63 protein-coding genes and 1 other annotated feature (2 of these 64 running past the window's edge) are annotated in these 57,671 nt (G+C 39.3%); of the genes, 14 read left to right on the top strand and 49 right to left on the bottom strand.

Annotated elements, in window-relative coordinates; all coding sequences use genetic code 11:
• The 43 genes from FZC41_RS01440 to mraZ all read right to left on the bottom strand — a co-directional run.
• On the bottom strand, positions 1-654 hold the 5' portion of the coding sequence (locus tag FZC41_RS01440) for a peptidase U32 family protein (protein WP_148565594.1). 573 nt of this gene lie to the left of the window's left edge; 654 of the gene's 1,227 nt are visible here — the first part of the coding sequence; its start codon is at positions 652-654; its stop codon lies off the left edge, out of view.
• The gene (locus tag FZC41_RS01435) at positions 651-1,325 is read right to left on the bottom strand and encodes an O-methyltransferase (protein ID WP_148565593.1); all 675 of its coding nucleotides are present in this window, start codon (positions 1,323-1,325) and stop codon (positions 651-653) included. The genes FZC41_RS01440 and FZC41_RS01435 overlap by 4 nt, the downstream gene beginning before the upstream one ends.
• 21 nt (positions 1,326-1,346) lie before the next feature.
• A complete protein-coding gene (gene mltG / locus FZC41_RS01430; protein WP_148565592.1) occupies positions 1,347-2,447 on the bottom strand; it encodes an endolytic transglycosylase MltG in 1,101 nt (366 codons plus the stop codon).
• 114 nt (positions 2,448-2,561) lie between these two features.
• Complete coding sequence (locus FZC41_RS01425) at positions 2,562-2,921, bottom strand: YlbF/YmcA family competence regulator (RefSeq protein WP_148565591.1); 360 nt, start codon at positions 2,919-2,921, stop codon at positions 2,562-2,564.
• 24 nt (positions 2,922-2,945) lie between these two features.
• On the bottom strand, positions 2,946-4,664 hold the full coding sequence (locus FZC41_RS01420; protein ID WP_279235164.1) for a ribonuclease J: 1,719 nt from the start codon (positions 4,662-4,664) through the stop codon (positions 2,946-2,948).
• A 13-nt stretch (positions 4,665-4,677) separates the two neighbouring features.
• Positions 4,678-5,136: a Fur family transcriptional regulator gene (locus FZC41_RS01415; RefSeq protein WP_148565589.1), complete on the bottom strand. Its 459-nt coding sequence runs from the start codon at positions 5,134-5,136 to the stop codon at positions 4,678-4,680.
• A 5-nt stretch (positions 5,137-5,141) separates the two neighbouring features.
• Positions 5,142-5,330, bottom strand: a complete 189-nt coding sequence (locus FZC41_RS01410; RefSeq protein ID WP_148565588.1) for a hypothetical protein — start codon at positions 5,328-5,330, stop codon at positions 5,142-5,144.
• The gene (locus FZC41_RS01405; protein ID WP_148565587.1) at positions 5,303-5,482 is read right to left on the bottom strand and encodes a PDDEXK family nuclease; all 180 of its coding nucleotides are present in this window, start codon (positions 5,480-5,482) and stop codon (positions 5,303-5,305) included. The genes FZC41_RS01410 and FZC41_RS01405 overlap by 28 nt, the downstream gene beginning before the upstream one ends.
• A 59-nt stretch (positions 5,483-5,541) precedes the next feature.
• On the bottom strand, positions 5,542-5,844 hold the full coding sequence (locus tag FZC41_RS01400; RefSeq protein ID WP_243136623.1) for a DUF1292 domain-containing protein: 303 nt from the start codon (positions 5,842-5,844) through the stop codon (positions 5,542-5,544).
• A gap of 2 nt (positions 5,845-5,846) precedes the next feature.
• Entirely contained in the window at positions 5,847-6,320 is a 474-nt protein-coding gene (locus FZC41_RS17170) for a DUF1292 domain-containing protein (protein ID WP_170253795.1), read from the bottom strand.
• An 85-nt stretch (positions 6,321-6,405) separates the two neighbouring features.
• Positions 6,406-6,822 (bottom strand): Holliday junction resolvase RuvX, encoded by a 417-nt coding sequence (ruvX, locus tag FZC41_RS01390; protein ID WP_148565586.1) that lies wholly within the window; start codon positions 6,820-6,822, stop codon positions 6,406-6,408.
• Between the two features lie 30 nt (positions 6,823-6,852).
• Positions 6,853-7,797 (bottom strand): aldo/keto reductase, encoded by a 945-nt coding sequence (locus FZC41_RS01385; protein ID WP_148565585.1) that lies wholly within the window; start codon positions 7,795-7,797, stop codon positions 6,853-6,855.
• A gap of 141 nt (positions 7,798-7,938) precedes the next feature.
• Positions 7,939-8,205 (bottom strand): IreB family regulatory phosphoprotein, encoded by a 267-nt coding sequence (locus FZC41_RS01380; protein WP_475638839.1) that lies wholly within the window; start codon positions 8,203-8,205, stop codon positions 7,939-7,941.
• 98 nt (positions 8,206-8,303) lie between these two features.
• Entirely contained in the window at positions 8,304-10,943 is a 2,640-nt protein-coding gene (alaS, locus tag FZC41_RS01375; RefSeq protein WP_148565584.1) for an alanine--tRNA ligase, read from the bottom strand.
• 74 nt (positions 10,944-11,017) lie between these two features.
• Positions 11,018-11,244, bottom strand: a binding site (T-box leader).
• A 44-nt stretch (positions 11,245-11,288) separates the two neighbouring features.
• Positions 11,289-12,362, bottom strand: a complete 1,074-nt coding sequence (locus FZC41_RS01370; RefSeq protein WP_243136622.1) for an AI-2E family transporter — start codon at positions 12,360-12,362, stop codon at positions 11,289-11,291.
• Positions 12,363-12,887, bottom strand: coding sequence for a PRC-barrel domain-containing protein (locus FZC41_RS01365; RefSeq protein WP_148565583.1), 525 nt, complete (start codon positions 12,885-12,887; stop codon positions 12,363-12,365). It abuts the gene before it with no gap.
• Between the two features lie 132 nt (positions 12,888-13,019).
• Positions 13,020-13,394, bottom strand: a complete 375-nt coding sequence (locus tag FZC41_RS01360; protein WP_148565582.1) for an iron-sulfur cluster assembly scaffold protein — start codon at positions 13,392-13,394, stop codon at positions 13,020-13,022.
• A 20-nt stretch (positions 13,395-13,414) separates the two neighbouring features.
• Positions 13,415-14,623 (bottom strand): cysteine desulfurase NifS, encoded by a 1,209-nt coding sequence (gene nifS, locus FZC41_RS01355; RefSeq protein WP_148565581.1) that lies wholly within the window; start codon positions 14,621-14,623, stop codon positions 13,415-13,417.
• Positions 14,624-14,644: 21 nt separating this feature from the next.
• A complete protein-coding gene (locus FZC41_RS01350; protein ID WP_148565580.1) occupies positions 14,645-15,052 on the bottom strand; it encodes an RrF2 family transcriptional regulator in 408 nt (135 codons plus the stop codon).
• 170 nt (positions 15,053-15,222) lie between these two features.
• Positions 15,223-17,511, bottom strand: a complete 2,289-nt coding sequence (locus FZC41_RS01345) for a bifunctional 4-hydroxy-3-methylbut-2-enyl diphosphate reductase/30S ribosomal protein S1 (protein ID WP_148565579.1) — start codon at positions 17,509-17,511, stop codon at positions 15,223-15,225.
• A 13-nt stretch (positions 17,512-17,524) separates the two neighbouring features.
• A complete protein-coding gene (locus tag FZC41_RS01340; protein WP_148565578.1) occupies positions 17,525-18,100 on the bottom strand; it encodes a lysophospholipid acyltransferase family protein in 576 nt (191 codons plus the stop codon).
• Complete coding sequence (gene cmk / locus FZC41_RS01335; protein ID WP_243136621.1) at positions 18,097-18,762, bottom strand: (d)CMP kinase; 666 nt, start codon at positions 18,760-18,762, stop codon at positions 18,097-18,099. The genes FZC41_RS01340 and cmk overlap by 4 nt, the downstream gene beginning before the upstream one ends.
• Positions 18,763-18,774: 12 nt before the next feature.
• On the bottom strand, positions 18,775-20,010 hold the full coding sequence (locus FZC41_RS01330; protein WP_148565577.1) for a BaiN/RdsA family NAD(P)/FAD-dependent oxidoreductase: 1,236 nt from the start codon (positions 20,008-20,010) through the stop codon (positions 18,775-18,777).
• Positions 20,003-20,938, bottom strand: coding sequence for a MurR/RpiR family transcriptional regulator (locus FZC41_RS01325; RefSeq protein ID WP_148565576.1), 936 nt, complete (start codon positions 20,936-20,938; stop codon positions 20,003-20,005). The genes FZC41_RS01330 and FZC41_RS01325 overlap by 8 nt, the downstream gene beginning before the upstream one ends.
• 57 nt (positions 20,939-20,995) lie before the next feature.
• Positions 20,996-21,394 carry a hypothetical protein gene (locus tag FZC41_RS01320; RefSeq protein WP_148565575.1) on the bottom strand — a complete coding sequence of 133 codons (399 nt, stop codon included), beginning with the start codon at positions 21,392-21,394 and terminating at the stop codon, positions 20,996-20,998.
• Entirely contained in the window at positions 21,391-22,101 is a 711-nt protein-coding gene (locus FZC41_RS01315) for a pseudouridine synthase (RefSeq protein WP_148565574.1), read from the bottom strand. The genes FZC41_RS01320 and FZC41_RS01315 overlap by 4 nt, the downstream gene beginning before the upstream one ends.
• Positions 22,098-22,748, bottom strand: coding sequence for an SMC-Scp complex subunit ScpB (gene scpB / locus FZC41_RS01310; protein ID WP_148565573.1), 651 nt, complete (start codon positions 22,746-22,748; stop codon positions 22,098-22,100). Before scpB ends, FZC41_RS01315 begins: the two co-directional genes overlap by 4 nt.
• On the bottom strand, positions 22,741-23,475 hold the full coding sequence (locus FZC41_RS01305) for a segregation and condensation protein A (RefSeq protein ID WP_148565572.1): 735 nt from the start codon (positions 23,473-23,475) through the stop codon (positions 22,741-22,743). The genes scpB and FZC41_RS01305 overlap by 8 nt, the downstream gene beginning before the upstream one ends.
• Before the next feature lie 2 nt (positions 23,476-23,477).
• Positions 23,478-24,119, bottom strand: a complete 642-nt coding sequence (locus tag FZC41_RS01300) for a site-2 protease family protein (protein WP_148565571.1) — start codon at positions 24,117-24,119, stop codon at positions 23,478-23,480.
• Positions 24,119-24,349 (bottom strand): hypothetical protein, encoded by a 231-nt coding sequence (locus FZC41_RS01295; protein ID WP_148565570.1) that lies wholly within the window; start codon positions 24,347-24,349, stop codon positions 24,119-24,121. Before FZC41_RS01295 ends, FZC41_RS01300 begins: the two co-directional genes overlap by 1 nt.
• 97 nt (positions 24,350-24,446) lie before the next feature.
• Positions 24,447-24,998: an NUDIX hydrolase gene (locus FZC41_RS01290; RefSeq protein WP_148565569.1), complete on the bottom strand. Its 552-nt coding sequence runs from the start codon at positions 24,996-24,998 to the stop codon at positions 24,447-24,449.
• Entirely contained in the window at positions 24,995-25,468 is a 474-nt protein-coding gene (gene nrdR, locus FZC41_RS01285) for a transcriptional regulator NrdR (protein ID WP_148565568.1), read from the bottom strand. Before nrdR ends, FZC41_RS01290 begins: the two co-directional genes overlap by 4 nt.
• A gap of 6 nt (positions 25,469-25,474) precedes the next feature.
• Positions 25,475-26,533: a cell division protein FtsZ gene (gene ftsZ, locus FZC41_RS01280; protein WP_148565567.1), complete on the bottom strand. Its 1,059-nt coding sequence runs from the start codon at positions 26,531-26,533 to the stop codon at positions 25,475-25,477.
• A 282-nt stretch (positions 26,534-26,815) separates the two neighbouring features.
• Entirely contained in the window at positions 26,816-27,649 is an 834-nt protein-coding gene (locus tag FZC41_RS01275) for a cell division protein FtsQ/DivIB (RefSeq protein ID WP_148565566.1), read from the bottom strand.
• A complete protein-coding gene (gene murG, locus FZC41_RS01270; protein ID WP_148565565.1) occupies positions 27,646-28,752 on the bottom strand; it encodes an undecaprenyldiphospho-muramoylpentapeptide beta-N-acetylglucosaminyltransferase in 1,107 nt (368 codons plus the stop codon). The genes FZC41_RS01275 and murG overlap by 4 nt, the downstream gene beginning before the upstream one ends.
• Before the next feature lie 8 nt (positions 28,753-28,760).
• A complete protein-coding gene (gene ftsW / locus FZC41_RS01265) occupies positions 28,761-29,858 on the bottom strand; it encodes a putative lipid II flippase FtsW (RefSeq protein ID WP_148565564.1) in 1,098 nt (365 codons plus the stop codon).
• 18 nt (positions 29,859-29,876) lie between these two features.
• Positions 29,877-31,238, bottom strand: coding sequence for a UDP-N-acetylmuramoyl-L-alanine--D-glutamate ligase (murD, locus tag FZC41_RS01260; protein ID WP_148565563.1), 1,362 nt, complete (start codon positions 31,236-31,238; stop codon positions 29,877-29,879).
• Between the two features lie 12 nt (positions 31,239-31,250).
• Positions 31,251-32,225, bottom strand: a complete 975-nt coding sequence (mraY, locus tag FZC41_RS01255; RefSeq protein ID WP_148565562.1) for a phospho-N-acetylmuramoyl-pentapeptide-transferase — start codon at positions 32,223-32,225, stop codon at positions 31,251-31,253.
• Positions 32,225-33,601 (bottom strand): UDP-N-acetylmuramoyl-tripeptide--D-alanyl-D-alanine ligase, encoded by a 1,377-nt coding sequence (locus FZC41_RS01250; protein WP_148565561.1) that lies wholly within the window; start codon positions 33,599-33,601, stop codon positions 32,225-32,227. Before FZC41_RS01250 ends, mraY begins: the two co-directional genes overlap by 1 nt.
• Positions 33,602-33,724: 123 nt before the next feature.
• Positions 33,725-36,133, bottom strand: a complete 2,409-nt coding sequence (locus FZC41_RS01245) for a peptidoglycan D,D-transpeptidase FtsI family protein (protein ID WP_148565560.1) — start codon at positions 36,131-36,133, stop codon at positions 33,725-33,727.
• Positions 36,134-36,201: 68 nt separating this feature from the next.
• Positions 36,202-36,651, bottom strand: a complete 450-nt coding sequence (locus FZC41_RS01240; protein WP_148565559.1) for a hypothetical protein — start codon at positions 36,649-36,651, stop codon at positions 36,202-36,204.
• A 20-nt stretch (positions 36,652-36,671) separates the two neighbouring features.
• Positions 36,672-37,628, bottom strand: a complete 957-nt coding sequence (gene rsmH / locus FZC41_RS01235; protein WP_148565558.1) for a 16S rRNA (cytosine(1402)-N(4))-methyltransferase RsmH — start codon at positions 37,626-37,628, stop codon at positions 36,672-36,674.
• Entirely contained in the window at positions 37,628-38,059 is a 432-nt protein-coding gene (gene mraZ / locus FZC41_RS01230; protein WP_148565557.1) for a division/cell wall cluster transcriptional repressor MraZ, read from the bottom strand. The genes rsmH and mraZ overlap by 1 nt, the downstream gene beginning before the upstream one ends.
• Positions 38,060-38,490: 431 nt before the next feature.
• Here mraZ and FZC41_RS01225 point away from each other — a divergent pair, with 431 nt between their 5' ends.
• The 3 genes from FZC41_RS01225 (at position 38,491) to FZC41_RS01215 (ending at position 41,374) form a co-directional block, all read left to right on the top strand.
• Positions 38,491-38,760, top strand: a complete 270-nt coding sequence (locus FZC41_RS01225) for an ACT domain-containing protein (protein ID WP_148565556.1) — start codon at positions 38,491-38,493, stop codon at positions 38,758-38,760.
• 9 nt (positions 38,761-38,769) lie between these two features.
• Positions 38,770-40,128 (top strand): PFL family protein, encoded by a 1,359-nt coding sequence (locus FZC41_RS01220; RefSeq protein ID WP_148565555.1) that lies wholly within the window; start codon positions 38,770-38,772, stop codon positions 40,126-40,128.
• A 163-nt stretch (positions 40,129-40,291) separates the two neighbouring features.
• A complete protein-coding gene (locus tag FZC41_RS01215; RefSeq protein ID WP_148565554.1) occupies positions 40,292-41,374 on the top strand; it encodes a putative NPN-dependent ornithine cyclodeaminase in 1,083 nt (360 codons plus the stop codon).
• Between the two features lie 179 nt (positions 41,375-41,553).
• On the opposite strand, the gene FZC41_RS01210 is transcribed toward FZC41_RS01215, so the two are convergent.
• Both FZC41_RS01210 and FZC41_RS01205 read right to left on the bottom strand, forming a co-directional pair.
• Positions 41,554-42,276, bottom strand: coding sequence for an NAD-dependent protein deacylase (locus FZC41_RS01210; protein WP_148565553.1), 723 nt, complete (start codon positions 42,274-42,276; stop codon positions 41,554-41,556).
• Positions 42,277-42,299: 23 nt separating this feature from the next.
• Positions 42,300-42,902, bottom strand: a complete 603-nt coding sequence (locus FZC41_RS01205; protein ID WP_170253794.1) for a dienelactone hydrolase family protein — start codon at positions 42,900-42,902, stop codon at positions 42,300-42,302.
• Positions 42,903-43,206: 304 nt separating this feature from the next.
• On the opposite strand from FZC41_RS01205, the gene FZC41_RS01200 reads away from it, so the two are divergent.
• The 3 genes from FZC41_RS01200 to FZC41_RS01190 all read left to right on the top strand — a co-directional run bounded on the left by FZC41_RS01200 (position 43,207) and on the right by FZC41_RS01190 (position 45,231).
• Positions 43,207-43,839: a TetR/AcrR family transcriptional regulator gene (locus tag FZC41_RS01200; protein ID WP_148565551.1), complete on the top strand. Its 633-nt coding sequence runs from the start codon at positions 43,207-43,209 to the stop codon at positions 43,837-43,839.
• A gap of 16 nt (positions 43,840-43,855) precedes the next feature.
• Positions 43,856-44,539 (top strand): FMN-binding protein, encoded by a 684-nt coding sequence (locus tag FZC41_RS17765; protein ID WP_311135814.1) that lies wholly within the window; start codon positions 43,856-43,858, stop codon positions 44,537-44,539.
• 449 nt (positions 44,540-44,988) lie between these two features.
• Positions 44,989-45,231, top strand: a complete 243-nt coding sequence (locus FZC41_RS01190; protein ID WP_148565550.1) for a hypothetical protein — start codon at positions 44,989-44,991, stop codon at positions 45,229-45,231.
• 124 nt (positions 45,232-45,355) lie between these two features.
• Here FZC41_RS01190 and FZC41_RS01185 read toward each other — a convergent pair whose 3' ends face one another.
• Genes FZC41_RS01185 through FZC41_RS01175 form a run of 3 tightly spaced genes read right to left on the bottom strand, consistent with a single transcriptional unit; the run spans position 45,356 to position 47,795 of the window.
• On the bottom strand, positions 45,356-45,952 hold the full coding sequence (locus FZC41_RS01185; protein WP_148565549.1) for a hypothetical protein: 597 nt from the start codon (positions 45,950-45,952) through the stop codon (positions 45,356-45,358).
• Between the two features lie 40 nt (positions 45,953-45,992).
• A complete protein-coding gene (locus tag FZC41_RS01180; protein WP_148565548.1) occupies positions 45,993-46,562 on the bottom strand; it encodes a GNAT family N-acetyltransferase in 570 nt (189 codons plus the stop codon).
• Positions 46,563-46,619: 57 nt separating this feature from the next.
• Positions 46,620-47,795: a GGDEF domain-containing protein gene (locus FZC41_RS01175; protein ID WP_148565547.1), complete on the bottom strand. Its 1,176-nt coding sequence runs from the start codon at positions 47,793-47,795 to the stop codon at positions 46,620-46,622.
• A 479-nt stretch (positions 47,796-48,274) separates the two neighbouring features.
• Here FZC41_RS01175 and FZC41_RS01170 point away from each other — a divergent pair, with 479 nt between their 5' ends.
• Positions 48,275-50,686 carry an EAL domain-containing protein gene (locus FZC41_RS01170; protein WP_148565546.1) on the top strand — a complete coding sequence of 804 codons (2,412 nt, stop codon included), beginning with the start codon at positions 48,275-48,277 and terminating at the stop codon, positions 50,684-50,686.
• A gap of 77 nt (positions 50,687-50,763) precedes the next feature.
• Here FZC41_RS01170 and FZC41_RS01165 read toward each other — a convergent pair whose 3' ends face one another.
• Positions 50,764-51,546 carry an arylamine N-acetyltransferase family protein gene (locus FZC41_RS01165; RefSeq protein WP_148565545.1) on the bottom strand — a complete coding sequence of 261 codons (783 nt, stop codon included), beginning with the start codon at positions 51,544-51,546 and terminating at the stop codon, positions 50,764-50,766.
• A 231-nt stretch (positions 51,547-51,777) separates the two neighbouring features.
• Between FZC41_RS01165 and FZC41_RS01160 the strand changes: the two genes are divergently transcribed.
• The 7 genes from FZC41_RS01160 to FZC41_RS01130 all read left to right on the top strand — a co-directional run.
• Complete coding sequence (locus FZC41_RS01160; RefSeq protein ID WP_148565544.1) at positions 51,778-53,166, top strand: aminotransferase-like domain-containing protein; 1,389 nt, start codon at positions 51,778-51,780, stop codon at positions 53,164-53,166.
• Positions 53,167-53,258: 92 nt separating this feature from the next.
• Positions 53,259-53,960 carry an AzlC family ABC transporter permease gene (locus tag FZC41_RS01155; protein WP_148565543.1) on the top strand — a complete coding sequence of 234 codons (702 nt, stop codon included), beginning with the start codon at positions 53,259-53,261 and terminating at the stop codon, positions 53,958-53,960.
• Positions 53,947-54,288, top strand: a complete 342-nt coding sequence (locus FZC41_RS01150; protein WP_311135813.1) for a branched-chain amino acid transporter permease — start codon at positions 53,947-53,949, stop codon at positions 54,286-54,288. Before FZC41_RS01155 ends, FZC41_RS01150 begins: the two co-directional genes overlap by 14 nt.
• Before the next feature lie 1,045 nt (positions 54,289-55,333).
• On the top strand, positions 55,334-55,702 hold the full coding sequence (locus FZC41_RS01145; RefSeq protein WP_148565542.1) for a GntR family transcriptional regulator: 369 nt from the start codon (positions 55,334-55,336) through the stop codon (positions 55,700-55,702).
• A complete protein-coding gene (locus FZC41_RS01140) occupies positions 55,699-56,553 on the top strand; it encodes an ATP-binding cassette domain-containing protein (protein ID WP_148565541.1) in 855 nt (284 codons plus the stop codon). The genes FZC41_RS01145 and FZC41_RS01140 overlap by 4 nt, the downstream gene beginning before the upstream one ends.
• A 4-nt stretch (positions 56,554-56,557) precedes the next feature.
• A complete protein-coding gene (locus FZC41_RS01135; RefSeq protein ID WP_148565540.1) occupies positions 56,558-57,343 on the top strand; it encodes a hypothetical protein in 786 nt (261 codons plus the stop codon).
• A 161-nt stretch (positions 57,344-57,504) separates the two neighbouring features.
• Positions 57,505-57,671: the 5' end (the start) of a linear amide C-N hydrolase gene (locus FZC41_RS01130; RefSeq protein ID WP_148565539.1), read on the top strand. The gene runs 817 nt beyond the window's last position; only the first 167 of its 984 coding nucleotides appear in the window; its start codon is at positions 57,505-57,507; the stop codon falls past the right edge of the window.

Here is a 57,671-nt window from a genome sequence, read left to right as displayed (position 1 = left end):
TTCTTCAATGCCAAACTCTTCATTTGGCCTTGTTTCTTCAATCAATTTATATTTCCATCGGCAAGGCTGAGCGCAATCCCCTTTGTTTGAGTTCCGGCCTGTCATGTAATGGCTGAGCAGACAGCGACCGGAGTACGATATACACATGGCGCCATGAACAAATGTTTCTATTTCCATCTCCGGGTCGACTTTTTCCCGAATTTCCTTTATTTCATTTATTCCCAGCTCCCTGGCTAAAACCACTCGCTTGGCACCCTGGGCCTGCCAGAATGCCACACTTCGCCAGTTCGTGTTGTTCGCCTGGGTGCTCATTGATATTTTCAACTCCGGTGCGACCTCTTGAATAATTGAAAATACACCGGGATCGGCAACAATCACTTCGTCTATTGACAGCGCTGAGAGCTTTCTGGCATATTCCGGCAGCCCCTCAAGATCTTCATTCTGCGGAATGATGTTGAGGGTTACAAATATTTTTTTCCCCCGGCTATGGACGTACTCAGCGGCTTCCTTTAGGGCAAGATCATCGAAATTATCAGCCTTAGCCCGCAAGCCAAATTTTTTTCCTGCGCAATACACCGCATCCGCACCATAATGAAGAGCATATTTCAGCTTTTCAAAATTTCCTGCTGGTGCTAAAAGTTCCGGTTTTTTCATGGGTTTTCTCCATTCACATCAAGCTCATCTTTCTTCCAGCTAACAGCCAGTCCATCCCCAAGAGGTAAAACACTGGTGATCAGCTGCGGATGATTGGATATGACTTCTAAATATTTTCGCATCCGTTTGACGATGGTTATTTTCCGACGCACCACCAGATCATCTGAAGCAATCATTCCCTTAAACAATACATTATCTGAAACCAGCATTCCTCCTGGTTTTAAGCATCGCAGGCAATGATCGAGGAGATGAATATAATGACCTTTTGCACCATCTAAAAAAATCATATCATAAGTTTTTGTTAATTCTTCCACTTTTTCCTGGGCATCGCCAATCAAAATATTAATCTGCTTTTTTAGCCCCAATGCGCTGATGTTTTCATCCGCCTGAACGATCATTTTCAGACTGCGTTCAATGGTATCTACCTGCCCCTGAGGTCCCATCGCCAGAGCAAAAATGGAGGATGAGTAACCAACCGCTGTGCCGACTTCCAAAACTGATTGTATCTTATTGGCATGAATCAACATTTCAATATGTTTTTGCACTTCTTTATGAATAATGGGGATTTCTTCATTTTCTGCCCGTATTCTAAAATCTTCTATTTCTGGACTGCCTAGAGGGATCAAACCTCTGATGTAGTCTTCAATGTAATCTTGAACAATTTCACTCAATTTAATGCCTTCATTCTTTTTTTAGTTTGTTCCGCCTAGATATGTTTCCACATCGGCTAAATGTTCTTCATAGGTTTCATTAAAATAAATTTTACCAGATGTCATATCTGCTACAAAATATAAATACTTTGTCGTCGCCGGATATAATGCCGCTTCCAGAGAGGTTTTTCCGAAAGAACAGATGGGCCCAAACGGCAATCCCAAATTAATATAAGTATTGTATGGCGATGCAAACTGGGTTTCTTCCGTCGTCAACACCGCCGTCTTTTCGCCCCGGGCATAATCAACGGTAATATCTGATTGCAGCGGCATATTGGCCGCGATGCGATTATAAAAGACACTGGCTACGTTAGCCTTATCTTCAACATACTTTGTTTCCAATTCTACAATCGATGACATGATGACGATCTGATCAACGGTTTTCCCCATTTCTGTCGTTCGGTTTAAATAATCTTGATCATAGACCTCTACGAAACGATCCAGCATTGCGTCAACCACAGCTGATGGATCGGATTCAGGGGTAAAGCTGTAGGTATCAGGGAAAAGATAGCCTTCCAGCGTTCGACTTACGCCATCCTTGGTTTCTAAAGGAATGCTGCTCAAAATCGGATATTTTTTTTGGTACTCTGCCACTTTTTTTGTTTCCGCTATAAACGCATCCCCATCGCAAACATGGTTTTTTTCTAAAATCGCCGCGATTTCTTCAATATTTTCCCCTTCGGGAATCGTCACTGCTGAATCATAAACGTCTCCCGCAACTAACCTTTCCAATATTTGCTCAGCGGGTTCACTGGGGCTGAATGCATAATAGCCCGACTGAATCTGGTCCGTCATATTTTTGTTCTTTGCCAGAACTTCAAAAGCGAGAGCATCCTTAATTAAATGGTCTTTTTCTAAAAGATCTGCGACCTCACTAATCACAGCGCCTTCTTCAATTCGAACATAGACTAAATCCCCATCTCCAACCGGTTTTAATATTTCATTCATAAAATAATTGAAGCTAAACACCGCGGTAGAGGCAAAAACAATCAATAATAAAAGAATAATAGCAATAAATTTTCCTCGTTTTGGGGAGGACGGCTGGCCTGGCAATTTTGATTCGGCTTTCTCTTTCCTTCTCATAATTCACCATCCTTTCATTTAATTTGAAAAACTATAAAAAAGAATATAGGACCTCTGCTGAAAGTGGGTACCTATATTCTCTTGAAATACTTCTATTTAAATAAATATCTAAGCCTAGCAACCCTCTTCAGACTCGAAAAGTCCCATGTCCAAGTCAACGGCTTTGGCAATAATGTCCGTGATATCCTGGAAAATAACGGAAAAATACATTTGCGTTTGGAAAAATTCTGCGATTTCAGGCATTCCCATAATCGTGTTTGCCAGTGCGTTATAAGAGCTGATTTGCTCCTCTGAAATTTCCTGGCCCATCATCTGCATGGACTGAACTTCCATTTGCTTGCGAATATAATCCTTGGTCATTTCAAATTTTTCAGGTTCTTTTTCCAGTTTCTCTTTAGCCGCTAAGAAATTTTTATACTCAGTCGATTCCTTAAGTGCTTTTGCTAAATTATTAGCTTCATCATATACATTCATGCTTCTCTCCTAATTTTTTAAAATCTATACTTCCATTAGAATGGGGAGTATCATTGGCTTTCTTTGTGTCTTTTCATAAAGAAACTTGAATAGCGCTTCTCTAATTACATTTTTTATTGAATTCCAATCGACAATCCCCTTATTTTCACAAGACAACAAGGCTTTTTTCACTTCTTCTCGGGCATCATTAATGAGGTCTTCCGATTCTCTTACATAAACAAACCCTCGCGAAATAATATCCGGTCCTGAAATTGCTTTTCCCTTGTGCATGGTGCAAACTACAATAAAGAGACCATCTTCTGATAAACGCTTTCGGTCGTTAAGGACAATATTACCAATGTCTCCAACCCCAAGACCATCAACTAAAATAGCTTCTGCCTGGGTTTTTCCCACAACCTGAACACTGCGTTTATCAATTTCAAAAATATTGCCATTTTCTCCGATAAACGTATTGTCTTTTTTCATCCCCACATTATGAGCTAATTCCGCATGTTTCATCAGCATCCGACTTTCCCCATGAATAGGCAGAAAATGCTTTGGTTTAACCAACGTAATCATCAGTTTTAATTCTTCCTGTTTTGCATGTCCGGAAACATGAATTTCAGCAAAGCGTCCATAGACAACATCTGATCCTAACTCGACCAATTTATTAATAACTTCTGAAACCATTTTTTCATTTCCCGGTACCGGAGATGCCGAAATAATAACCATATCTCCTTTTTGGATCTTTAAGTGACGATGTTCACCTAATGCCATTCGACCAAGCGCCGCCATGGGTTCTCCCTGGCTTCCCGTTGTGATGATCGCCAATTCTTTTTCTTTATATTTTTTAATATCTTTAAGTTCAATCAGTACATTTGGTGGAACATTTAAATAGCCAAGATCCATCGCTACTTCAGTCACATTTTCCATACTTCTTCCGCAAATAATAACCTTCCGGTTATATTCCACTGCGGCATCGATGATTTGCTGGATTCGATGAACATTTGAAGCAAATGAAGTGACAATGATTCTTCCGGGTGCTCCTCTAAAAAGGTTGTATAGGGTTGGTCCGACGGTACTTTCCGACGGCGTAAATCCTGCCCCTTCGACGTTTGTACTATCCGACATAAGCAGATCGACTCCTTGTGATCCAATTTTAGCAAATCGCTGCAAGTCGATTACTTCGCCTCCGATTGGATGATAGTCAATTTTAAAATCCCCCGTATGAACAACCGTTGCGGCCGGGCATTTGATACAAAGTCCAACTGCATCTGCAATACTATGATTAACCCGAATAAACTCAACGTTAAACTCGCCAACGTCAATACGTTCTTTTGGTTTGACAATAATTCTTTCCGTTTTTGTTAACAATCCATGTTCCTTGAGTTTTTTATCAATCAGTCCCATGGTGAATTTGGTAGCATAAATGGGAATGTTTATTTTTTTCAAAAGATAAACAAGTCCCCCAATATGATCTTCATGGCCATGGGTGATGAAAACCCCTCTTACTTTATCTTTATTCTCCAGAATATAAGTAAAATCTGGTAAGACAATATCGATGCCAAACATTGAATCATCCGGGAACTTCAAGCCACAGTCTACCAGAACAATGTCATCCTTGTATTCGAACACCGTAAGGTTTTTCCCGATTTCACCGAGACCTCCTAATGGTATCAACCTCAGCTTATCTTTGTTCTTTTTAGCCTGAGGCCTTCTTTTCTGTTTCGAACGACTTTCGACTCGTTGGGTCTCCGTTGTTATTATGTTGTTGTTTTCAGTCAAATTTTTCTCCTTTCATAATTTTATAACAATCTGAACAGTATCCGTACACCTTAAGTTCATGATTAATTATAATAAATTCTTTCTTTTCTTCTATTTCTTTTTCGAGAGTTTCCAGGAAATCGTCTTGCATTTCAATAACCTTTCCACATTTCAAACAAATTATGTGATGATGCCAGTGTTTTTCATCCAACTCGCATAATTCATACCGAGCAAAGCCATCATCAAAATTTCTTTTAGTAATGAATCCCATTTCTTCTAATATTTGCACCGTTCGATAAATGGTCGACATTCCTACATCCAGATTGCGCTGTTTAACCCCTTGGAACAATTCTTCAACACTAAAGTGCTGTTGTCCCATGGACAGAAGAACCTCAATAGTCGTAAGACGTTGAGGGGTTACTTTATTTCCTCTTTTTCTGAGTGCATCCACAATTTGAGTTAAATCATTCATGGTATTCACACCTCTTTTACCTTTTCTTCTGATAAAATATTTGCAGGCAATTCTCCGATTATTTCTATGTTTACTCCATCAATATCACAGGAAAGTGCACGGATGTCCATTCCCAGACTATGACATTGACCCAATAAACTCACAAATTTTGGATCCATTATTTTATTTACAGGATCGACTGAATGCCTACCCATCGTCCATTCTTTTCGACAAGAATAAGGGTATAATTCGTCTTTCGATGAGGTGCCGGATTCCATGCCAGCACAACCCGAACACCTGGGTTAAGAAGCTCGCTCATGCGGCCAGTATTTGGCACATGAGCGATGATCGCTTCTTGATTAATCATTATTCCCGCAACAAAACGATTGGGGCGACTGAGGGATACTCCATTAACAAATTGGAAATTTACTCAGTTTTACCTTCGTCGTCATCTTCTTCATCCATCTCATCCATCAGCTCATCGTAAGCTTCTGCAACTAAAGCAAATTCCGCTTCGTCTTCCACTTGCATCAATACTTGGCCCTCTTCATCTTCAGTGATTAAAAAGGCATAAACATCGTCGCTTTCTTCATCTTCAGATAACAATACATATTCTTTGTCTTCAATGTCAAACCGGATAACGACTTCGTAATCTTTTTCATTACCCTCATCATCAATTAAACTGATTGTTTCTTCTTCCATGTCTACTAATGTTACTTTTTCCTTCATTTCTACACCTCTTTTAATTTATTTATTTCTATTAATTCTTCATAAGCTTCTAGAACCAAGGCAAATTCCGCCTCATCTTCCACAGGCATCAGCCCTTCTCCATCTTCCGTTACAAAGAACGGACACACATCTTCATTTTCTGCAAGCAACAGATATTTTTTTTCCTGAACATCAAGGCTTGCAATAATCTCAAAATCCTTTACAACGCCGGTATCATCGGCCAATGATATAACATTGGCCTCATCGTCATGATCATCTATTCCCATAATCTCATCATATTTTGCTTCAATTAACGCTAATTCTGCGTCGTCTTCCACCGGTATTAAACGATCTGCTTTAATAAAGGCGTAAACATCGTCACTTTCTTCATTTTCAGATACCAATACATAGGTTTTATCCTCAATGTCAAAACTGACAACTAACTCAAATTCTTTTTCAACACCCGTTTCATCTACTATTATTACTTTTTCTTCCATATTCATTTCTCTTTCAAGTTTTTTCGCTCATAATCTTATGATTATACCGTTTCAACCTTAAAAAATCCATTATTTTGATTGTTTTTTATTTGACGGGCCGATCCATATAGGATTGTAAAATCATTTGGGCTGCCAACATATCGATATACTCTTTTCGGTTTTCCCGGGATACATTTCCCTCAATCAATATTTTTTCCGACCATGAAGATGTCAATCGTTCATCAATATAAATGATTTCGATATCCAGTCTTTTTTTAATAAACTGACAAAAATTCACTGTTTTTCTTGTTTGAGCAGATTCTGATCCATCCATATTTAGTGGCAAACCAGCGACTACTTTTTTTATTTCATATTTTTCAATAAGCTGACGAAAAGCTTCCAAATCGTCATCTCGTGTCTTTCTCTTTACCGTAGCGACACCTTGTGCTGTAATTTGCAAAGGATCCGTCACCGCAACTCCGATCCGCTTATCCCCAACATCTAATCCTAAAATTCGCTCCATATATTATCCTATCTATTTTATGTATGATTGTTAAATCACCTTGATGCAGAAAAGCTTGCAGTATGTACTGCAATAACAGCAAAGAATACACTTTTCATGATCAATCGCCGCTTTGCCATCAACAATCGTTATTGCCTTGGAACTGCAATGTCTGGCGCATTCTCCGCATCCTTCACACCAATCACTGATATGAATAGCCTTTGAAGATCCGGCAACTGCCAATTCCAATTCTTCAGGAATTGTTTCGCCATTGAATTTCTTTACATCATATAAAACTTCATCAACCGACTGAACGCCAATGGCTATCGCATCCAAATCATCCAAAGCTAAAATAAAATCAAAACAAGCTTGTTTTTGAGCAAGCAAATTACCGCCACCCAAAGGTTTCATGGCATAAATACCTTTGCCCTTCATTTTGGCTTCATGAATAGCTGTTGCCATCTCCTGAGCGGTTCCGTCTTCAATTCCAATTCCGGTTAAATTAATCAGGGGATGAATCACATCCAATTCTGGAAAAAGCGTGGCCCCGATAACCCCTTCTATTCGATGAGTGGAAATGCCAATGGCTCTGACAACTCCGGCCTCTTTAAACTTGATTAACTGTTCAATCGCCTCCCAATGACCTTCGATGGTTAGGCGACTTTCCTGTTCATGAAGCAAATAAAGATCCACATAGTCACGGCCTAATTCTGTCAATGCCCGATGCAGACTTTTTTTTACGCCTTCAGCGGTATAATCATAAGATTTTGTACTAATGACGACATCTCTTTTTAGATCAATTGCCTGTCTGAGGTGATCATAGTTATTATATAAATCTGCGGTATCAAAAAAATCAACGCCATGATCCAACGCAGCCGCAATAATTTCTTTACTTTCTGCCAATGATTTGTTCTTTTGAGTGGGTCCAATGGTCAAACTGCCAAAGCACATCCGAGATACCCTGATTCCGGTATTACCCAATGTATTTTTTTTCATTATCTACCTGTTTCATAATCACGAAGAACTCATTCTCCATATTTCACTGCACTTCGCAAGCCCGCATTGTTTGGCGACTGACTTCGCCGAAATCAAAACAGGACTGCCTCACTTATTGAGACAGCCCTGTTTACTAGCCTACTAAATACTGTTTAAATAACGACGCACAAGCTCTTCAAGCAACTCGTCCCGTTCAATTTTCTGTATGGCATTACGTGCTTCTCTATGACTTGTGATATAGGTCGGATCTCCTGACATGACATAGCCTACAATTTGATTGACGGGGTTATACCCCTTTTCAACTAAAGCTTTATGTACATTTCTCATCACATCATCGATCGTTTGAGACTTTTCGTTATCGACCTCAAACATAATGGTTCCCCGATCAATCACCGTATTTTCTCCCATTGTCATCTGACCTCCTTCACAATCAACTTGCTATCATTTTAACCCAAAGCTAAATAAATTACAAGTTAAATGACATATTTTTTGATATTCTTAACAAATTAATTCAACTGCCCCCGAATACACGTCTCTCCCTTTGAAAGAGATTCTGTCAGCTTTTCTGGAAGTTTTCCCCCAGCTTGCGCCATATCAGGCCTCCCGCCGCCGCCACCGCCGGCAACTGTCGCCACCTCTTTGATGACTTTGCCAGCATGGAAGCCCCGTTTAACAATATCGTTTGTCGCAGTTGCAATAAAGTTAACTTTTCCATCCAGCACACTCCCAAGGAGTACAACACCTGAACCCATGCGATCTTTGAGCAAATCACCGATGGTTCGAAGTTCTTCCATTGGCATTTGTTCAACTTCTGCAATGGTTACCTGAACACCGTTGATGACGATCATTTTCTGATGAATATCCATAATCATATTTCCGGCAAATTTTTGTTTTAAATCATTAATGGTTCGTTCTTTTTGTTTGTTGAGTTCAGCTAACTCACTCACCTTTTCCAGCAGCTGATCGGGATTTGTTTTCATGAGATTTGCAACATCCGTTAGTGTATCGTCCATTTTCTCGACCACTTCCAGGGCATTAAAACCGGTTGCTCCTTCAATACGACGCACGCCGGCAGCAACTCCGCTCTCACTGAGAAGCTTAAATGATCCAATTTTTGCAGAATTGGTAATATGACATCCTCCGCAGAGTTCCGTGCTGAAGTCTCCAACCTTAACGACCCGAACAATTTCTCCGTATTTTTCACCAAAAAGTGCTGTTGCCCCGAAATCTTTGGCTTTATCAATATTCGTTTCGAAAATTGTAACATCGTAGGCTTCTAAAATAGCCGTATTGACAATTTCTTCAACCTGTCGTTTTTCTTCCCTCGTCATCGCCTGAAAATGATTGAAGTCAAATCGCAACCGATCTGGAGATACAAAGGAACCGGCCTGCTCGACGTGATCTCCCAAAACCATTCTTAAGGCCTTTTGCAGTAAATGAGTCGATGTATGGTTTCTCTGAACAGCATCTCTTAATTTTTTATCAACTTCCATGATAACTGTTTCCCCAACTTTGAAGCTTCCTGATTTTACAATTCCAGAGTGAATATGTCGGCTTAGACTTCCCTTTTTACAATCAATCACGTCAATGATTCCAGCTCCATTTTGGATGGTTCCCTGATCCCCAGTTTGTCCCCCGCTTTCACTATAGAAAGAAGTTTGATCCAAAAGAATTAAAACTTTATCGCCTTCATTAGCTGCTTCTACCAATGCACCATTTACATATAAACCGAGAATGGTTCCTTCTGTTACCAAATTATTGTATCCAACAAAAGTATCGACGGCTTCGGATCCCAACTCGTTAAATGGATCATCCGCCCAAACGGCTAAATCACTGTTCTTTCGATCTTGACGGGCCCGTTCCCGTTGAGCCTGCATTTCTTTTTCAAAATCTTCTGCGATAATTGTAAGCCCTCGTTCTTCAACAATTTCCTTTGTTAACTCATAAGGAAAACCATAGGTGTCATAGAGTTTAAATGCCCCGAAACCTGGGAAAACACTTTCTTCCGTTTCAATGACTTTGTCAATTTCTTTATTTAAAAGAGACAATCCCTGATCAATCGTTTCCTTGAATCGTTCTTCTTCAATTTTTATCAATTTTTTAATAAAATCCTGTTTTTCTTTAAGTTCAGGATAAGCCCCTTCAGAAACTCGTATCGCTTCTTTAGCGACATCGAATAAAAACAAATCTTTAATTCCTAACAGCTTGCCATGACGAATCGCCCGACGCAGTAATCGTCTGAGCACATAACCGCGTCCTTCATTTCCGGGCATCACCCCATCGGCAATCATAAAGGTTACACTTCTGACGTGGTCGGTGATGACCCGGATGGATACATCATCATCCGGATTTTCTCCGTATTTTACCCCGGCGATTTTACAAATATAGTTTAGAATATGACCTACTGTATCAACTTCAAAAATATTTTCGACGCCCTGCATAATAACAGCTAATCGTTCCAAGCCCATTCCGGTATCAATATTGGGTTTAGCCAGAGAATTATAATTTCCCGCTTCATCTTTGTCAAATTGAGTAAACACCAAATTCCAGAACTCAACATAACGATCGCAGTCACAACCGACACTGCAAGTGGGACTGTCACAGCCATATTCTTCGCCCCGATCAAAGTAGAGTTCTGAACAGGGGCCACAGGGGCCTAAACCATGTTCCCAGAAATTATCTTCTTTACCTAGTCTTACAATTTTATCTTTGGAAACACCCACAACCTGGGTCCAAATATTATAAGTTTCGTCATCATCCAAGAAAATTGATACCCAAATCTTATCTTCCGGGATTTCCATCACTTCGGTACAGAATTCCCAAGCCCAGGGAATCGCTTCTTTCTTAAAATAATCGCCAAATGAAAAATTCCCCAGCATTTCAAAGAATGTGCCATGTCGCGCTGTTTTTCCAACGTTCTCAATATCCGGTGTCCGAATACACTTCTGACAAGTTGTCACTCTTTTTCTGGGTGGAATTTCATCCCCGGTGAAATAAGGTTTCATGGGAGCCATTCCCGAGTTGATCAACAGCAAACTGTTATCATTAATTGGTACTAACGGGAAGCTCTTTAAACGCAAATGGTCTTTTCCCTCAAAATATTTCAAATATTTTTCTCTAATTTCATTTAATCCCAGTGGTTTCATTTTTTCTCCTTTTCTAATATCTCACCAGCTACTCTGACGATTTTATCGACAAACAAAAAATCCCCTGCAATCATGCAAGGGACGGTTATAATCCGCGGTACCACCCAAATTAGCTACGATAATCTCATAACTCACTTTATTAAATAACGGTTTCCCGACTGAAAATACTCAATGAAATATGATCTCAAATTTCTTAACAGCTGCTCTAACGCGGCACCCTTAAATCGATTATAAAAGACTTGCAGCAATGTCCTTCTCTCTGAAATAATCTTTTTAGAGCATTCGTTTTCCATGCATTTTAGTATTAACCTGTAAATTTAATTATATTAATTTCATATAAAAATGTCAATCCTTTTTTAATTCCGCTTCATCTCTGGATGCAAATACTGAAACAACATATCCTCCAACGACCTTAATTGTTCCCGCTATCGGAACAGCCATAATCATTCCTAGTCCTCCAAACATAGCACCAAAGAAAAAGATTGAAAACATAATAAATACGGGATGCAAGCCGACATTTCCTGACATAATCGCCGGCGCCAGTAAATTACCGCACACCACTTGAACAGCCCCAATGGCAATAAGCATGGGAATGATCATCGCTGGCGCAGTAAATAGCACTATCAGCATAATAACAATGGTTCCCACAACCGGTCCAAAATATGGAACCATGGTTGTGACGCCGGCGACCACACCAATAATACTGGCATAGGGAATGTTTAATGCAAACGCACAAATTCCTGTTACAATACCAACTAAGAGAGAGATAAGCCCCTGGCCTTTAATAAAGCCACCAATAACAAGATCAATATCACAGCACATTTTCAGTACGCTGTTTCTGAATTGCAGGGGAACTAAATACATAACACCCTTAATAAAGAATTCTTTATCCACCAGCAAAAAAATGGTAACCAGCGGCACAATAATAATATTCATTAACTGACCGCTGTTTTGAATAAGGGCATTACTGATCTCCTGAAGTGCGGTTCCAAATCCTTTGACCACATTTCCCAATGCTTCTTCGATGTTAACATATTTCGATATGTTAGAGTTGCTTATTTTCGTGATATAATTTGAAATATCTGTGTTATATTGCTGCATCTGATTGATGAAATCTGGAATATTACTAATCATTCCCGTGATACTGGTAATAAGAGTTGGTACAAAACTCATAAATGTTCCAACCACAATGGCCAATACCAGCAAGAAAACAACAATAACCGATACAATTCGATTTAGCCCTTTACGTTCAAAGAATCTAACTAAAGGATTTAATAAATAGGCGAGAATAATAGCAATCAGAAATGGCATAAACATTCCGGCCAGGGTAGGCCAAATAAAATAAATAATAGCACCGATTATGAACAACACGATTAAGTTAAGAATCAATAACCGCTTTCTACCTGATGAATCCTGCATCTATTTTACCCCCAACAGTTTATTAGCAATTCCTGTTCCCTGGTTTTTAAATCCCAGATCAAACATTTCCTTTTCATAGCAGAGCACTTGATCTTTATACACGAGTTCAGACGCATTGATTATTCCAAAGCCATGATCTAAATCATCAAAAAAGCTTCGGGAGACTTCATATTCTGTGATTTTATATGAATCTTTTTCAATCGTAGCATTTGCTATTCGCCCGAAAGCTGTGCCATTTTTATCGACCACTGGATAATCCATAAGAGGGAATGCCTCGTCGAAATAGTTTTTCACCTTTTTTCCTTTAACTTTAATGATGTCTTTATCGCTTCCTACGATGAGTCTTTTATAATTAACATCCACGATACTTTCCGGCTTGAAAAATTGCGCTTTTGTTAAAATTCCGCCAGGATTAATCACCAAGTATTTTACAACATGGTTCACTACCACCAGGCTTTTTACCAAACCATGGCGGCGTCCATTTTTTGAGATTACTTCAACATTCAGTAAGATGTTTGCCTTCATTCCTTGCTCCTTTCATTTTTCTGTCATGCCTCTTATCTTACACTATTATTTTTTTAATGGCAATGCGCTTTTTTCAAAAAAAACAAAGACGCAGTTTCCATTATATAGAAACAACGTCTTATTTACCCGAGCTTATGCTTTTTTATTTTTATAATCCTGGATGGCGGCCTGTATCGCTTCAGCTGCCAATACTGAACAGTGAATTTTCACATCCGGCAGTCCCCCTAATGCATCGACAACATCTGAGTTTTTCAACTTTCCAGCTTCCTCGATACTTTTTCCAATAATCATATCGGTTGCCATACTACTGCTGGCAACTGCTGCGCCGCAGCCAAATGTTTTAAATGAAGCATTTTCAATGATACCATTATCATTGATCTTTAGAAAGATCTTCATAATGTCCCCACAGGCGGGGCTGCCAACCTGACCTACGCCGTTTGCATCTTCAATTTCACCCACATGTTTAGGGCACGTAAAGTTTTCCATTACTACATCTGTATATTCCATTTTTTATTCTCCTTTAGAAATTAATGATGGTGATGATCTGCTTTATCAAAAACAGCGGCATCAATGGGATGATCCGCATCAATGGGGGACATATCCCTTAATCGTTGAATAATCTCAACAAGATTGTTCACTACATAATCGATATCTTCCGGGGTAGTACTTTTCCCAATGGTGAGTCTTAGCGATCCATGGGCAACGCCTGCTGGTAATCCAATCGCCAAAAGCACATGTGATGGATCTAATGAACCTGATGTACAAGCTGAGCCACTGGATCCGGCAATTCCAATAACATCAAGACTCAATAAAATAGATTCACCTTCAATATAAGCAAAACAGAAATTCGCATTCCCGGGAAGTCGTTTTTCCGGATGTCCATTTAGACGAGCCAGTGGAATTTTTCCTAACACGCCTTCGATCAGCTGATCTCTCAGGGTTTTCATATGTGTCATGTTTTCTTCTAGATGTTCACTTGCGATCTCTGCTGCTTTTCCAAAAGCCATAATTTCAGCAGTATTTTCTGTTCCTGCTCGTTTTTTTCGCTCTTGCGCACCACCATGGATTAAATTATCAATGGGCAGTCCTTTTTTAATATAAAGGACGCCAATTCCTTTTGGTCCATATATTTTATGAGCCGAGAGAGAGAGCAAATCAACATTTAAATCCTTTACATCAACCGGAATATTTCCCAAGGCCTGAACCGCATCGGTATGAAAAACAATTCCCTTTTCTTTAACAATTTTTCCAATTTCTTTAATCGGTTCAATGGTTCCAATTTCGTTGTTCGCAAACATGATAGATACTAAAATCGTATCATCACGAATAGCATTCTTTAAATCTTCCAGGGAAATCAGGCCAACTTCGTCAACTGGCAGGTAGGTTACTTCAAATCCCTGTTTTTCCAGATATTCGCAGCTATGAAGAACTGCATGATGCTCAATCTGTGAGGTGATAATGTGCTTCCCTTTTGCCTTATTCTTCATCGCTATGCCTTTTATAGCCCAATTATCGGCTTCCGACCCACTGGCAGTGAAATAAATTTCCCGTGAATCGGCATTAATGGCCGTCGCAATTTGCTGGCGTGCTTTTTCAATGCTTTTTTTTGCTGCTCGTCCTTCAGCGTATATCGATGAAGGATTTCCAAAAGTTTCTGTTAAATAGGGGATCATTACTTCTACAACTTCCGGATCAACCGGTGTTGTTGCTGCATGATCCAAATATATTCGTTTCATTCTATACCTCTTTCATATGATTTATTTAGTCAATAAATCCTGTAATGATCGATTGTCAATTATATTGCTGATGCTGTCATTAATGTCTTTCCAAAGGCTTTTTGTCACGCATTCCGGTGATTTTATACAAGTAAAGCCTTCCTCTCCGTTAACACAATCCGCCAATTCAATTGGGCCTTCAAGTGCTCTAATGATTTCACCAACGGTAATATCATTAGGATCTCTGGCCAGTACATACCCGCCATGAGCACCTCTTAAACTTTTAACAAGTCCAGCCATTTTCAATGCCGAAAAAAGTTGTTCCATATAGGAATCTGAAAAATTTTGTCTTTCAGCAATTTCCTTAATTGAAAGCGGCCCCTTTCCATATTGAAGCGCCAACTCAACCATAGCAAGCACACCATATCTTCCTTTTGTTGAAAGTCTCAAGTGATGAACCCCCCTCGATTATTTCCGAGTATTCCACCTGGATTTAATGACTATTATAGCACTTTAAAAATATTTTTCAATAACTTTTTGAATTTTTTTTTCTTAAGAACCTAAAAAAAGGTCCGTCTTTGGACAAACACCAAAGACGAACCTTTTCAAATTACAATTTTTTATTCTTCTGTTTTTTCGTCATCATCGAAAAGGCCGCTGAACATATCGCCAAAAGCATCCCCAAGGGTAACATTTGCAGTTTCTTCATAAACAGTTTTATTTCGATTGTTATTGCTGTTATGGCTTTGTGGTCGGCGATTTCCGCCACCGCTGCCGCCGTAACTGCTGCTTCTTTCTCTGCTGCCGGTGTTGTTGCTAGTACTGCTTGTACTAGTGCTACTGCTTCTTTGTGAAGCTGCTGGACGAGCTGGTGCTTCTTCCATTGCTTTTTTACTTAAGCTGATTTTTTCTTTTTCAGCATTAATTCCGATGATTTTAACGGTTAAAACATCTCCAGTTGCTAAGACTGAAGCAACGGATTCTACTCGGTTATAGCTGATTTCGGAAACATGAATTAATCCTTCCACACCAGGAATAACTTCAGCAAATGCACCGAAATCTAAAATATTGGTAATCGTAACTTCGACTTCATCATCGACATGATATTTAGCAATAAAATCATCCCAAGGACGATCCAATAAAGCTTTTACACTCAATTTTATTTTTTTGTCTTCTTCATTTTTAGCAATGACTTTGGCTTCAATTTCCTGACCTTTTTCAATAATATCTTTAGGTTCATTTATTTTTTCCCAAGTCAAGTCAGAACGATGGACAAAACCGTCGATACCTTCAAGATCAACAAAAATTCCAAAATTAGTGATGGTTTTAACCACACCTTTTACGATATCATCAACGTTTAATTCGGCAAAACGTTTTTCCTTCGTTTCTTTAAGTTGTTCTCTTCGTTCTTTCATATCTTTTTCAAGAATAATTTTTTGTGAAAGAATCGCACGACGACGTTTTGGGTTATAGTCAATGATAATACCTTTTACTTTTTCGCCAATAAGAGTATTCAAATCCTTAACATAACGAACATGATATTGAGAAGCCGGCATATAAATATCAGTAAATCCAATATCGATAATTAATCCATTTCCAGAAATATCTTTTACCGTTCCTTCTAAAATTGTTTTATTATCAAAGGCATCACTTAACTGTTTTTGCACCAGGCGATTATCATATTTGATTTTTGAAAGTTTCACATTTCCTGAACCTTCATTTAAATCAGTAACGATACACCAAATCTTATCTCCCATTTGTGCAAGATCAGATAATACCTCATCGCTTTTCCATGTGAAATCATTCTTTTTGATAATACCATCTGCTTTGTAACCAATATTTAAGATCACCTCATCATCGTCGACATGAATAACTTCACCTTCGATTTCAGCGCCTCGACGAATTGTTTTTAATGATTCTTCAATTTCAGCTGCGAAATCAAAATTCGCATCATCATATTCGTCCTTTTCAATGGTTTCTGCGGCCTTTTCTTCAACCACTTCCTCAACAGCAACAGTTGGCTGTTCTTCGGTCGTCACTACTTCGACCACGTTTTCCTCAGCAATTTTGTTTTGCTCTTCCATACCTTCCAGTACCTCCTTAACGATCCAATCCGGTGTCGATGCTCCTGCCGTAATACCGATTTTTTGGTACTTCATTACTTCAGCGAAATCTAAGTCCCGGATGGTTTCTATGTGACAAGTATTTTCGCAACAGGATTTACAAATATCAACAAGTTTCTGCGTATTAGAACTGTGATATCCTCCAACTACGACCATATATTCTACTTCTTTTGCAGTTTTTGCCGCTGCCGCTTGTCTTTCAGCTGTGGCACTGCAAATAGTATTAAATATAACGACTTCATTGACTCTTGACCTAATTTCATCACAGATTTTATTAAATCTGGACTCAATAATGGTGGTCTGAGCCACGATACATATTCTATCATAAACTTCAATATTTTCCAAATGTTTTATATCATTAATTATTAATGCTTCATCATTGCACCAACCATTTGCACCGATCACCTCGGGATGATCTCTATTTCCAACAATCACAATTTTATAGCCCGCTTCATAATAGGTTTCAACTTTTTTTTGTACCGCTCTGACATAAGGGCAGGTGGCATTGATGATCGGGATTCCTTTTTCTTCAAGAACTTTTATTATTTTCTTTCCTACCCCATGAGAACGTAAAATAACACATCCAGAATTAATTTTTTCAACATCTTCGTCATTTATGATCATAATCCCCTGATCCGTCAGTCTCTGTGTTTCCTGGGGATTATGGCTGATTGGTCCTAACGAGTAAATCTTGTCCTGACCAGAATGCATTGTATCTTTTACCATTTTCATGGCATTCTCGATTCCAAAACAATAACCTGCTTTTTCTGCAACAATAATTTCCATATCGTCCTCTGAATTATTCTAAACTATAGATCTTATCCATAACTTCTTCTGCCAATTTCTCATTTTCTTCTTCCGATAATTTTTTTCCATAATATTCTTCAAGATAAATAGGTTCTCCGATAATAACATCAACCTTTTTGCGAAAGCCATATTCTCCTCGGATTCTTACTGGAATGATGGGGGTTTTGGTCTTAATGGCAAATACCACAAATCCCGCCGCAGGCTTTATCCGCGCACCCTCTTTCACCCGTGTTCCTTCCGGAAATATTCCTAGAATCTCCTGGTCTTTTAATATTTTTAGAGAAGTTTTAATGGTGTCAATTCCCACTTTTTCTCGATTCACAGGAAAAGCATTCACCTTACGAAAGAACCAATTTAGAATGCGATTCTTGAAAAGTTCCACCTTAGCCATATAATGAACCGCCCTTGATGTAGCAAATGCAATCACAACTGGATCAATATTACTGATATGATTGGGACAAATCAATGCGCCTCCGGTTTTAGGAATGTTCTCTTTGCCGATAATGTTGATTCGATACAAAATCACACTAAGGAAATACGCAAAACCCCGGCTAATTTTATAAATCATGCTTTGACTCCATCAATGTAACTTCTCATAATATCGCACACCTCTTTGATGCTTTTGCCGGTAGTATCAATCACAATGGCATCTTTTACTTTTACCAATGGACCCTCTGTTCGGTTCCGATCATTATCATCCCGTTGCTGAATTTCATTTTTTAAATTTTCCAGATTCTTGACGATGCCTCTTTCTTCCAACTCTTTTTTTCGTCGTCTGGCACGTTCCAGAACATCAGCATCCAAAAAAAATTTGAAATCTGCTTCCGGTAAGACAACCGATCCAATATCCCGGCCATCCATGACAACTGAATGGTCTTTGGCAAATTTTCTCTGTTGAATCACCAACAATTCCCGCACTTCCTTAATGCGGGCAACATCTGAAGTATGTCGGGAAACCAATGGTGTCCGTATTTCTTTAGTTACTTCTTTATTGTTACAGAAAACCCGATCGCCTTCGAAACTGATCTCAGCCTCTTTTGCAAGCCGAATAATATCATCTGTATCATCAAAATTATCGCCTTGATTTAAAACACAATGGGCAATGCAGCGATACATCGCACCGGTATCGAGATAAGTCATTCCGTAGACCGCCGCCAATTTTTTGGCGATCGTGCTTTTTCCTGCTCCTGCCGGACCATCAATAGCTATTTGCATTTTATTCTCCCTCATTCAAACCCTTCTTTAGACAACCGAGTTTCCGGCCAACCACCCTGTGGAAACAGCAATCTGTATATTATATCCACCGGTTAAGGCATCTACATCCAGCATTTCTCCGGCAAAATAGAGATTTTTAATCATTTTTGATTCCATCGTTCCCGGATCCACCTCTTTCACATCAACCCCGCCTGAAGTAATAATCGCTTCTGTGAAATCACGAAGATCGGCAATCGAAATGTTAAGTTGTTTAAAGCACTGAACCAGTTTTTTCCGCTGCTCTTTGGTAATCTGATTAACCTTAAGACTTGTATCAATTCCCGAAAGGTCAACCATAACCGGAATCATTTTAGAAGGAAGCAAATCGCCTAAAGCATTCCCAAAATCCTTATTTTGATACTTTATAAAATCTCTCTGGATACGATTTTCCATCTGTTCGATGCTAAGCCCTGGTTTTAAATCCAGGGTCAGGACATAGTCTTTTGGGTCTCCCGATATATACGAGCTTAACGACAGCACCAATGGACCGGAAATTCCAAAATGAGTAAACAGCATTTCTCCGAGGATGGATTTTATTTTTTTTTGTCCCTTGGGAGTCTTTTTAGATAGTGTTAATACCACATTTTTCAGTGATAGACCTTGAAGCTCCCGAGGCCAGTTTTCTTTCGTATTGACAGGAACCAGGGCCGGTGCCAGTGAACGGATCTGATGTCCGCATGCTTTTAAAACTTTAAAAAAATTGCCATCAGATCCCGTGGAAGGATAGCTTTTTCCTCCTGTGGCTAATATCACCGCGTCGTAATAGCCTATTTTACCATCATCCAAAACAAGCCCCTTTAAGACACCGTCTTCAATTAAAAGATTAGTTACTTTTTTATTTAAACATATGTTGCATTTATTTTTGTTTAAAGCTGTTTTGAAACCAGAAATGACATCACTTGATTTATCCGAAACCGGGAATACTCGGTCGCCACGCTCAATTTTCAAAGGAACGCCATTTTTTTCCATAAATGCCATAAAATCTTCATTGGTGAAAGAATAAAGAGCGCTGTATAAAAAGCGATGATTATGAACAATGCTGTCAAAATAATCACCAATATCGATGGCATTGGTCAGATTGCACCGGCCTTTTCCTGTGATATAGAGCTTTTTTCCTAGCTTTTCGTTGCTTTCATATAAATCTACACGGTGTCCCTTGTCTCCGGCAGCTACTGCCGCCATCATCCCTCCCGGGCCGCCTCCAATTATTGCTATCTTACTCATCGTCGTCTTCGTGTCCTTTCATGAACTCTTTTTCCACTTCATCTCCTGTGTAGATGTAATGATCTCTCCATATTTCTTCAAGGGCATTGAATGTCTCTTTTGTTTTTCCAATATTTCTTAACCCTACCGAAATAACCAATGCATTAATTAAAGACAGCGGCGCAACCAAAGAATCCACAAAAGAATAAACATTGCTTTTAGCAATCAGCCGATACTCCGTGAATTCATTAATCGGTGCATTTTCATTATCTGAAATCGCAATGATTTTAATGCCCTTGTCCTTAAGGAATTCGACCGCTTCATAGGTCTTCTGAGCGTATCTTGGAAAACTGATGGCAATGACCACATCTTTTTCATTCAGACGGATTAAATCTTCGTATATATCCGAAACGCCGTAGTTTACTACCTTTACATTATCTAAAATAAGGTTGAGATAATACCCCAGATGTTCAGTTAACAGCGATGTCGTTCTAAAACCGATTATAATGACTTTTCGTGCTTCCAAAATTAAATCAATGCATGACTTAAAGTTTTCATAATCAAATTCTTCAAAAGTCGAATTAATATTTTCAATGTCTGCTTTTAATACATTATGAACAGTTTCCTGAAGGGCCTTATCCTTCTCTTCATTTCTAAGGGTCATATTAATCCGTTCAATGGTTGTAAGTTTGCTGTTTAATTCATTTTTTAATGCCCTTCGAAATTCCGGATAACCTTCAAATCCAAGAGCTATAGAAAAGCGAACCACTGTTGCTTCACTCACCTCAACACCTTTTGCCACCTTACTGGCTGACATTTCAGAAACCCGTTCATAATGACTAAACATAAAATCGGCGATCAGCTTATGACTTTTACTCAAATTCGGATAAAGCTGTTTGATCGTTGAAAATATATCTTTACTTTCTTTTACATATGGAATTTCTTTCATTTTTTACCTCATTTTAATGCTTTATGTGCTGTTTCTTTTGATGTGACCCTTAGGCATCTATTTTCCGCTGCAGCCGGGGCAGGGTTTAAAAAATTCACCGGGGTAACTCTTGTGAACATAGGTCCCTGATTCTATCATAAATCCGTGATCCATAAAATATTTTTCAGTTTGTCCTTTTAGCTCATGAATGACAACGGTCGTGCATCCTTCTTCAGCCATTTTAGCCAGCAGTGTTCTGACCATACCATCAAATACCGCCATATATTGTTCATCTTGATAAAGCATCTTCATTTCAAAAATGTCCACCTGATTTCCTTTGTAGAAAAAGCGAATAGCTCCAAGTAGTTTAGATGTTTCCGTATCCTCAGCAGCAATATACAAATCTCGCTCTTTTTCTTTTTCCGGAAAAAGCACTTTTAATTGACTGAAATCTCTTGGGAATCCTATTTTTATCATATTTTTATATCTCCTTTTAAATAAGTAATTTCGTCTTTTTTTAAAAAACGCCAATCACCGGGTTTTAAATCACCCAATGTTATTTTCCCCATTGCAACACGTTTAAGCTCAATAATCGGATGCCCCATTGCTGCACACATTTTTCTGATCTGGCGTTTTTTACCTTCATGTATCTTCATTTCCAATAATGTTGTATCTTTATTCTGCTTTAGAATCTTTATTGACGCCGGCGCGGTATGATAATCTTCAATGTCCATTCCCTGCCTAAATTCTTCCAGCCTCGTTTTTTGTGGACATCCCCTGACCAGACCAACATAAGTTTTAGCAAACTCATGCTTGGGATGGGTTAAATAGAATGTCAAATCACCGTCATTCGTCAGTAACAGCAAACCTTCCGTGTCCATATCCAATCTGCCCACCGTGTAAAGCCGCTCTTTAATTGGCACCAAATCCAATACCCGCTGACGCCCATGGGTATCTTCGGATGTTGATAAAACCCCTTTTGGTTTATTGACCATAACATATATTTTAGCAGCTACCGTTAATTTATTTTCTTTAACAATAATTTCATCCTGCTCCGGATCAACTGAAAATCCTGGTTCTTTAATCACTTTTCCGTTGACCTGTACCAATCCCTGCTGAATTAATTCCTCTGATTTTCTTCGGGAAGCAACGCCACACTGTGCCATAAATTTCTGAATTCTCATTGTGCCACCTCTACTGGCTGATCTTCGGCAATGGATTTTTCTAATAATCCTGACAGCATTTCTTCATGTGCGATTGCTTCTTTTTCAGACTCGTTTTTTATCATTTCCAAATTAAATGATTCTTGTTTTCCCTGCGAAAACACTTCATACTCGGGCATTTCCTTAAGATTTGTAAATCCCATGGATTGTAAAAACTCATTCGTGGTTTTATAAAGAATTGGCCGTCCTGGAGCTTCAAGACGTCCACCATCACAGATAAGTCCCCGATCCAGCAACCGTTGAATTGCACTGCTTGAACTCACGCCACGCAAGTCATCAATGGCAACCCGGGTAACCGGTTGCCGGTAGGCAATAATGGCCAAAGTTTCCAATGCCGCTCGAGATAAACCTGTTTTTTCCTGATGCTTTGTGATTTCTTTGATATAGCCATAATATTCGGGTTTAGTGGAAAGTTGATAGGTATCTTTGACTTGAACAATTCTTATTCCCCTTGCCTTCGACTGATAATCCTGTTTTAGAATTTCAATTGCAAAGCGGACTTCGGCTGCAGCTTTATCCAAAGACCGACATAATTCGCTTAACGAAATCTTTTCTCCGGCACCAAAAAGGACCCCTTCAATCACACCTGCAAGCATATCACTATCCATGATTTTCCACCTCCTTTTCAATATGAAAATCGATAAATACCCGATTTTGAACAAGACGTAAACCACTGGTTTTAACCATTTCCAATAGAGAAAGCAAAGTCACAACAACCTCTTCCCTTGAAATATCGGGATGCAGCAATTCAGAAAAACTAACCCCGGCTTCGCCGGCGCGAATGAGAGCATCAGTTATTTCGGCAATTTTTTCTTCAATACTAAAAAGTTCCCTGATAATCTTTTGTGGCGGTGCTATGGCTTCAAGTTCTTCTTCCTGCTGAAATAACAGGCGTTTAAAACATTGTTCCAAAGCAACCGGATCAATCTCTAAAGGCGCTTCTTCTTCGTTCTGAGGAATGTACTCCGGATCTCGGTAAATAGCACCCAGTTCTTGTTTTTCTCGGGTCTGGAAATAGGCACTGATCTCTTTGAAGATTTTGTATTCGATCAACTGACGGACCAGCTTGGCCTGAATATCCTCTTCAGCTTCTGTTTGATCCTCTCTTTTAGGCAACAGTGCTCTGGCTTTAATCTCCAAAAGACGAGCCGCCATAACAATAAAGTCACTGGCTACATCCATATCCATATCCTGCCAGGTTTTAATTTGTGCTAGATACTGATTCGTAATCGCCGCGATGGGAATATCATAAATATCAATTTTATTTTTTTGAATCAAATGGATTAATAAATCCAGAGGACCTTCAAAGCCCTCTAAACTAACAGCATATCCCATTTTCAAGACCAGAATAGATTGAAAATCGGCAGCAGTATTGCTGAAAACAGACTCACAATACCATTAATAGCCGGATTGATGATGATTCCCAGCAAGCCGGTTATCGCCAAAGCAAAAATCACGATCATCCCATACCGTTGATATTTATAATAGGTCATCAATGCTTTAGGCGGCAAAAAAAGTACCAGTATTTGCGACCCATCCAGTGGCGGAATAGGAATAATATTAAACACGGCAAAAACAATATTATAAATATAAATATACTGCAAAATGGTCATTAATATCTCATTGTTCAGCGGAATGACTGCTAAATAAGCTGCCATTCCTAAAAAAGCAAGGAGTAAATTGGTGAGCACTCCGGATAATGCAACGGCGATCATTCCCTTTTTTCGATCTTTAAAATTATTGGGATTCACCGGAACCGGTTTTGCCCAACCGAACCGAAACAACAACATCGAAATAAAGCCTAAAGGATCAATATGTTTTAATGGATTGATCGTCAAACGCCCGGCATTTTTGGGAGTTGGATCTCCCATTGTGTCCGCAGCATAAGCATGTGCCATTTCATGAAAACTGATGGCAATCAGAATTCCTGGCAGGCTCAGCAATAAGCTGTAAAAATAATCAGCTGAAAAATTAAACATTATTTAGCCACCCCAAAATTCGGCTTTGTTTCATTTAAACTTTGTAAGCTTTCACATTGATCCGAAATTTCCGAAGCCTTTCCCTTTGATATTCCTACTGTTGATCGAAGCAAACGATTGCTTTTTCTGACTATTAAATCATTATCGGCACCTGTTTGCAAACCTTCTGCTCCAATGGAATTCACATACTTTACCGTATCATGCCCAAAAGCTATATCATTCTTTTCCATTACGATCTCCTTTTTTTAAACTTTCACATTGTAATATAAAATAGATGATTTATTCTAATGCCCTGCATCGAAATAAACCATCTATTCTCATTGAACATTATTTATTCTTACAAAAACCTCTGGTAGTGATAGTAAAATAATAACCTAAAGCTGCCACCGTTTTTCCATCAATAAATTTTCCGTTAATAAAAAGAGCTCTTGCCGTACGCAAAGGAATTTTAATCACACTGATAAATTCATCATTATCTTCTTCCAAGGGATCCCAGGAAAAATCTGTCGCACAAAAAAGAGTAATCTTCTCCGAACAGTATCCCGGAGTCGGGATAAACTCTCCCAGCTTAAATAAGTCAATCGGTCGATATCCAATTTCCTCACGGCATTCCCGAATGGCCGCTTCCTCAGGGGTTTCTCCCGACTCTAAAAGTCCGGCCGGAATCTCTGTAAGCAGTCGTTGACTGGCAATCCGATATTGCTTCACAAAAATCATCTGCCCATTTTTTACCGCTAAAACAGCAACCGCCCCTTGATGGGTGACGATCTCCCGCTTTGAAAAAGTGCCATCGGGAAGTTCAACATCATCAACCCGAAGTTTTACGATTTTTCCATTGTATATCTCTTCTGTTTTTATCGTTTTTTCATATTGTTTCATGAATTTTCCTCGGTTTTTTTTTCTGAAATCAACCGCTCTAATTCATCACGAAACGAAGTCACATCTTTAAATTGGCGATAAACTGAGGCAAATCGAACATAAGCCACCTCATCCAGAGTTTTCAATGCTGCCATTACCTGTTCACCAATCAGTGATGATGGGATTTCTTTCATTTCGCTTTGATAGAAGCTTCGTTCAAGATCATCCACAACTTCTTTAATCGCATCAATGGGTACTGGACGTTTTTCGCAAGCTTTAATCATTCCGTTGAATATTTTATTTTTGTCAAATGGGGTTCGCTGACCGCCCTTTTTTACTACAATAAGTGGGATGTTTTCAACCCGTTCGTAAGTTGTAAAACGCTTATTGCATTTGGTACACTCCCGGCGTCTCCGGATCATGGTACCTTCTTCACAGGGACGAGAGTCAACAACCCGACTTTCATCAAATGCACAATAAGGACACTTCATCTTTAATTAGTCTTCATGTGTTAAAAAATCTGGAATTGAAAATTCGCCTGCATTGCTCGTGTTAGCACTCTTAACAACCTTTTTAATCGCAGCTTTTTTATCTTTTTCTTCTCCGGAAAGGAAACCAGTTGCAATGACAGTAATTTGAATTTCATCACCTAATGATTCATCAATGGTTGCACCAAAAATAACGTTGGCATCTGGATCAGATGCTTCTCTGGCTATGCTTGCGGCACGATCAACTTCAAATAAGGACAAGTCTTCACCGGCCGTAATATTAAGCAGCACGCCGGTTGCGCCATCAATTTGTGTTTCCAGCAAAGGACTGAGAATCGCCTGTTTAGCGGCTTCCTCGGCACGATTATCTCCTGATGCACGACCTACACCCATGTGTGCAAGTCCGGTGTCCTTCATAATCGTTTTTACATCTGCAAAGTCTAAACTGATAAGGCCTGGCATTGAGATGAGGTCTGAGATGCTTTTAACCCCTTGCAGGAGCACATCATCAGCCAATTTAAAGGCATCCTTAAGAGATGTAGATTTATCTGCCATTCTTAAAAGTCGATCATTCGGAATTGTCACTAATGAGTCGACGTTTTCCTGCAGAAACTCACTGGCAATTTGAGCATTACGCATACGCACACGGCCTTCAAAAGAAAAAGGTTTTGTGACAACACCAATTGTTAAAATATCCATATCTTTAGCAATTTTTGCAATAATCGGTGCTGCTCCCGAGCCTGTTCCTCCGCCCATGCCTGCTGTCAGAAACAAAAGATCGGTGTCCTTTATCATATCTGCAATTGCATCTTTGCTTTCTTCAGCAGCTTTTTGACCAATCTCAGGATTTCCGCCTGAACCAAGTCCCTGAGTCAGTTTTTCTCCTATCTGAAGTTTTTTTTCAGATAAAGCTAAAGCAAGAGCCTGTTTGTCTGTATTGATTGCAATAAAATCAACACCCTTCATACCTGCTTCAATCATGCGATTAATGGCGTTGTTTCCACCACCACCAACACCTACAACACGGATTTTTGCGAAATTATCGTAATTCCCATCTAATTCAAACACTTTTTTTCCTCCTCTGACTAAACAGCTTTCTCATAACACTTTTTATTTCAAAAATTTTGTATTTCTTTTTCTCAAAACTCTCTTGAAAGCTTTGGTTGTTTTTTCATAATATCAAATTGATCTTTCCTTGAAATTCAAGTAAAAAAATCTTCACTTCTTTATATTAACCTGAATTCGTAAATTTTTCAACTATTGAATCATAAATTAAGCAAAATATCGTTCAGTATTTTTTATTTACTCACCAATCGTCCGGTCACTTTACGCCGAATGACAAACTGAATTCTACCTTGCTTTTATCACTGGCTTTGTTCCAACCGTCAAATTAATAAGCATATTGCTTGTGTTTTCAGCCAGATTATTTAAAATATAGTTTTCATTTTCCGAATAATTATTATAATCCCAAAAACTGAAAATAGTCCCATTCTTTGTCACGATCTCGTAGGTATTATTATCCGTCATCCGCACTTCTGAAATTTTTTCTAAATAGCCGCTATCCTTTAAGTCGATTAATACATTCATAACCGTATCAAAACGCCAAAAGGGTTCAATTACAACTTTTTGCCCGATTCCCGGCGCATTAACGCTCTCGCACCCAAAGACCAGCGGAATATCTGTTTTTCTTAGATATCCACTGTTTTCGATTAATTTTTTATCTCGGGTAAGATAAAAAACGTTATTGCCATCGTTGACCGCACAAATTGGCGTTGATTCTTTCAGGCTGATCAAAATTTTATTAGGCATCACTTTCGAAATGACTAAATCATCCAGGTTCAGTAATGAACTTATACTATAATTCGCTTTATTAATATCAACAAAAAATATACTTTCCCCAATTTGAATTCCTGATGCATCAATGACCGTCTGATCATCCACGATTTCATTTCCAACCACTTCTATTTCTGACACGTTAAAAAAGCCTTGTTTCACAGCTTCATAAGATGCAAAACTTAACCCGCCAATGATGCCCAGGATAACAAGAATCACAATTAGGCTTTTTATGATTCTCTTGCGCTTTTTTATTTTACGTTGTTGTCGTCGCTGCTCACGCAGCTCTTCTTTAGACAACTCATAAAGTTGCGGTTTTTCTTTGACTTTTTCTTTTTTAGATCGTTTCATAAATTCTCCATGAGCTTATTTATTTCACTATAAATCCGATCTCCAGCATCAAGAATGCTTAATTCTTTGGTAATTTCCGACATCCTTTTTAGCCGCGGTTCATCATTTAAGAGCAACTCCGTAATTTCTGCTAAATATTCTCCGGTCAAAGCATTATCTTCAATTAAAATTCCACCACCCTGATCCGTAATAACTCGAGCATTAAAATCTTGATGATTTCCCGCCGCCATCGGATAGGGTACTAAAATTGATGGTACTCCCACCGCTTCAATTTCAGCCACAGACATGGCTCCAGAACGGCTGATGACCAGATCCGCCGCCCCTAAAAGCTGATAGACTTCATTGCTATAGGCCTCTGCAAAAATATTTTTGGATGTTTCCAAACCTTGTTTGCACATCGCTTCCTTAATCTTGTTATATTGTCCTTTTCCCGTTAAATGATAAATCACCCGATCATTCCGATTCTTGTAATCCGCCATCAGTGCTAAAGCCCCTTGATTAATGGATCCTGCGCCCTGACTCCCACCCATAATCAATATCATTTTCTGTGAATCCAGAAGATTAAGAATTTTTCGTGATTTCTGTTTATTTATCGATTGGTATTCGGAACGGACCGGATTTCCTGCTAAAAATGTTTTTCCAGCTGGAAAATACTGTTCCGCTTCTTTAAAGCTGATCGCAATACGGTCCACTTTTTTCCCTAACATACGGTTTGTTTTTCCAGGAAAAGCATTTTGTTCATGAATCATTGTGGGAATTTTTAGCCGACTGGCTAATAAGAGCAGCGGACCAGCCGTAAACCCGCCGGTGCCAATGACTAAATCAGGTTGGTGGCGAGCCAATACTTTTTTTGCATCTCTCATTCCATCAAAAATCCCTTTAACTGCTGCCAGTGTTTCCAATGAAAGCTGCCGTTCAAAGCCTCTTACTCTGATATACTCAATCGGATACCCTAATTGCGGAATAATATTTTTCTCCATTCCCACTTTCGAACCGATGAAGATGATCTCAGCATTCGGGTTTTCTTTTTTTATTTTTTCAGCAATTGCAAGTCCCGGATAAATATGACCTCCAGTCCCTCCCGCTGCAATGAGTACTTTCATAGTCTACCTCACAATCTTTTTTTACTAAGATCAACGCCCCGGGAAATATTTAATATCGGCCCCATCATTGCAAAAAGAATAATTACCGATGATCCTCCGGCACTCATAAAAGGAAGCGCCATCCCCGTTACCGGAATAATTGCGGAAGCCACGCCAATGTTTACTAAAACCTGAAATGCCAATAACAGCATAACACTACTGGTATATAAATATCCAAAAGTATCCGGTGATTTTTGAGCGATCTGGAAGCCCCGCCAAATAACAAATGCAAATAAGCCCAAAACAACCACACACCCGATAAAGCCAAATTCTTCAGCAATATTCGAGAAAATAAAATCATTTTGCAATTCCGGAAGAAACGAATATTTCTGTTTGCCGTTACCCAATCCCTTGCCAAAAATACCTCCGGTACCAATAGCCAGTAGTGATTGGGTTATCTGATAATCATAGCCGCTTTTTCCTAAAAAAACATTAAAACGGTCAAGACGCCATGGTTCAGCAATCATCAGACCGATAAAAGCCAAAAGGCCGAAGCCAATATAGGGTAAAAGTATTTTAAAACGAACTCCGGAAAAATACAAAACCCCGCCCATGCCAACTACGATGGCCATTGTGGCACTTAAAGAAGGTTCGATAACTGTTATCGCACAGATGAAACCCAACGGCATCATACAGTATCGAAAAAACGGGCCCGGTTCCCGGATGACGTTAGGCTTTCTGGCAATGAGCGTACTGTAATATATAATTCCCGCTACTTTTGCAAATTCTGATGGCTGAAATGTTGTAAATTTCAAATCAAGCCATCGTCTTGCATCATTGACTTTCACTCCAATACCGGGAATTAAAACAATCAGCAGCAGAAAGGCCGCTATTACCATAACCATTATATAATATCTTTTGTAGGTTCGATAATCAATTTTGCTCATTATTATCATGACAATCACACCCAAAACATCAAATAATAATTGTTTTAAAAAAAGGGTATACCCTTTTTCACCGCTAATCGTTGATGAGTACATACTGGCACTAAAAACCATTATTACCCCAATTCCCGCTATTATCATCAAGGCAATCAAAAAGGGACGATCTATTTTACCTGTCTTCATGGTTTGCTCCTCAATTTCTTATTGATTCTTAGTCACCAATTCCTTGAAAATTTTGCCTCGGATTTCATAATTATCAAACATATCCCAGCTTGCACAGGCGGGAGACAACAATACCGTATCTCCGACAACTGCTTCTGCTTTTGCAACAGCAACCGCCTCTTCATAATTTTCAACTTTTATAATGTTTGTAAATCCTTTTTGATGGGCCGCTTTTATTAAATCATTGGCTGTTACACCCAATACGATCAGTCGTTTTACGCGTTTTGCGACTAATTCCATTAAATCTGAATAATCTTCCTTTTTATCATAACCGCCTGCCAGCAGAATAATCGGTGTTTCCACCGCGTTTAATGCCGTAATCGTGGCATTGGTATTGGTCCCTTTTGAGTCATTGATATAGGTAACGCCGGAAAAACAGCCAACCCATTCCAACCGGTGTTCCACCCCTTCAAAGGACTTCAGTACGTTAACAATCACATCGATCGTTACGCCTGAAAAATATGCCAAAGTCAAAGCCGCCAGTGCATTCATGGTATTGTGCGGCCCAATAATCCCCAGTTCATCTTCACGGCAAACAAAAACAATTTCTTCGCCGTTATTAACATACAGTTTCCCATCCTGGCACCAGGCGCCGTAATCCAACGGCTTTAAATAGCTGAAATACGCTTTTTTTGAAATCGCCTGTTCTCCCAATCGACACACCAGATCATCATCTGCATTCAAAACCAGCAGGTCTTCCTCGGTTTGATTTTCAAAAATACGACCTTTGGCTTTTACATAGTTTTCCATCGTCAAATGCCGATCAAGATGATCCGGCGTTAAGTTTAAAATCGCCGCTGCTTTGGGATGGAATGTTTGAATGGTTTCTAATTGAAAGCTGCTGATTTCCGTCACAAAAACATCCGCTTCTTTTGAGCTTTCGATATACTTTGTGATTGGGTCGCCAATATTTCCGACCACATAGGTTCCGCGTCCCGACGCTTTAAATATTTCCCCTAATAAAGTAGTTGTGGTTGTTTTTCCATTCGTTCCTGTAATCGCAATAAAAGGCGTTTTTGTCAATCGATAGGCCGCTTCAACCTCTCCAATCACAGGGATACCCTGTTCATAGGCCGCTTTGATGATGGGAATAATCAGTGGCACACCTGGACTTACCACGACTTCATCAATTATATTTAAAATATCCAGACTGGGTTGCATGCCAAATATTGATTCAAAAAAAGGTCTTTTTTCATAGTCCAAAATTTGCGGGAACTCTTTCAAAATAATACCGGACGTTCGGGTATCTGTTAATACCACACTTTCTTCCTGATCCAGCAACAATTCCGTCACAGCGACTCCGCTTCGAGCCGCTCCGATAACTAATGTCGTTTTTCTCATATTGATCTTCTCCTAACCTAAACAAATAAATGCAATGGCAACAAAAATTGCTGTCACAACCCAAAAGACTGTCACAACCCGCGTTTCACTCCAGCCGGCTAATTCAAAATGGTGGTGAATGGGAGCCATTCGAAAAAATCGTTTCCCTTTAGTGGCCTTAAAATAGCCAACCTGAATAACTACTGATAAAGCTTCAACCACAAACAGTCCACCGGCAATAAGCAAAAACAATTCAAGTTGTGTAACAATTGCCATTACCACAACCGCGCCGCCTAATGCCATGGACCCTGTATCTCCCATAAAAATAGCTGCCGGATTTGAATTATGTCTTAAAAAACCTAAACATCCACCAATGATACTGCCGATAAAAACAGCTGTTGCTGACTCCGGCAAAATCAATGCCCCAACAAAAAAGAAAAGCGATACAATCAGGGTCACCCCAGATGCCAGTCCATCCAGTCCATCGGTTAAGTTAACCGCATTGACGATGGCAACAATCGCAACGAACGTCAAGGGAATATACCAAATTCCAAAATCTACCGGTTGATGCATAAATGGAACAATGAGTTCCGATCCAATCGTCGAACAATTGTAGGCATATAATGAAATAGCCAGGGCTCCAACACATTGAAGAACAAGTTTCTGCCATGCCCGCAAACCAAGATTGTGTTTTTTGGCAACCTTTATGTAATCATCGATAAAGCCGACACAACCAAAATACAACATGACAATCACGGGAAAAAAATCCCAAAAGCCGGTCACTGCCGATAATAGAATAAAGGCAACAACAACACCTAACTGAATAACCAGCCCGCCCATGGTTGGCGTTCCCGATTTTGCCAGATGACTTTGCGGGCCTTCTTCCCGAATGGCCTGCCCGAATTTTAACCGCCTGAGCACCGGAATAAAGTGAGGTGTCACCAAATAAACAACAGCAAAGGAAATGAGCAAACCGATCAACCCTGCTTTTAAAGCTGTCAATTCCATTATTCATGACCTCCTTCAATATAATCAATTACTTTTTCCAGTCCCATTCCGCGGGAAGCTTTAATTAAAATAACATCTTCCGGAGCCATAATCGCCCGGAGACATTTTCCTGCCGCCTGAGCATCCAAAACAGGATAAACGCAATCTTGTTTATCACCATAACCCCGGCAAATTTCTCTTCCTAAATTTCCGACGCCGATGAGAATATCTGCTTTTTCTTTTGCATACTCGCCAATTTCATAATGGGCAGCCGGGCCGTAATCCCCCATTTCAAGCATATCTCCAAGAATTGCGATTTTACGCTTATAATCACATCCGATGGTTTTAAGCACATCTAATGATGCTTTCATTGCATCAGGATTTGCATTATAGGTATCATTGATCACCTTTATTTTTCCGATTGAAAAAATATTCATACGGTTACCGCTTGGCACAAAAGCATCCAAACCTTTTTGTATCTCCGGTTGCGTCATGTTGTAAAAATGCCCCAGCCAAATAGCCGTTAGACAATTATAAACATTATGTTCCCCGGGAAATTTGAATGTATAGCTTTCTTTCCGCCCTTCCCATTCCACCGTCATTTTAAGACCGTGACTGTGGGAAGTATATTCTGAAACCTTAATATCCTGCTTTTCGTGGATTCCAAAGCTTTGAACTCTAAAATTATTTTTTTCTTCTTTTAACTTTTTCAAGAAACAATCATCCCCATTAACCAATGCGATTCCATCATTCTTTAACGTTTGTAATATTTCTTTTTTTGCCAGAAAAATATTTTCCTGGGTTTTTAAACGTTCAATATGACTCAAACCAATGTTGGTAATGACACTGATATCCGGATCAACACTCTGGATTGATTTTGAAATATCTCCCCGATGATCCATTCCCATTTCAATCACTGCTATTTCATGTTCAGGGCCTAAATTAAAAAGCGTTTGGGGGATACCATATTCATTGTTGAAATTTCCTTTGGTTTTAAGGACGTTGTAATTCTGAGCTAGTACCGATGCCACCAAATCTTTTGTTGTCGTTTTTCCGCTGCTTCCGGTAATGGCAACCACCGACAGTGCATACCGATGCCTATTGAAGCTTGCCAGTGCTTTCATTGCTTCCAACGTCGAAGGCACAAGAATAATGGTCATGTTTTCCGGAAAAAAGCGATCTTTTTCTTGACTCAGACTCACTCTTCCACCATTTAAAAATGCCGATTCGATAAAAGCATGGCCATTATTCGTCTCACCAATAACAGGAATGTACAAATCCCCATTTTCTATCTTTCGACTGTCAATTTTAACATCTTTTACTATTAAGTTGCTTTCCCCTTGAAGTAATTTTCCCTGGGTGATCCTAAGTATTTCATCAATACTGATACTGTCCATCGATAAATTTTACCTAATCTTTCTCCAAAATTTTCTTCTTTTTCCCAAAAGACTGTGCTATTATATCAAACTTTATACATAAAGAAAAGCAAGGATTTTCCCCTCGCTTTTCTTTCACCTTTACTATGGGGTAAATGTTACATTAACGTCACTGCCTTTTTCAACAACTGTTGTTGCTGCCGGAGTCTGACTTGATGCAAAACCATTACCTGTAATTTTAAGATTTAGTCCCAGTCCCGTGAGTAACTCATTGGCACTTTGAATTGAAAGTTTTGTGACATCAGGAACAACGACTGTTCCGCTGGTGGAGCTGGTGGAGTCTCCCAATCCAAGTACAATTTCTGTACTAGAATCGTACACGGAATTAGTCGGAATGCTTTGACTAACAACTGTACTGCCACTTGTCGTTGCATCAAAACTGTATTTGATTCCTTTTTCATTAAGGATACTTGCTGCAAAATCTTTATTCTGTCCAACCAAATCAGGAACGGTTATGCTGCCCTTTTGAACTGCTTCTGTGCTCACATCATTGATGTTGGTATCGGCAGAATTATAATTCAAAGTTTGTTCCATCAAACTAATCGCCGTCGGAGCTGCACTAGTACTCCCATAAGCCCCTGCTTTCGGTTCATCAAGCACAACATAAACAGAATATTTCGGATCTTCAATCGGTGCAAAGCAATAAAAAGAAGTAACATATTTGGTCGTTGAATAGGCTCCGTCGATAAATTTTTCTGCCGTTCCGGTTTTTCCGCCGATACTGTAACCTTCGGAAAGGGCGGTCATGCTCGAATCATAGCCAACCACTTTTCTCATGATTTCTCTCATTGCTAAAGATGTTTCCGTTGAAATAATCTGCTTCGGTGATTCGGTTTGGGTACCCTTGGTTTCATTTGAAATAATGGTGGGCTTTACATAATAACCATTGTTTACAACACTGTTCAGCGCACTAACCATCTGAATGGGAGTTACCGCCAAACCCTGTCCAAAAGAAAAAGTTGCATAATCAACTTGATTGATTTCACCGTTTGCCTTAGAAAGACGGTTGATGATTCCGGATTCTTCTCCGTCCAGCTCAATCCCGGTTCTTTGACCTAATCCGAAATTATAAACATACTGAAAGAAAACATCAGGGTCTAACTTTTCAATAATTTGAACCAAACCAGGATTGCAGGAATACGCAATAGCATCTGAAACAGTCTCGGTGCCATGAGGTCCGGTTGAGCAATTAATGATTGCATCCCCTACCTGTATGGATCCGCTGCAATAAACAGTTGTATCCGGTGTTACCACCCCTTCTTCCAGTGCCGCCGACCCGGTAAGCGCTTTAAACGTTGAACCCGGTTCATAGATAAAACTTACTGCCGGATTTTGATACATTTCCAGCAATTTTTCTGAATCAGTCAATCCTGTCAGGTCTTCTGCATGCGTCGATGCGAAATTTGCATCAAGGGTATTCGGATCATTAAGATTATAATTCGGGTTTGATGCCATAGCAACAACCTGTCCGGTCTTTGTTTCCATAACAATAGCTGTAACACTTTTTGTCTGCCATGTTGCTGCCGCTTCTGCCACCGCTTTTTCCGCCATTAATTGAATATTACTATCAATTGTTAAGGTAATGTCTTTTCCTTGAACGGGGGCCTTTAGGATTTTTGTTTGCGAAGCGATTTTATTTCCATCAGCGTCCTTCTGATAATACAGTACGCCATTTTCGCCGCTGAGAACATCATTATAAGTTGATTCCACCCCATAACGTCCACTGTAATCGGCTCCGGTAAATCCCAAAATGTAGGAAGCAAAATTACCGTTTGTATAATATCTTCGATAATCGTCCAGTAATTCAATTCCATTGTAACTCTGAATGTTCCCCGAGGCATCTGTTATTGCTTCGGAATTCTTAATATCCAATGCCAGGGCATTATCAACCTGACCTTTTATTAATACCGTGGTATTCTCTTTTCTGGTCGCTTCTTCATAAAGAGTGTCATACTTCAAATCCAGTTCACTGGCCAAAGTCTTAGCCACCGTATTGGGATCTGTGATACTTTTCGGTTTAAAATAAAGGACGTCATCTTCAACACTTACGCCTGGAAAGTTGTGACTGAGAACCGTCACTGCCGTTGCACTACTGACCGCTGTATCCACTTCAATAGCATCATCTTCCAATACCGAAATCTTTGCCAGTACATCTTCATATTTTAAACCAAGCTTCGTGCTCAATGTATTTGCTAAACGTTCCGGGTCTTTAACCTCAAAAGGAACAACATTGACAGCTGATGCCGATGAATCTTTAGCTAAAACATTCCCATTTCGATCATAAATATCGCCTCGAGAAGCCGTAATCGGCACTTCCTCAACAAGCTGATCAACCTGTCGCTCATATTTTCCTGCCGAATTTACAATTTGCAGGGAGAATAATCTCACAATAACAACAATTAAGCACAATGAAAGGATAACCATAATCAGCACAATTTTCTTTTGCTTGCTTAATGGTCCAATCTCCCGTTGTGCTTTCTTTCTTCTATTCACATTTTTTCTCCAAGATCTTTTAACGTTTGTCGACAGTTTACTTCAATCAGCTTAAGGTAAACCATAGTCTAAAACAAATTTTCGAACCAGCTTTTTACTTTTTCTGTTTCTAAAGTAGTTGCGGTCTTTTTCTGTTCTGAAACCACTTCTTTCCGATATTGGGCCTGAGTTGGTTCCGTCATACCGTAACTCCTTGCTTGTGCTTCAATGGATTGCAAGTTCATATTTGTAACTAACTGCCCCTCTTTACTGTCATTCGCCTGAATGGCTTCATTAAGTGTCTTTTGAAGACTTAAGATTTCAGTATTTTTCTCTGTAATCATAGAATGCTGAAATAAAAGTCCTGCCATCACGGCAAATACGACCAGCGCCGTCATTGCAATATACGAAGAAGGCGTTAATATTTTTTTCTTTTGTTTGGATCTTCGCTTTTGTCTTTCAGTAGTAACTACTTCTTGTCTGACTTCGTTTTGTGTTTCCAGATTGGAACTTTGCTTTCTTTTCCTTGCAGTCGCCATGGAACTCTCCTTTAATTAACTCAGCTTCCTGTTCCTAGCTTTTCAATGATCCGAAGTTTTGCACTTCGGGAACGTCGATTTTCTTCTTGTTCGTCTATTCCCGGTACAATAGGTTTTCTTGAAATTATTTTTAATTCCGGCTTTTTTCCACACATACACTGGGGAAAATCTGGCGGGCAGGTACATGGATTTGCTCTTCCTTTAAAAAAGTGCTTAACAACGCGATCTTCCAGTGAATGAAATGTAATGACACACATTCGTCCTCCCGGTTTAAGCGCCTCAAGCCCTTGAGACAAAGCATCTTCTAATATTTTTAATTCCCCATTAACCTCCAGGCGAATGGCCTGGAATGTTTTTCTGGAAGGATGTTTTTCTTTATGACGGTCCTGGGGAGGGTAAGCTCTTTTAATGATCTCACTTAACTCCAAGGTTGTTGTAATGCGTTTTATTTCTCTGGCTTTCACGATGGATTTTACAATTTGGCCGGCAAATTTCTCTTCCCCATAAAGAAATAAAATTTTCTTTAAATCTCCTGGCGAATAGTCATTGACCACCATTTCCGCTGTTAAATTCGCAGACTGGTTCATTCTCATATCCAAGGGGCCATCGTGATGATATGAAAAGCCTCGGGTATCATCGTCCAGTTGAAATGATGAAACCCCGAGGTCATATAGAATACCATCGATTCCAAAGAGATGGAGGCTCTCTAGAACCTTGGTTAAACTGGCAAAATTACTTTTTATAAAAAAACGTTGGCAAACATAAGCTTCCAAACGTTTTTTGGCATATTCCAAGGCAAAGTCATCCTGATCAATGCCAACCAAAACGCCACTTTCTCCCAAAGCTTCACAAATCCATTGGGAATGGCCGCCACCGCCTAATGTGCAATCCACATAGATTCCTTCTGGACGAATACAAAGGCCTTCTATTGATTCTCGCAATAAAACAGATGTATGAGAAAATGTGTTTGGTTTCATTAAATTCCCAGCATCGCCATATTATTGGCAATGTCCTCATAGTTTAAATCCTCATTATCATTATAGCTTGACCATAATTGACTATCCCATATCTCCAATCGATTTGAAACGCCGATGATGGTTACCTCTTTAGTGATTTTTGCATATTTTCGAAGCGAAATTGGAATGCTGGCACGACCTTGTCGGTCCAATTCACAATCTGCAGCTCCAGCAAAGAAAAATCGGGTAAACGCCCTTGCATCTTTATCAGAGATCGGTAAGGTTTTTAATTTACTCTCGAAATTTTCCCACTCTTCCATAGAAAAAACAAATAAGCAACAGTCTAATCCTTTCGTTAAAACGAATTGGCCTCCAAGAGATTCTCTGAATTTTGAAGGAATGATTAATCTTCCCTTATCGTCTATATTATGCTCATACTCTCCAAAAAACATTCAGGTTCCCCTCCTTCTTACTTTGTTCTTCCATTACGTTCCACATTATACCACACTCCACCACCCTTAACAAGTTGAACAGACGCGTATTAAGCAAAAAATAGGGTTAAATTTTGTTAAAATTTCACAACATTTGTATCGATTTTATATCATTATCCTTAAAAAAATATTTTTATAGCCCATTTTCGACAAACTTGTCCGAGCGACAATGATAAATTGTTGTTTGCTATATGTTTTTACCGACTGCTGCCTGTTTACCAAGATGCAGACAACTGATATTCCTGTTATTTTCAGACCTTACTTTTTCACTTTTTAACATTCTTCTTAATAATATTTTTTATTTGTTTCCTCTTAAATTCCACATTATAACTTGTGATTAAAACTATTTTGGTTTAAACTATTAAAATAATGAAAATTAAGGAGTATGAAATATGAGAGCAGTAGTAACGGTTATTGGAAAAGACCGCACCGGAATAATATACAATGTATCAAAAATATTAGCAGAGAATAATGTTAATATCGAAGATATCAGTCAAACAATTATGGATGATTTTTTTACGATGATCATGTTGGTCAACTTAGATAATATGTCCATTGATTTCAATGTATTGAAAAACGAACTGGAAAAAATAGCCGAAACCATTGGCATGTCCATCCGCATTCAGCATGAAGATCTTTTCAATGCGATGCACACCATTTGAGGCTGGATTATGACAATGTTTAAAGACGTCCTAGAGACGGTAAGAATGATTGAAAAAGAACGCTTGGATATCCGCACCATTACCATGGGAATTTCGCTGCTTGACTGTATCGATTCCTCCGGAGAAAAAAGCCGACAGCGAATTTATGATAAGATTACTCATCTGGCTGAAAATTTGGTAAAAGAAGGGGAACGCATCGAGACCGAATTGGGTATTCCGATTGTTCATAAGCGGATCTCAGTCACCCCAATATCACTGATTGCCGGCAGTAGCAGCGACCTGAACTATGTAGAATACGCCAAAATTCTTGATGCCGCCGCCGCAACGGTTGGGGTAAACTTTATTGGCGGCTTTTCGGCTCTCGTACCTAAAGGCTTTACCAAGGGTGACCGTATTCTGATTGATTCCATTCCTGAAGCTTTAGCAACTACTAATAATGTCTGTTCCAGTGTAAACCTTGGCTCATCTAAATCCGGCATTAATATGGACGCGGTGAAACGCATCGGTGAAGTCATTAAAGAAACCGCATATCTCACCCGTGACGCCGATTCCATCGGTTGTGCAAAATTTGTGGCATTCGCCAACGCGGTCGAAGATAATCCCTTTATGGCCGGCGCTTTCCATGGTATCGGTGAAGCTGAATCGGTTCTTAATGTGGGGGTCAGCGGTCCTGGCGTTGTCAAACGGGCTCTTGAAAGATCGCAGGATGCATCGTTTGGCGAAATGGCGGAAATCATTAAGAAAGCCGCTTTTAAAATCACCCGGGCCGGACACCTGGTGGGAACAACTGTCGCTGAACGACTTAATGTTCCTTTTGGTATTTTGGATTTGTCCTTAGCACCAACTCCGGAAGTCGGTGATAGTGTTGCCCGTATTTTAGAAGAAATGGGGCTTGAGCATTGTGGTACGCATGGTACTACCGCCGCATTGGCGATGCTGAATGACGCGGTTAAAAAAGGCGGAATTATGGCCTCAACTTCAGTTGGTGGTTTCAGCGGTGCTTTTATTCCTGTCAGTGAAGATGAAGGGATGATTGAAGCCGTAGAATGTGGTGCCCTCACCTTTGATAAATTAGAAGCCATGACCAGTGTTTGTTCAGTCGGCATTGATATGGTTGCCATTCCCGGCGATACACCTGCGACCACCATTTCAGCCATCATCGCTGATGAAGCCGCAATTGGCGTCATCAATAATAAAACAACCGGTGTTCGACTCATTCCGGTTTATGGAAAAGATGTTGGCGAAAGCGCTGAATTTGGAGGACTCCTTGGCCATGCTCCTATTATGGCGGTTAATAAAAATGACAGTTCTATTTTCATCAACCGCGGGGGACATATTCCCGCACCGATCCACAGTTTTAAAAACTAACACTCATTAACCGTAAATTAATATTTAAAGGCCAACATTATCGTTGCATGCTGCAACGCGATAAATGTTGGCCTTTGTTTAATTTTTTGTCTTTATACTATTTTGGCATCCTTGAACATCCCAATATGTTATAATAAAAAAAACAGCTTAGCGAGGTGCATTTATGTTTACATTACCTGATTATATTTTTCCTGATTTCACAGCAGCATTATTTAAAAACGCTCCCAGTGTTCGGACCATGCCCGCACCCTTAGACGGCGTCGTTCCAGAAAATTTTTACGCCACCACGATCTACCCCGAATATTTTAAAATTCACGATACCTGGCAGCTTATGTCCGAAAGCCGGATGGACTGTGTCGTCGTCATTACGGATGATCTCCCTCAAGCCATTGAATTCAGAAATGTTAAAAAAGGCGATTCCGTTGTTGTGGGCCGACAGGAAAGCGCTGAGAACGGCGTCTATGTGGATCATTTCGCTTTTGCAAAAAAACAAAACAAAGGGGATAATTTTTCATTCAGAACCTCCAATTCCAGAGAAACCGCCTATTCCAGAGATTATGACCGACTCTATGAATTATTAGAATTCGAACGTGAAAACGGCTATATCTTATGGGTTCTCGGTCCCGCCGTAACCTTTGATCAGGATTCACGAAACGCCATGTCTCACCTGGTCAATTCCGGCTATGTGGATGCGCTTTTCGCCGGCAATGCACTGGCAACCCATGATTTAGAATCTCACTTTTTTAATACTGCTTTAGGACAGGATATTTATTCCAAAGAAAATATATCGATGGGGCATTATCACCATATTGAAACCATTAATCGCGCCCGAAACTGTGGTTCATTTGAAAATTTAATTGAAAAATATAAAATTGAAGATGGTATTATCAGTGCCTGTATCAAGAATAAAATACCAATGGTATTAGCGGGATCGATTCGGGATGACGGGCCGTTGCCCAGTGTTTATGCAAATGCCTACGATGCTCAGGATGCTCTTCGCGTACATACCAAAAAAGCCACGACCGTGATTTGCCTCGCCACTCAGCTTCATACCATTGCCACCGGGAATATGACCCCTTCCTACCAGGTTGTTGACGGCGTGGTACGGCCAGTCTATTTTTATTCAGTCGATATTTCTGAATTTGTGGTTAACAAACTAAAAGATCGTGGCAGCCTCAGCTCTAAAGCCATTATCACCAATGTTCAGGATTTTATGGTTAATCTTCAGCGAAATCTGCCTGAATAATTGCAGAAAAAAGAGCGGTTTCAATGAAATCGCTCTAATAATGCAGACAAATCCAAATCCAAATCAGGCAACGCCTTTTTTCAGACCTGTAGGGGCGATCCATGATCGCCCGAAAACGTTGATCTTTTATATAAACGTCAACGACGATCCTGGCTCGTCCCTACAATATGATACTTTTTCTATAGTTTAATAGCGCCCAGCACTTCTCCGATTTTTCCATCAATCGCAAGATTTGCCACGTCGTCCATGGGTGTCGAAGATTTATTGATTAAAACCAGATGATTACCCCGGTAATAATTAATGAGACCCGCGGCCGGGTAAACGGCTAATGAAGTACCGCCGATAATCAGTACATCGGCCTTGGCAATGGCAGAAACTGATTGATTCATGACATCGCTATCCAGGCCTTCCCCATATAAAACCACATCCGGTTTAATGGTTCCTCCGCAGGAACACTTGGGAACCTCTTCACCTTCGGCAATGGTTTCAACATCGTAAAACTGATGACATTTCATGCAGTAATTTCGTAGCACCGATCCATGCAGTTCCAGTACATTTTTACTTCCGGCCATTTGATGCAGCCCATCAATGTTCTGAGTGATCACCGCTTTTAGTTTTCCCGCCGCTTCAAGCTCTGCCAGTTTGATATGCGCTTTATTGGGACGAGCGTCTGGGCACAACATCTTGTTACGATAGAAGCGGTAGAATTCCTCGGTGTTATCCATGAAAAATTCATGAGAAAGAATGGTTTCCGGCGGATATTTATAGCTCTGACTATACAGGCCGTCCACGCTTCGAAAATCGGGAATACCGCTTTCCGTGGAGACTCCAGCTCCACCAAAAAAAACAATGTTTTTTGCCTGATCCACAATTTCCTGTAATTTTTTTAATTCTGCTGTCATTTTTTCTTCTTTATCTCCTTTGCTTATTCTTCAATTTCTTTTAGAAAACATTCTACCATATCAAAAGCTAGTTTACTTGAATCAATATGATAATTCTCAGCATATCGATCGCCAAAGCCATGTTTGCCTTTGAGCACCGCGGCTCTGACATCTTTTTTCTTTCGGAGCTGAAAAACGATATCATCAACACAAAAGGCTTCTTCATCCTCAGCAAACAGAAGCAGGCAGGGGCAATCCGGGTCGACCTCAAGATAGTCCCTTATTCTTGAGCCATAAAAACCAATCATCCCACTACAATAGCGATTTTCAGACAGTCGCCAGGCAATAGTTGCCCCGACGCTTGATCCAAAGACAATGACATGATTGTATTCACTACCCAGTTTTTTTATAAAACTTTCCACTTCTTTAGCGACTTCAAAGCCTATTTTTGTTTTAAAATAAGCATACGCTTCTTCCTGCTCAGAATAGGAAAAACAGTTTTCCCGATGGTTTAAATCCAGGCAATAGGTATCATAGCCTTGTTCATAAAAAAAATCTGCAAGCTCCATGATATACTGATTGATCCCATATATTTCATGCAGGATTATAACTGCTCTTTCTGATTCGTTTTTTTTAACAACCATCATTTTCTCCTCATAATCCATTGCTAAAAAAGATCCATTAAGGCGCGCTCTTATTATTTTGATTCCTGGCAAATAACATCAAATATTTTAAGACACTCCTCAGCAATTCACCTATTATTTGTAATTATAACAAATCTCGCTGGCTTTATCCAGCCGATAGATAAGCCGCTATAGAAGACCGGATCAAATTATTGTGACCAGATTTATTTAAAAATTTCTATTGACAATCAATCATACTGCCAGTACAATTATAGAAACCACGGTTTAATATTTAGTACAAAAGTATGATTTTAAGAGAGGTACAATAATGGGCGCTAAAAAAAAGGATATATTAATTCAGTTTAATCGGGATATTATTTTAGCATCGGCTCGGAAGTTATTCCAGCTTAGTGGCATTAACCGAACGAGTATGGACGAGATCGCCAGGGAAGCGGATTGCAGCAAATCAACGATATATGTTTATTTTAAAAACAAAGACGAAATCATTAACTATATTGTCTATGAACATATGGTTTTGTTAAGAGACGCTTTACAGGAATGTACTCCTGATAATAAAGATTTTGAAAGAAGTTATTATGCCATTTGTAATACCTTAGTTGACTTTCAAGAACAATATCCATTGTATTTCGAAAGTCTATTAAGCGAGATTGACGTTGAGCAGGAAAAAATCCAGCAGCCTGGTTTGCTTGCTGATATTTACAAAGCAGGCGAGCAAATAAATGATATCATCGGTGAACTCTTGAAATCAGGAATCGAGCACAACTGTCTGCGAGAAAATCTTGAACTGATCCCCACTGTATTTTATCTTTGGTCGAGCATCAGCGGTATTATACTGTTGACAAATCAAAAACAAAAATATCTTAAAATGAGAGTTGGCATGGATAAGACCATGTTTTTAAACTACAGTTTTAAAACACTACTTCAGTCGATTATTAAATAATTTGGAAGGAAATAATATGACATTCATATTTTCAATCATAGCACTTACAGTCTTACTGATTGTACTTAGTAAATTTATCACAAAACATCTCCATTTAGACAAGGCCGACAAGGTACTGGGTAAAATTCATTGCAAACTTGGTTATTTGCTCGTAATCCCAGCGACGATTCATATGCTATTTTCGTTTTATGTATTTAATTCCCGCCCTTTATATTTATACATATTAGGTATCTTAATGCTTGTCTGCATACTCATGACTGCCATCAGCTATTGGTGTCGAAAGTCCTTGAAAAAAAACTGGCTTATCATTCACAGACTGGCTGCACTTATCCTCTGTTTGCTGTTACTTTCTCATGTCGGCATGTATTTTTACAGTGTCATCAGTTATCAAAGAAACGTGAGCAGTATTGAAATTACCGAAATCGATGTTGGAAAAATACCCGACGGAACCTATATCGGGGAATGCGATGTTCAATACATTTATGCAAAGGTGAATGTCACTGTCACCAATGGAAAGATAACAGGCATCGATCTGCTGGAGCATCGTAATGAAAAAGGAGCAGCGGCAGAAAGTATTGTTAATGATGTAATCGAAAATCAGAAAATCGATGTCGATACGATCAGTGGTGCGACCAATTCCAGTAAAGTTATTAAAAAAGCCATCGAAAATGCATTAGCCGACTGTCAAAAAACTACTTAATTTTTATTAGACCATCGAATAATTTTAAGCACTAATAAAAAGGGCAGATTTTCTCTCTTCCCCATAAAAAATTCCTCTTTCCATTTCATAATGTTTATGTAAACTATCATACATAAACATTATGAAATGGAAAGAGGAACTTTATGAATAATTATGAACGCGATTCAATCAACAGCAAGCGGGACTGATTGAATCGCGTGAAAAAGTCACTAGCAATGAAACACCTGAACTTCCCTACGGCTTACACAGAAGTTTAACAATTTCGCAAATATTCTCAAAAGATTTTTAAAACGATCACACAGATTTAACATTTTGTTCAAATTGCCTTAACATCACAACGTTATACTCAATATTAGATAATTTGATATTCCATCCGGTCTCAATAAGAAACATCGAGATGGACACCGTATTAAATTGTAAATATTTTTTTAACTGAAAGGTAATTTGCTATGATAGAATCACGATTTGCTACCTATTATAAGAATCATCCGAAGAGTCACGATCTTTCTAAAGCGCGCAATGAAAAAATAAAATTCACAGCAATACCTGAGCTTTCCCCAAAAATAGATTCAAATTTTGAAAAGAAGCTTAGGTCTGATAAAGATGCCTATTTAGAACAATGCGTTGAATTAAAAATTGAAGTGGCGTTGCTATATATTAATCGCACCCATTCCAATCTCCAGTATATCTAGACCCAAAAGCCAAATCGTCCTTTTAACAGCCAATGACTGGTCGACTAACTCCTGCCGACAGAAATACCAATAAACCAGTCACCGGCGAAAAAAGAACCATTGCATTAGAGATTTTCAAGAACTGTTAAAACGCCTGTTTCTTTTTGGACAAAATTCCAATCGTCGAACGCCCCGGCAATACAAAAGCGTGTTCTCCCAACGATACTCCGATTTTTTTGGTATCATCCCCAAACATATGAAACAGTCGTGTTTGTTCCTCGGTGGACCATTCTTCTCCGTTTCCGGGAACATAGTCCTGAGTTTTTTCCCATCCGGCTTCTTTTTGAACCTCATTAGCCACAAAGACTTTTCCGATATTAACCAAAAGATTCATCATTTCATCGATCATGAACTGATCCATGGAATCCGTTAATGTTTTGGCATAATCATCAAGCTCTGTACCGACTGTGACAATATACGGGAACACCCTGTCACCTTTTTCAACGGTTCCCCCAAACAACTGACTTTCAAAGATTTGATTATCAACCATCACACTTTTTTCATTCTTGTCCGTGATCTCAGCTTTGAAATAAATAGCCTTCGGTTTGGCGATTTTTTGAGTCATCTCCAATAGCGGCGCAACAATTTCCAGCATGCTTTCTCTACCCTTGAGATTAAGTTCTTCGTTTAAGATATCCATACTCAGCTCATAAGGGAAATTCATAAAAATTTTACAGTTCATTTCTCTACCTCCTCTTTATACTTAATCATTAGCTATTATATCAAATTTTATTCCATTGCTTTTTCAACAGCGTAATCGGGATGACTTCGTTGGGTGGAACTGGATGCTTACCGATCATTTTCTCCATCCAAACCATATCATACCAGGTTTCAAATTTATACCCGCATTTTGTAAAATGTCCCACCGTTTTGTACCCCATATGCTGGTGAAAGCCGATACTCACCGGATTCGGGTAGGCAATACAGGCGTTCAGATTGATGATATTCTGCTTTTCCAGCATTTCTTCCAAAGCGATGTAAAGCTTTTTTCCTAGCCCCTTTGCTTTGCAGTCCTCCTTGACATAAACCGTCATTTCAACAGCCCAAGCATAAGCAGCCCGATCCTTGAAGGTTGATGCATAAGCATAACCCACAATTTTCTTATCTAATATTGCGACCAGATAAGGGTATTTCATCAGTATGTGTTTGATCCGCTCTGCAAATTCCTCAACTGTGGGAACCTCATATTCAAATGTAATGGCTGTATCCGTGACGTAAGGCCCATAAATACCCAATATTTCTTCTGTATCCGCCGCAGTTGCCATACGGACTGTTATTAATTCATTATTCATTTTTACTGCCTCCCGTCTGGCTACTCAATTCAAGCCATCAATAATAAGACCATCAGCCTATTTCAGACTTCCCACACTAACTCGGTTGCGGCCATCAATTTTGGACTGATACAGCGCTCTATCCGCTGCGGAAATCAGATCGTCCGGCACCAAAATTTCCTCCTGAGATGCCGTTACAACGCCAATGCTCAACGTGACATAATCCGAACAAAAGGAATTGACATGATCAATACACAATTTTTCAACACCAGCCCGTAATCTTTCTGCAACCAGGGCTGAACCTGCTTCGTTTGTATTGGGAAGAACCAAAACAAACTCATCCCCTCCATAACGTGCCAGGAAATCACCGGGACGCCTCAAATTCATTTTAACGGTTGTTGCCACTCTCCTAAGGCAATCATCCCCCTTGGTATGTCCATACATATCATTATACTCTTTATAATAGTCAACATCGATCAAAATCAAAGACAACGGATTTTTATCTCGTTTAGCCTGACCAATTTCCTGAATTAACACCTGATCAAAATACCGGCGGTTTGCTGTACCAGTCAACCCATCAAACAATGACATTTTTTTCAGTTTTTCATTTCCGATAATGCCAACACAATAAATAATGACCGTGACCAACACTGCCGTTGCCAAGATAATGAGTATAAAAGTATTGAATTCCAGCATTTTACCGGCCCTGTCTTCAAGCATTGAATTTTCATTATTGGCAATTGAAACCACCTGATCAATATCGTGCCGATGCTCTGTATACAATGGCTCTAATTTACCAGTTACTATTTCATTTGCCTTTACCTGATCGCCACTTCTAATTGCCGGAATGAATTCACTTTCAAATACTTCATAAAATTCCATTGCTGGCTGATAAGCATTTTCCACCATATTCGCTTTTAAATCGCCCTCCGGCAAACGGCTCGACCAGAGATCATGACACGCCATATAATCTTTTTCCAGCTGTGCCTCTTCACTAATAAGTTCCTCAATTTTAGCGGTGTCCGTTTCTTTTGCTAACTGAAGTGTGACAAGATAGGATTCAATAATATATCCTGGTGGTGGCAACACATCCGCCACAAGCTCTTTCCCAGACATTATTTCATTATACATTTCTCCATTGATCTTGATGTTTATGATTGTTTTATAACCAACAATTACGAATAAAATAAAACCGATCATAAAAGCCGTAATTAAAATCATCAACTTTTTGTTGCTTTTTAAATTATTTGACACATCTGCATCTTTCCCAATTCAGATTCAACTTGAAAATATCCTGTTCAAAATTAATTGCGATATCCAAATAGTTGCGATTTGTAATTTCCATTTATCCAACCTCTTCTTTTCATTGATTTTTATTTATACTTATTTCAACTTGTGATTGGGATTGATTCTCATTTTTTGCATTTTTAATGAGAGTTCTTCTAATTTTAGATTACCCTGCTCCTCTTTTCAATAAAATTATGGATAAAAAAATAAAAAAATTGGCAGCGATCGCCCTGAAAAACTTTTCGAAGGTCACTGTTTTACATAAGTTTATCTATTTAAGATTTTTTTGCATATTTTTCAACTTATGATGAATCTCCGAATTTAAAAGAAAGAGTACATAAGATTCAGTTGCAACGAACTAAACGAAGAGTTATAATACTTATCAAGGAAAACGTTTAGACCGTGTATGCTTGCAAAAATTCTTGCCCCTGGAACAGGAGAAAATAATGTTTAATAAAAACACCCTTCATTTTAAGTTGAATCTGTTCATTCTCAGCATTATTTTTTTAATTGTTACCATTGGGTTCTTTATCGCCATCGCCATATTTTTTTCGATCTATGAAGAAGATGTAATCGAGAACATTTCAACCGGCATTTCTCAATTTAGAGAAGTTGCGATTGATCATCATAAAGCAGAGCTTCTTTCATTTACAACGGGATTAGTTGATCAATCTGATCAACTACTTTTACAAAAAGATACCACTACTGAACAGACCTTACAAAAATATATCGACTACGCAAATACTATCGGAATTGAATTTGTTGAGATAAACGGTTCTGGTGCAGTCGCTTATAAAGAACTCGTCTGTGATCAGAGTGTTTTAGATTTAGCTTCCCAAAACACAACTATAAATAATACAGAACCGACTTTATGGGTAGATGGCAGTGCCGAAATAGGATTACATTTATTCTGCAGCTATCCCATCGTTGATTCCAACAAAAATCAGATCGGCACCGTTTTGGTGGGGTTGCCGATTGCAAATCAGACCGCTGTTGAATATATCAAAAACACCTCCGCTCTAGATGCTACTATTTTTGCTGGAAACAAACGCATTGCAACCACCATTATGAAGAACGATGTTAATCAGATCGGAACAACTCTGGATGCCTCCGTTGCTTCCACAGTTCTGGATCAAGGACAAGAATATTATGGAAAATCCACGATATTAGGTGAACCTTACATGGTCGCTTACGTTCCAGTTTTTAATTCGAACAATCAACCGGTTGGTGCTTTATTTTTGGGAAAATCAATGCTCTCAATTTATACCATGCGAAACCATATTGTTTTATTAATGTCAATTTTAGGAGCGCTATTGTTTTTTATATTTTATAGCTTCTCCAATCACTGGCTGAAAAAAAATGTCACCCATCCCATCCGTTGGGTTGCTGATGCGATGAAAACAATTTCCGAGAATGAATATAGCATTGTGGAAAATATGCCCACCGCCCAAAACGAGGAAATCGATATTCTTCAGACCACCATGCTGACAATGGTTGCAAAACTGGTAGCCGGACAGAAAAAGCTGGAAACTGTAGCATATATTGATTCAATTACCGGTTTACCGAATCGCGTATTTCTTTATAAAAAATATAACGCCGTTTCACATATTAAAGAACAAAACGCTTTATCTGTTGTCTATTATCTTGATGTTGATAATTTGAAATATATCAACAATTTATTTGGCCATCGTGTCGGCGATGGTTTGTTGATTCAAATGGGAAGTGTTCTAAAGGATTTGCTCAGAGAACTTCCAGAATATGAAATATACCGCATTTCGGGGGATGAATTCGCAATCTGCAAAGAAGGTTATTATAACCGTGATGCGGTAACAAATTTGTCCAAATTGATCCTTTCCGTTTTTGAAAAAGCCTTCATCATCAATGAACAAAGTATCAGCACAAGTGTCAGTATCGGAATCTCCTATAACGACTCTTGTAACGGTACCCGATGTGAAATCTGCACGGAAAAATGCAAGGATGATTTAGAGATGCTTTTGAAGAAAGCGGAACTTGCCATGAATCGGGTCAAGCTGAATGGTAAAAATGATTTTATGCTATTTGATCCTTCAATGAACGAAGATATACAACGAAAGGCCTCTTTGGAGCAGGATTTAAAGCTTGCCATGAAAAACAAGGAATTAGAGCTTTATTATCAGCCAAAATTTGATCTGGAACTGAACCGTTACGATGGCATGGAAGCATTGGTAAGGTGGAATCATCCCGTCCGAGGATTTATACCACCCTTTGAATTTATTAAGATTGCCGAAGAATCCAATCTTATCATCGAATTAGGAACCTGGATCCTGGAAAAGTCCTGTCGCTTTATCATGGAATATAACCGAACCCACCATTCAGAGTATTGTGTCTCCGTCAATGTATCAACGATCCAGCTTCTAAACGAGAATTTTGAAAAAACTGTTTTGAGTATTCTTGAATCAACCGGACTGAATCCGGCTTATCTTGAACTGGAAATTACTGAGACTGTATTTATGAACTCAATGGACACCGCTTATGAAAAGCTTAAATTTTTCAAAGAGAAAAACATCAATATCGCCTTAGATGATTTCGGAACAGGCTATTCCTCCCTGACTTATTTAAAATCACTGCCGATCACAACTGTAAAACTTGATAAATCATTTGTCGATGACATTACTTTTAATGCTATTTCTTTTGGCATTGTGGATAATGTTATCCAAATTGCCAGAAGCATCGGACTTATAATAGTAGTGGAAGGTGTCGAAACAAATGAGCAGCTTCAAATATTAAAAAGCCTGCGCTGTCATAAGATACAGGGCTACTATTTTTCAAAACCAGTACCAGAAGCAGAGCTGCCGCTGGTGCTCAGTCAATACCACTAAACGGTTATTATGATAAATTTCAGACCACCGGCCTGATATATAAACAGGATTTGCTATTTTATTCTTTATCATCTCGCCTATTTTGACTTGACCTGTTCATGGATTCCGAAATGATTTTGAAGGGCGTCCTGGATTTCTTCATCGCTGTCAAATGCAATCTCCGTTTCCGATTGCTTCCCGGCAATCTTCAACTGATGATCAAACAAAGTGACCCGCCCATCTTCAGTCGGCTTGGTGCAGATTGGCGCCTGTCTGAAAAAGGAAGAGGGGTGTGTTGATGTATAATAATTAGCGACTGCATAATCCTGAGGATAGCATTCGTCTAAGGTAAACGCATACACATTCTGAAATACATCCTTTATCTTAAACTGAAGAATGTAACCGTAGATCGGATCTCTGGTGATTTGATATCGCCTCATAAAATCTTCCTGCTCGAATCCCTCCTCTAACAAAATTGGGGAAACTGGACCATTGCCACCAAAACCAACGTCACAAAGCCAGTTTTGACCATCAATTTCAACAAGCATAACCTGATGTGTTTTTCCCGAAGATTCAAACCCATCCTTCCATACTCTGGCTAAAAGATTTTTCACCCGAAATCCCAGTTTTTTCAGTACAAAAGAAAACAGCCCGTTCATCTCAAAACAATAACCGCCTCTTTTGTTCATTACAATTTTTTTAAACAAGTCGTCGATCTCAAGAGAAATCGGCTTTTTATTCAATATGTCGAGGTTTTCAAAAGGAACCTTCATCACCTGGGCGATATGCAGACCTCTTAATGTTTCAATGGTAACATCCGTCGATCCACTATATTCAATTCTTTTGAAATATGCCATGATGTCAAATAATTCATTACTCATATAATACTCTCCTTCGCTGCTGTCAGCAAACTTAAATCTAAGCTTAATATTAAACCTTTTCATGAAAACTGGCAATCGATTTGCTAAAAATATTGCAACTTAATTGGCCCCCGTTTGGGGCAATCGTTCTTGAGGAAATCAGATAAAGAAAGCCCCTCACTTTGTTTCTCTTATTTTCTTGCATGTATTGCCATACAATTATATAATTGTATGAAAAAAGGATGTGAACCCATGTCGATCAACTCGTTTGAAAACTACCCCATGTCATGGCAGCCCGGCATCGACCACAGCACCAAACCCCTATATCTTTCTCTGGCTAAGCAGCTGGAACAAGATATTGTCGAAGGCACCCTGATTCCAGGAATCAAGCTTCCTCCCCAGCGCGAACTGGCGGATTTTTTAGATATCAATGTCAGCACCGTTTCCAAGGCTTTCAAGGTGTGCGAATTAAAAGGGCTGTTGAGTGCCACCGTGGGAAGCGGCACCTTCGTCGCCTTTGACGCATTGTCCAACGCCTATCTGCTTTCAGATAAAAGAGCTCCCAATGTTATTGAACTGGGCGCCACCATCCCCGAGCCGGATTCTTATGAATTCCTTGTGTCGCAATTAAAAAGTATGATTAACGAACCGGATATCGTGAAATTATTTGGCTACAGCCGGCCCAATGATATGCTCTGGCAAAAAGACGCCGCCGTCAAGCTCATGGAAAAAGGCGGGTATGCTACCAATATCGACAGTATTCTATTTTCTAACGGCGGACAAAACGCCATCACCGCAACGCTTGCCGGGCTTTGCCAACATGGGGATAAAATCGGTGCAGACCCTCATACCTATCCCGGTCTGAAAACCGCGGCGGGCATGCTGGGCATTCAGTTGGTACCCATCAGACAAAGAGATGGCGAGATGGACGAGCTCGCCCTGATGGATGCCTGCAAAAACGAAAATCTCAAAGGCATCTATCTGATCCCTGATCACCATAACCCGACCACCCATCGGATGTCGCTTTCCTGCCGAAAAGCACTGGCTCATGTGGCCCGAAATCAGAACATTTTCATCATAGAAGATTCGACTTATCACCTGATGTGCCTGAAAAAGCTACCTGCAGTGGCAACATTTGCCCCGCAACAGACAATCTATATTGCCAGTCTGTCCAAAACCGCGGCTCCGGGTCTCAGGCTGGCTTATGTATCGGTTCCGGACCAATATAAAAAGTCTCTTAGCAAGGCACTTTACAACATGAATATTTCTGTTTCTCCTTTAATGGCGGAACTTGCCGCACGGATGATTGTGTCCAACAACATTAATGCCATTATCGAAAGCCATCGAAAAAACACCATTTCCAGAAACAAGCTGGCCAACCAAATCCTTACCGATTTTATCTGCGATGGTGATGAAACCTGTATTTTTCGCTGGCTGCATCTTCCAAACCGGATATCCGGCTCAGCCTTTGAATCCCTGGCTCTGGAGCATGGGGTGCAGGTTTATGCCGCTGAACGATTTACCGTAGGAAACAGCCTTCCTGAACGAGCTGTTCGTGTATCCGTCGGTGCTCCTGAAACACTTGCCGAACTGGAAAAAGGGTTAATCATTCTGCAACAGCTATTGCAGACACTCCGCTGATTTGTATGCCATACAATTATATCATTGTATGGCATATTTTTCTATGCTAACATGTCTTTATACCATAACATGGTGCCGGGGAGGAAGATCTATTGAAATCATTTCGTTTTGCTGTTAAGCAAATCATACCGTTTCTATTTTCATATTTATTTATTGGGCTTGCCTTTGGCGTGCTCCTTAATAAGGCTGGCTATTCAGTTCTGTGGGCTTTTCTATCCGGGGTTTTCATCTATGCGGGTTCCATGCAGATTGTGATGGTTTCACTTCTGTCCTCTGGAGTGCCGCTGGCTATGATTGCCGTCATGACTTTTTTCGTCAACGCAAGGCACATTTTCTACGGAATCGGATTTGTTGATAAATTCCGGAAAATGGGCTGGCAATATCCCTACATGATTTTAACCCTCACTGATGAAACCTATTCCGTCTTATGTTCACTGGAATATCCTGAAGCGGTGGATGAGCAGCAGGTGGACTTTACCATTGCTTTGTTGTGCCATCTGATGTGGATTTTCAGCTGTACCTTCGGTTCCCTCTTCGGGGAGTTGGTTCCAGTTGATATGACCGGAATCGAATTTTCTGCCACAGCTTTTTTTGTGACGGTCTGCGTCAACCAGTGGCGTCAATTCGACTCCCGCATTCCTGCCATTACGGGCCTGGCCAGCGCAATAATTTTTTATTTTTTATTGGGCGCAGACCGCTTCATTCTTCCTGCCCTGTCAGTCAGTTTAATCATCCTGGCCATAATGAAGGACACCATCAGCATCGGAATGGAAGGTGCCAATGATGACCGTTGATTTCACCTATTCCGTCGCTGCTTTGATGATTGTCGCCTTAGTGACAGCCCTTACCAGGGCGACCCCCTATCTTCTGTTTGGGGGGAAAAGAGAAATGCCCAAGACCGTCTCCTATCTCGGAAACGTATTACCTGCATCGATAATGATTATTCTAGTCCTATACTGTTTGCGAAACATCAATCTGACTGCTTTTCCATTTGGCCTTGCCGAGTTTTTTTCGGTTGCAGTGGTGATCACTGTTCAGATCATCAAAAACAATACGTTTCTCAGCATCATTCTGGGTACAGCGTGTTATATGATTCTGATTCGTACCGTGTTTTTGGTATGATGATTTTATCCGGTTTTCACACCTCAGTTGAAAGGCATCTGATTTAGAAGATCAATAATTACCAAAAAACTGAAGTCTGTCAAGAGTCCCCAGTCTATAATACTAACGCCACCCAAGATGCCGTAACAGCACCGTTTTATCGTGTATACAAATTTATTACAAACGTTTACAAAACATCTATTTACTTTTGTGGAATAGGTGTTATAATAAAATTAAATCAAAGATCAACCTAAATCCTTTTCTAAGTTGAATGATTTCGATCATTGAAAAGTAAACAAACGCTTAACTGACCGATAAGATTAAAAAAAGAAGCGGAAAAGAATGAGTATCAACTACCCACTTCATAAAATTGATTTTATCTATCATTAACTTCCGATATGCAAAACACTTGCAAAACAAGTATAAAAAGCAATCGCGAATTGGGAGTATTAGTTTAAGATTGGTATTGGTATTATGGAAAACACATCTCATTTAATTATTTATAAAGGGAAGGCATCCATAATAAAGAATAACAAATCAAGAATGAAACATAGTCTCAAAAATAAGTGATGATTAAAGTCAGCCAGGAAAATATTTGAACGAAAGAACAAGTTCCTCTGAAATTAATGACATTGGGAAAAGAATCCCAATCGAAAAAGTAAGATAATTCCTGATCTGTAAGTGATGAGTTTACGTTAGAAAAGAAAAAAGAAGATTTTTGATGAAAATCGAAAGGGGTGAGTCCAACAGGATGACATCTGAGATTGTAAGCTGAAGCCGGTTCTGCAGGTAAAATGTAGAATCGGCTTTAGCGTTTTTTGTATCCGGTTTTTTCACTGCTTTATTGAGTATACTGATTCAGGGTTGCTCTTAGACTGTCTATTAATTCATCTCTTTTTTCTTTGTTTTAACACATCTCCAGTTTTTATATTATTTAATCTCATCTCGTTTATAAATTTTTGTGATATCTATAATTTTGTCTTGACAGCGAAGCGACAATGCCTTACAATAGCGTTATGGTTAGTTGGTCAACTAACTAACAAATAAACATAAAGGGAGTGTTTCTTTGCAAATAAATTTTGAAGATGAACGCCCGATTTTCATGCAAATTGCCGAAGGTATTGAAGATGCTATATTAACCGGTGCATTTGCTGAAGAAGAACAGATTCCTTCCATAACTGAATTGTCGGTAAATTATAAAATCAACCCGGCGACTGCTCTCAAAGGGATCGCGATCCTGGTGGATGAGGGAATCATTTTTAAAAAACGGGGGATTGGCATGTTCGTTGCCCAGGGGTCGGTTTTGAAACTGCGGAATAAACGGAAAGAATTATTTTATGAACATTATATTAAACGGCTCATTGAAGAAGCAAAAAAATTAGGAATTACCACTGCCGAAATACTGGATATGGTAGAAAGAGGTTATGAAGAATGAATGGAATTGAAGTAAATAATATCACCAAAAGATTTGGCGATACGCTGGCACTAAATCAGGTATCGCTAAAATTTGAACCTAATAAAATTTACGGATTATTGGGCCGAAATGGTGCCGGAAAATCGACACTGTTAAACATTATCACAAATCGTCTCTTTCCGGATGAAGGAGACATTAAGATTGAAGGATTGGCCAGTGTCGAAAATGATGAGGCGCAAAAGAAGGTCTATTTAATGTCTGAAAAGAATTTATACCCGGACAGCATGAGTTGCCGGGAAGTATTTAAATGGAGCCTAATGTTTTACCCAAACTTTGATTTGGAATATGCGAAGGAACTAGCCAAGCAGTTCGGTTTGGATATCAATAAAAAGGTCAAAACTCTTTCCACCGGATTTTCGTCTATTTTTAAAATTGTGATCGCCTTATCCGTCAATACCCCCTACGTTTTGTTTGATGAACCTGTTTTGGGCCTCGATGCAAACCACCGCGAAATGTTTTATAAATTATTAATTAAAAAATACAGCCATTCCCCATTTACAGCGATTATATCAACACATTTGATTGAAGAAGTCGCGATGATTCTTGAAAATGTCATGATTATTAAAAATGGTGATTTACTGATCAACGAATCCTGCGAAACCCTGCTCAAAAGTGGCTATTCCGTATCGGGAACGGCAAAACAAATTGATGATTTTATTTTGGACAAAGAGGTTATCAGTATTGACGCCCTGGGCGGCTTGAAAACAGCGACGATCATCGGAGCGGTTGATAAAAGCACCCTCCCCCTCGGCATTGAAATGACCGGTCTTGATCTGCAAAAATTCTTTATTAAACTTACAAACGAGGAGTAGAAAAATGAAATTAAGCGCAATTTACAAATTTCAATTAGCGGAACACAAAAAATCGATTATCGTTTTTTATCTTGTTATTATTGCCATTCTTGCCGTTGTATTTACAATTAACATTGTCTCTGTTTTAATTCCAAATCAAAGCAACTTTTCAATTCAGCTTAGCGGCATCGATCTGGCTCCTACCATTTTTCTTTTTGTTTGCGGCCTGAACGCTTTTAAAGAGAACTTTCAAATGTCTCTGCAAAATGGAATATCCAGAAAATCCCTATTTGTTAATCGGATAGCCGTTGACCTAACCCTCGCTGTGGGCATGTCCCTGCTTAATCAAATTATTTTGTTCATCGGAAAATCAATGGCCCTTTTTTCAGCGACGATTCAATACTCAAGCTTGCTGGAAGAACTTTACGGATTGCGCTATGCGGGACATCCAAATGGATTAATGCTATATCTAGAAATTTTTTTATTTTACATCTTTTTATTTGCTGCTTTCTTATCAATCGGCTATTTTATCACCGTGGCATTTTATCGCATGAATAAGAAACAAAAAATAGCTTATATCGTCGGTTTTTATATTCTGGCTTTCGTTGCTTTCCCCCTCATTGATGAGCTGTTATATAAATTGGGGATTTTCAGTGTTCTGATTTCCGAAGTGCTGCTCAGGTTTTTATATGCCATCATGGGCGTTTCTGCCCAGAACCCTTACATCGCCATGATTTCACTTTTAATAATCAGCATCATCATGCGTAGTTTAACCTGGCTTCTCGTTAGAAAAACGGGTATCAAAAATTAACCGGTCATCAATTCAAAGCAACTGCCTTTTGTCGGAGCTGCTGCCTAAAGCCTGCGGGCTTTTTTTAATGTTTCATAAAACACAACCCGAATAAAACCAATTGTTTACTATTGGAGCCTAATCATATATAATTAGGCAAATGAAGAAAGAAGGTAGCAACTGTGTGTACAAGTATAACATTAAAGACCACTGATCGATTAAACCTGCTCGCCAGAACGATGGATTTCGCTTTTATTCTTGAACCGGAGCTTATTTTCATACCCCGGAAATATCCCCTTTTCTTTGAAATGGATGGGCCTGAACGGCCAGCAAAATACGCCTTAATGGG

Source organism: Acetobacterium paludosum (assembly GCF_008086595.1).
In the GTDB taxonomy this organism is placed as follows: Bacteria; Bacillota; Clostridia; order Eubacteriales; family Eubacteriaceae; genus Acetobacterium; species Acetobacterium paludosum.
The sequence above is the reverse complement of the archived record's forward strand: the minus strand, read 5'-3'. Positions and strand labels throughout refer to the sequence as shown.

What these genes read in the sequence shown, in the direction of transcription:
- nrdR (WP_148565568.1), bottom strand. Translation starts at nt 25,468, where the DNA reads ATGAAGTGTCCTTATTGTGCATTTGATGAAAGTCGGGTTGTTGACTCT.
- FZC41_RS01330 (WP_148565577.1), bottom strand. Translation starts at nt 20,010, where the DNA reads ATGAGTAAGATAGCAATAATTGGAGGCGGCCCGGGAGGGATGATGGCG.
- murD (WP_148565563.1), bottom strand. Translation starts at nt 31,238, where the DNA reads ATGAGAAAAACGACATTAGTTATCGGAGCGGCTCGAAGCGGAGTCGCT.
- mraZ (WP_148565557.1), bottom strand. Translation starts at nt 38,059, where the DNA reads ATGTTTTTTGGAGAGTATGAGCATAATATAGACGATAAGGGAAGATTA.
- FZC41_RS01160 (WP_148565544.1), top strand. Translation starts at nt 51,778, where the DNA reads ATGTCGATCAACTCGTTTGAAAACTACCCCATGTCATGGCAGCCCGGC.
- FZC41_RS01185 (WP_148565549.1), bottom strand. Translation starts at nt 45,952, where the DNA reads ATGAACTGTAAAATTTTTATGAATTTCCCTTATGAGCTGAGTATGGAT.
- FZC41_RS17765 (WP_311135814.1), top strand. Translation starts at nt 43,856, where the DNA reads ATGACATTCATATTTTCAATCATAGCACTTACAGTCTTACTGATTGTA.
- FZC41_RS01365 (WP_148565583.1), bottom strand. Translation starts at nt 12,887, where the DNA reads ATGAAGGCAAACATCTTACTGAATGTTGAAGTAATCTCAAAAAATGGA.
- FZC41_RS01210 (WP_148565553.1), bottom strand. Translation starts at nt 42,276, where the DNA reads ATGACAGCAGAATTAAAAAAATTACAGGAAATTGTGGATCAGGCAAAA.
- FZC41_RS01215 (WP_148565554.1), top strand. Translation starts at nt 40,292, where the DNA reads ATGTTTACATTACCTGATTATATTTTTCCTGATTTCACAGCAGCATTA.
- FZC41_RS01360 (WP_148565582.1), bottom strand. Translation starts at nt 13,394, where the DNA reads ATGGAATATACAGATGTAGTAATGGAAAACTTTACGTGCCCTAAACAT.
- FZC41_RS01290 (WP_148565569.1), bottom strand. Translation starts at nt 24,998, where the DNA reads ATGAAACAATATGAAAAAACGATAAAAACAGAAGAGATATACAATGGA.
- FZC41_RS01380 (WP_475638839.1), bottom strand. Translation starts at nt 8,205, where the DNA reads ATGGGAGAAAATACGGTGATTGATCGGGGAACCATTATGTTTGAGGTC.
- FZC41_RS01190 (WP_148565550.1), top strand. Translation starts at nt 44,989, where the DNA reads ATGATAGAATCACGATTTGCTACCTATTATAAGAATCATCCGAAGAGT.
- FZC41_RS01250 (WP_148565561.1), bottom strand. Translation starts at nt 33,601, where the DNA reads ATGGACAGTATCAGTATTGATGAAATACTTAGGATCACCCAGGGAAAA.
- FZC41_RS01340 (WP_148565578.1), bottom strand. Translation starts at nt 18,100, where the DNA reads ATGATTTATAAAATTAGCCGGGGTTTTGCGTATTTCCTTAGTGTGATT.
- scpB (WP_148565573.1), bottom strand. Translation starts at nt 22,748, where the DNA reads ATGGATAGTGATATGCTTGCAGGTGTGATTGAAGGGGTCCTTTTTGGT.
- mraY (WP_148565562.1), bottom strand. Translation starts at nt 32,225, where the DNA reads ATGGAATTGACAGCTTTAAAAGCAGGGTTGATCGGTTTGCTCATTTCC.
- rsmH (WP_148565558.1), bottom strand. Translation starts at nt 37,628, where the DNA reads ATGAAACCAAACACATTTTCTCATACATCTGTTTTATTGCGAGAATCA.
- FZC41_RS01200 (WP_148565551.1), top strand. Translation starts at nt 43,207, where the DNA reads ATGGGCGCTAAAAAAAAGGATATATTAATTCAGTTTAATCGGGATATT.
- FZC41_RS01370 (WP_243136622.1), bottom strand. Translation starts at nt 12,362, where the DNA reads ATGCAGGATTCATCAGGTAGAAAGCGGTTATTGATTCTTAACTTAATC.
- FZC41_RS01320 (WP_148565575.1), bottom strand. Translation starts at nt 21,394, where the DNA reads ATGATAAAAATAGGATTCCCAAGAGATTTCAGTCAATTAAAAGTGCTT.
- alaS (WP_148565584.1), bottom strand. Translation starts at nt 10,943, where the DNA reads ATGAAACCACTGGGATTAAATGAAATTAGAGAAAAATATTTGAAATAT.
- FZC41_RS01150 (WP_311135813.1), top strand. Translation starts at nt 53,947, where the DNA reads ATGATGACCGTTGATTTCACCTATTCCGTCGCTGCTTTGATGATTGTC.
- FZC41_RS01275 (WP_148565566.1), bottom strand. Translation starts at nt 27,649, where the DNA reads ATGAAACGATCTAAAAAAGAAAAAGTCAAAGAAAAACCGCAACTTTAT.
- FZC41_RS01180 (WP_148565548.1), bottom strand. Translation starts at nt 46,562, where the DNA reads ATGAATAATGAATTAATAACAGTCCGTATGGCAACTGCGGCGGATACA.
- cmk (WP_243136621.1), bottom strand. Translation starts at nt 18,762, where the DNA reads ATGAGGGAGAATAAAATGCAAATAGCTATTGATGGTCCGGCAGGAGCA.
- FZC41_RS01345 (WP_148565579.1), bottom strand. Translation starts at nt 17,511, where the DNA reads ATGGAAATTATTGTTGCAGAAAAAGCAGGTTATTGTTTTGGAATCGAG.
- FZC41_RS01305 (WP_148565572.1), bottom strand. Translation starts at nt 23,475, where the DNA reads ATGGGATATGCTGTTAGTTTAGAGGGCTTTGAAGGTCCTCTGGATTTA.
- ruvX (WP_148565586.1), bottom strand. Translation starts at nt 6,822, where the DNA reads ATGGAGCGAATTTTAGGATTAGATGTTGGGGATAAGCGGATCGGAGTT.
- FZC41_RS01315 (WP_148565574.1), bottom strand. Translation starts at nt 22,101, where the DNA reads ATGAGAATTCAGAAATTTATGGCACAGTGTGGCGTTGCTTCCCGAAGA.
- FZC41_RS01225 (WP_148565556.1), top strand. Translation starts at nt 38,491, where the DNA reads ATGAGAGCAGTAGTAACGGTTATTGGAAAAGACCGCACCGGAATAATA.
- FZC41_RS01205 (WP_170253794.1), bottom strand. Translation starts at nt 42,902, where the DNA reads ATGATGGTTGTTAAAAAAAACGAATCAGAAAGAGCAGTTATAATCCTG.
- FZC41_RS01425 (WP_148565591.1), bottom strand. Translation starts at nt 2,921, where the DNA reads ATGAATGTATATGATGAAGCTAATAATTTAGCAAAAGCACTTAAGGAA.
- FZC41_RS01295 (WP_148565570.1), bottom strand. Translation starts at nt 24,349, where the DNA reads ATGGAAAAGAATGATATAGCTTTTGGGCATGATACGGTAAAGTATGTG.
- FZC41_RS01170 (WP_148565546.1), top strand. Translation starts at nt 48,275, where the DNA reads ATGTTTAATAAAAACACCCTTCATTTTAAGTTGAATCTGTTCATTCTC.
- FZC41_RS01410 (WP_148565588.1), bottom strand. Translation starts at nt 5,330, where the DNA reads ATGGGTAGGCATTCAGTCGATCCTGTAAATAAAATAATGGATCCAAAA.
- murG (WP_148565565.1), bottom strand. Translation starts at nt 28,752, where the DNA reads ATGAAAGTACTCATTGCAGCGGGAGGGACTGGAGGTCATATTTATCCG.
- FZC41_RS01325 (WP_148565576.1), bottom strand. Translation starts at nt 20,938, where the DNA reads ATGAAAGAAATTCCATATGTAAAAGAAAGTAAAGATATATTTTCAACG.
- FZC41_RS01415 (WP_148565589.1), bottom strand. Translation starts at nt 5,136, where the DNA reads ATGAATGATTTAACTCAAATTGTGGATGCACTCAGAAAAAGAGGAAAT.
- mltG (WP_148565592.1), bottom strand. Translation starts at nt 2,447, where the DNA reads ATGAGAAGGAAAGAGAAAGCCGAATCAAAATTGCCAGGCCAGCCGTCC.
- ftsW (WP_148565564.1), bottom strand. Translation starts at nt 29,858, where the DNA reads ATGAAGACAGGTAAAATAGATCGTCCCTTTTTGATTGCCTTGATGATA.
- FZC41_RS01300 (WP_148565571.1), bottom strand. Translation starts at nt 24,119, where the DNA reads ATGTTTAATTTTTCAGCTGATTATTTTTACAGCTTATTGCTGAGCCTG.
- FZC41_RS01140 (WP_148565541.1), top strand. Translation starts at nt 55,699, where the DNA reads ATGAATGGAATTGAAGTAAATAATATCACCAAAAGATTTGGCGATACG.
- FZC41_RS01400 (WP_243136623.1), bottom strand. Translation starts at nt 5,844, where the DNA reads ATGAAGGAAAAAGTAACATTAGTAGACATGGAAGAAGAAACAATCAGT.
- FZC41_RS01240 (WP_148565559.1), bottom strand. Translation starts at nt 36,651, where the DNA reads ATGGCGACTGCAAGGAAAAGAAAGCAAAGTTCCAATCTGGAAACACAA.
- FZC41_RS01385 (WP_148565585.1), bottom strand. Translation starts at nt 7,797, where the DNA reads ATGAAAAAAAATACATTGGGTAATACCGGAATCAGGGTATCTCGGATG.
- FZC41_RS01135 (WP_148565540.1), top strand. Translation starts at nt 56,558, where the DNA reads ATGAAATTAAGCGCAATTTACAAATTTCAATTAGCGGAACACAAAAAA.
- nifS (WP_148565581.1), bottom strand. Translation starts at nt 14,623, where the DNA reads ATGAAACGAATATATTTGGATCATGCAGCAACAACACCGGTTGATCCG.
- FZC41_RS01165 (WP_148565545.1), bottom strand. Translation starts at nt 51,546, where the DNA reads ATGAGTAATGAATTATTTGACATCATGGCATATTTCAAAAGAATTGAA.
- FZC41_RS17170 (WP_170253795.1), bottom strand. Translation starts at nt 6,320, where the DNA reads ATGGAAGAAAAAGTAATAATAGTAGATGAAACGGGTGTTGAAAAAGAA.
- FZC41_RS01405 (WP_148565587.1), bottom strand. Translation starts at nt 5,482, where the DNA reads ATGATTAATCAAGAAGCGATCATCGCTCATGTGCCAAATACTGGCCGC.
- FZC41_RS01220 (WP_148565555.1), top strand. Translation starts at nt 38,770, where the DNA reads ATGACAATGTTTAAAGACGTCCTAGAGACGGTAAGAATGATTGAAAAA.